This is a genomic window from Streptomyces smaragdinus (genome assembly GCF_009604385.1).
Classification (GTDB): Bacteria; Actinomycetota; Actinomycetes; order Streptomycetales; family Streptomycetaceae; genus Streptomyces; species Streptomyces smaragdinus.
On sequence record NZ_WEGJ01000036.1, the window covers coordinates 1 to 57,671 of the forward strand.

Sequence of the window (57,671 nt, forward strand, 5' to 3'; positions counted from 1 at the left end):
TCGGTCGTCGCACCGCCACAGGGCGTAGTCCGAGCCCGAGCCGTTGGCCTGGGCGAAGGGGATGAAGCGGGTCAGGAAGTCCGGGTGGTCCGACCAGGTGTCGAGGCCTGAGTCCGCGTTGTACTCGTCCCCCACACCCACGGACCGGGGCATCGACTGGTGGCCGTTCGACGAGTAACCGCGGCTACTGTGCGCGAATGGACCGCTTCCACCGCGCAGCCACAGCCCTGGCCCTGGACGACCAGCCGACAGAAGCCCTCCCGATGCTCGCCGCCCAGGCCCTGGCGGACGGCATCGACACCCCCGCCCTCGCCGAACTGGCGGCCTGCTCCCGCCACGACGTCCCGGCGGACCTCCGCGACCTGTTCCTCCAGGCGCTGCACGAACTGTCCGTCCCCGTACCGGACAGGGAAACGGCCGGACTCCGCCGCATGAACGGGACGGCAGAAGCTCTGCTGAACGGAACCCGCCCACCGTACGAAGCCACCTACGACCTCTACTGGTCGGCCTGCGCCCTGCCCCCATCACCCGCAAGAACCAAGCTGATCACCGATCTGGTGTGGCTGTGGAGCAGCTGGGAGGACCGACCGGCCGACCGCCCGTCCATAGAGCAGGACATGCGCCGGGCGGCCGAGGAGTGGCTGGCAACGGACTCCGGGAGGATGTGCCCATGAACCTCTCGGTCACCCCCCGGACGATGATCGACGCCTACGGCCTGGAGAACCTGGTCTTCTTCCCCCGGTACGCAGAGTCCGAGCCCCACGCCGCGGCCTTGCTGAGCCTGGTCGGCCTGCCGAACTCGACCGTCTTCCTGTCGCGCACCGACCCGGCGGACCCCTACGACCCCGGGTTCGATCCGGTGGCCGTCGGCAGCAACTTCGACTTCTACGGCTGGGGCACGTGCCCGGAGGAGAGCCGCTCGTGGTGGATGCTGGGCACGCTCTTCGAGACGGTGATCGCCCTCGACCCGGCCACCGGACGGGTCTACGAATTCCCGGACGGCGAATCGGACTACCGACTCCTGCACCGGGACCTGGAGTCCTTCCTCTTCACGCTGATCGAGTTCCGCAGGCTCGAGACGGACCACGACGCCGAGACGCTCGACCCGGAAGCACTCGTGGAGCGCTTCACGCGCGTGGTCGGGGCCTTCGACCCGACGCCGTTCGCGGAGGAGGAGTCGCAGTGGAACACGACGATGCGGGAACTCATCGACGAGATCTGGTGACGCGGCCCCTCATGGACGGGAGACCACACCCGGGACGAGGGGGCGAAGGGCTCCGCCTCACCCTTCCGGGAGAGTCCGGCGGACTGCCACACTCTCGGGACGCCGTACGACGGGGGGCAGGACGATGCGCGGATGGTGGCGTCGGACCAGGCGGACGGGGCGGGGGAAGCCGCGGGGCGTGAGCCGTGGGGCGCCTGCGACGCCGGTGACTCCGAAGCCCTGGGCCCGGCCCGAGCCGACCGGTGAGTGTCCGGTGCCGGACGGGCGGCGGGAGTGGATCGAGCGGTCACTGCGCTGGTGCGTCGAGGAGTTCGGGCCGGAGCCGTTGCGCGGCGAGGTCGCGCTTCCCGGGGCCGGGCTCATACCGCCCGGGTTCGACGCCTCCCAGGAGCAGGCCGAGCGGCTCGTCCGGCGTGTCTGCGCCGTCATGGGGGCGGACCCCGACGGCATCACGGTCTCCCTCTTCGAAGGTGAGGGCGGGGACGACGCGTCCTCCTGGTCCGGCCACAACCGCCGGCGGACCGTCGGCCGCTATCTGGAGGCCGACGGCGGCTCGCGGATCGAGCTGGACGTCCGGAAGGCCCAGGAGCCACCCGCCTTCGCGGCGGTGATCGCCCACGAACTCGCGCATGTCCGCCTGCTCGGCGAGAACAGATCCGGCAAGGGCCTGGACGACGAGCGGCTGACCGACCTGCTCACGGTCTACCTCGGCATGGGCGTCCTCACCGCCAACGCCGCCTATCGCTTCACCAAGTCGGACCAGGGCTTCTCGGTCCTCCCGCTGGGAGACCTCACTGAGTACGAGCTCACGGGCGCGGACGACATGACGTACCGCCTCGGCTACCTCTCCAACCGCGAGTTCGGCTACGCCCTGGCGTACTACACCACCCTCAGAGGCGACCCCAGCCCCACCTGGGCCATCCACCTCAACCCGGGCGTCCAGGTGGTCCTCCGCCAGGGCCTGAGCCACCTCGCGTCGCGCCCCCGCGCGCCACGTACCCCCGGGGAGCCGTGAGCCGGTCAGCGCTCCGTACGGCGTTCGCGGGCGGCGTGCACCCCCGGGAGGTGGACCTCCGCCCAGCGGCAGACCTCGGCCAGGACGGGGGAGAGGGACGCGCCGAGGGGCGTGAGGGAGTACTCGACGTGGGGCGGGACGACAGGGAGCGCGACGCGGTGGACGATGCCGTCGGCCTCCAGGGTGCGCAGGGTCTGGGTGAGCATCTTCTGGCTGATCCCGCCGACGGTCCGGCGCAGCTCGGCGTGGCGGAGGGTGCGGTCCTGGAGCGCGTACAGGATCAGGGCGCTCCACTTGTCGGCGATCAGGCCGAGCACCTCGCGCGAGCCGCAGTTCGGGTCGAATACGTCTGGCTCCATCACGCCCCCCGGGACAGGCACCGAAAAGTGCTTACTTCCGCACGGAACCGTACCCACCTACGGTCGTGCACGGCGCCACCGCACAGTGTCTCCGTACGAAAGAGAGCAGACGATGAAGACCGCCGTACTGGGCACGGGCGAGGTAGGCCGACGGCTCGCCACCAAGCTCGTCTCCCTGGGCCACGAGGTCACGATGGGCTCCCGGACCCCCGACAACGCCACGGCCGCTCAGTGGGCCGCAGAGAACGCCGCCGCCCACGGTACGTTCGCGGATGCCGCCGCTGCTGCGGAACTGGTGATCAACGCGACCAGCGGCCTGGTCTCCCTGTCGGTGCTGGAAGCCGCGGGCGCGGCCAATCTGCGGGGCAAGGTCCTGATCGACGTATCCAACGCCCTGGACTTTTCCGGAGGCTTCCCGCCCAAGGTGGTCACCCCCGACGGCGGCAGCCTCGCGGAGCAACTCCAGAAGGCTTTTCCCGACACCAGGGTCGTCAAGACGCTCAACACGATGAACAACACGCTGATGGTCGACCCCACCCGAGTCCCGGGCCACCACACGGTCTTCGTCTGCGGCAACGACGAGGCGGCCAAGACGGAGACGACCGCACTCCTGCGCTCCTTCGGCTGGCTCCCTGCCCAGATCACCGACCTGGGCGACCTCTCGGGCGCCCGCGCGACGGAACTCCTGATGCCCCTGTGGCTACGCCTCTACGGCACCCTCGGCCCGACGGACTTCAACCTCGCGGTCGTTACCGCATAGCTTCCACCGGAACGTCACTTCTCGGACATGGACAGCGCAACGGCCAGGAAGAAACGGAAATTGGGAATCCGGTCAACCGGAAACTTCGCCCACGCGAACATCTTCCCCCGCTTCTCGATCCGCAGAACGCCCTGGTCGAGGCCGATGCTCCCGACCCCGCTCCACTCGAGGACCTCCCCGCCCCGGTGGATGCCCTCCGTGCTGAGGGCCAGCGGGCCGAAGGCGACGGGTGCCCCGAGGCCGAGGAGGAGGCCGTACCGGTCCAGCATGATCTTCGCGCATTTGGCGTGGACGCGCTCGACGAGATCGCTGTCGTCGTGCATGTAACGCTCGTTGATGTCGATACGTGTCCTGCCGTCCGCGCCGACCAGCCGCAGATCGTGACTGGTCCCCTGATAGACACCGTTGGTGTAGTGATCGACGGCGGAGGCCCAGATCTCCTGGAAATGCTCGTCCGGCAGGACCGTCGTCGACGCTCCCGAGGCGTGCACGAAGCCGTGCTCGAAGACGTGGAAGGCCCGCCCGGACACGACGACGGGCGGGATGATGCCCCAGAGGAGAAGCACGAGGCCGCCGATCCCCAGCGTCGCCGTGACAGGCGCCATGTCCTCACCGGCGATCACCGCGGCGAACACGAGGAAGCCCACCCCGCCGATCACCCGCGCCCAGTCCGCGCCGACGGACCCCGCCCCGTACCAGGCCTCACGCTCCCCCAGCCCGTGCCGCTGGGCCACCGCCGCCACTTCCGCCGGCATGTTCCCGCTCACCGCATCCGCCTCCCCCGCCGTACACCGCTGTCGCACGGACAGTGACCATCGTCCGGTGCGGGGGGACGGTTGGGGAGGGTTTACGTGTCCGCACAGTGTCCGCAACGGGAGGGCGGAGGGAGCGGGCGGCCCTGGAACGACGGAAGCCCCAGGCCGGCGATCACGTCGCTGACCTGGGGCTCAGTCGTATACGAGCGGGCGACGGGAATCGAACCCGCGTAGCCAGTTTGGAAGACTGGGGCTCTACCATTGAGCTACGCCCGCGTGGCCGGTGAGGCCCTGGTGGGGCGATCGCGGCACGGTGGGCATCGTAGCGGGTCGGAGGGGGTGCTCGCACGCCGTGGTGGGGGGCCCGTAATACGGCGCGGGTGAGGGGTGCGGGGATGTAATCTACTGCCGCACCTGCGGGGTGTGGCGCAGCTTGGTAGCGCGTCCGCTTTGGGAGCGGAAGGCCGTCGGTTCGAATCCGGCCACCCCGACCGTGGGAGCAGCGGAGACGTTCGTCACGAGGCACGCAATTCGGCGCCCCCACCCGCTGCCGGTACTATGCAAGCTGCGCTCCTGTGTGTCCGCCCGTACCGCGGATGTGGACGGGGTGCGCCTCTCCGGACGAGCCGGCCGCGTCGTATGGCGTGCGGGCCGTAAACGAGAGCCCAAGCCAAGCCCACAGCAGTCAGCCCCCAAGGAGACCGAACCGTGAAGAGCGCCGTGGAGACCCTGAACCCGACCCGGGTTCGGCTCACTGTCGAGGTGCCCTTCGAGGAGCTCAAGCCCAGCCTCGACGCGGCGTACAAGAAGATCAACCAGCAGGTCAGCGTGCCGGGCTTCCGCAAGGGCAAGATCCCGGCGCGCGTCATCGACCAGCGGTTCGGCCGGGGCGCGGTTCTCGAAGAGGCCATCAACGAAGCGCTGCCGAAGTTCTACAACGAGGCCGTCGCCGAGGGTGAGCTGAACCCGCTGGGTCAGCCCGAGGTCGACATCAAGGAGCTGAAGGACAACGAGTCGCTGTCCTTCACCGCCGAGGTCGACGTCCGCCCGGTCCTGGAGCTCCCGGAGGACTTCTCCGGCATCGAGGTCGAGGTCGACGCCGTCGAGGTCAGCGCCGAGGACATCGACGAGTCCGTGCAGCAGCTGCGCGAGCGCTTCGCCTCCACCACGCCCGTCGAGCGCGCCGCGGCCGAGGGTGACGTCGTCACCATCGACCTCGAGGCGAAGATCGACGGCGAGATCCTGGAGGACGGCGTCGCCTCCGGCGTCTCGTACACCATCGGCTCCGGCGAGCTCCTCGAGGGCATCGACGCCGCCGTCACCGGTCTGGAGGCCGGCGGTGAGGCCACCTTCGCCTCCGAGCTCAAGGGCGGCTCCGCGGCCGGCAAGGAGGCGGAGATCACCGTCAAGGTGACCGCCGTCGCCGAGCGCACGCTGCCCGAGCTGGACGACGACTTCGCTCAGCTGGCGTCCGAGTTCGACACGCTGGACGAGCTCAAGGCCGACTCCGAGAAGCGGCTCGGCCAGATGAAGAAGTACGACCAGGCCACGCAGGCCCAGGAGAGGGTCCTCGACGCCCTCATCGGCATGATCGAGGTGCCGGTCCCCGAGAAGCTGCTCGAGGACGAGATCAACACCCGTAAGCACAACCTGGAGCACCACCAGCTCGGCCAGATGGGGCTGGACCTCGAGGGCTACCTCAAGGCGCAGGACAAGACCGCCGAGGAGTTCGAGGACGAGCTGCGGGAGCAGGCCGTCAAGGGGATCAAGACGCAGTTCATCCTCGACGAGCTCGTCGCCAAGGAGAAGGTCAACGTCGGGCAGGAGGAGCTCACCGAGCACCTCATGCGGCGGGCCGCCTCCTCCGGGATGTCTCCGGACCAGTTCGCGCAGGCTGTCGTCGAGGGTGGTCAGGTGCCGGTGCTCGTGGGCGAGGTCGCCCGGGGGAAGGCGCTGGCCGTGGTCGTCGAGGCGGCTGTGGTCAAGGACACGAACGGTGAGGCCGTCGAGCTCGACGATGAGGACGAGGAGGCGGAGACCGTTTCCGCCGAGTCGTCTTCCGACGAGAGCTGAGTTTTTCGCTTTCGGACGGGGTCCTGCTGCGCGGCTTGTGCGTGGTAGGGCCCCGTTCCGCTTCGGGGGCTCCGCCCCCGGGCCCCCGTTTTCGGCGCTGGCGCGCCTCGTCCTCAAACGCCGGACGGGCTGGAAGGGGGTGCTTTTGCGCTCTCAGGCTGCGGTAGGTGGGCTGTACGGGTGCTTTTCGCTCTCGCCTGCGGCAGGCGGGCTGGATGCTCCCCTCCCCGCCCCCTACGCCGTCCTCACGCGGGATGCGGAACCCCACGTCCCCGGCCCCCCACGGGGCCGCCTGCGCTCACAGCGAACAGTTCGGGAACCGGGATGGCCCTCGCGAGGCAGCGCGTTAGGGTCCATAGCAAGTGAGAGTAGACGTGAGACGGCCCATGGCGGCCGTCGGACTAGCGAGCAGGTGGAACGTGACGAACCCGATGCTTTCCGGTGCGGGCGAGCCGGCCTTCGGCGGCCTCGGCGACCAGGTCTACAACCGGCTGCTCAACGAGCGGATCATCTTCCTCGGGCAGCAGGTCGACGACGACATCGCCAACAAGATCACGGCGCAGCTGCTCCTCCTCGCGGCCGATCCGGACAAGGACATCAACCTCTACATCAACTCCCCGGGCGGCTCCATCACCGCGGGTATGGCGATCTACGACACGATGCAGTTCATCAAGAACGACGTCGTCACCATCGCGATGGGCATGGCCGCCTCGATGGGCCAGTTCCTGCTGAGCGCCGGCACCCCGGGCAAGCGCTTCGCGCTGCCGAACGCCGAGATCCTGATCCACCAGCCGTCCGCGGGCCTGGCCGGTTCGGCGACGGACATCAAGATCCACGCCGAGCAGCTGCTGCGTACGAAGAAGAAGATGGCGGAGCTGACCGCCTTCCACACCGGCCAGACCGTCGAGCAGGTCACTCACGACTCCGACCGCGACCGCTGGTTCTCCGCGCAGGAGGCCAAGGAGTACGGCCTGATCGACGAGGTCATCTCCTCCGCCTCGTCCGTCCCGGGCGGCGGCGGCACCGGCGCCTGAGCAGCAGCCGGCTCCCGCATCAGACACAGCTGAAACGGACGGAACACCACGATGCAGAACTTCCCCCGCGGCATCTACGACCGCTACCAGGCCGAGGGCCGGGGCGGCCTGGCCGCCGAGGCCCGCTACATGATCCCGCGCTTCGTCGAGCGCACCTCGCAGGGCATCCGCGAGTACGACCCGTACGCGAAGCTCTTCGAGGAGCGCGTCATCTTCCTGGGCGCGCCCATCGACGACACCTCCGCCAACGACGTCATGGCGCAGCTGCTGTGCCTGGAGTCGATGGACCCCGACCGGGACATCTCGGTCTACATCAACAGCCCCGGCGGTGACTTCACCGCGCTGACGGCGATCTACGACACCATGCAGTTCGTCAAGCCCGACATCCAGACCGTGTGCATGGGCCAGGCGGCGTCCGCCGCCGCGGTGCTGCTCGCGGCCGGGACGACCGGCAAGCGCATGGCCCTGCCGAACGCCCGGGTCCTGATCCACCAGCCGCAGGGCCAGACCGGCCGCGGTCAGGTCTCCGACCTGGAGATCGCCGCGAACGAGATCCTGCGGATGCGTGCCCTGCTGGAGGAGATGCTGGCCAAGCACTCCACCCAGCCGATCGAGAAGATCCGCGACGACATCGAGCGCGACAAGATCCTCACGGCCGAGGAGGCCCTGGAGTACGGGCTGATCGATCAGATCGTCTCGACCCGTAAGACGTCCGTCCCGATGGGTGGCTGACCAGCCGCTCCCGCGCCGCATCACGGCCCCCCGTGTGACCCGCACGACCAAGTGAGTTAGGTCCAAGGGGGGCCGTTCCGGGCGCTCGGCAAGGTACCGTCGATACGCAACCAGGTTCCGTCGAACGGATCCGACGGAACGCATGGCGAAGGGGAAAGACCTCGTGGCACGCATCGGTGACGGCGGCGACCTGCTGAAATGCTCGTTCTGCGGAAAGAGCCAGAAGCAGGTGAAGAAGCTCATCGCGGGACCCGGCGTGTACATCTGCGACGAGTGCATCGACCTCTGCAACGAGATCATCGAGGAGGAGCTCGCCGAGACCTCCGAGGTCCGCTGGGAGGAGCTCCCCAAGCCGCGGGAGATCTACGAGTTCCTCGAGGGCTACGTGGTGGGGCAGGAGGCCGCGAAGAAGGCCCTGTCCGTCGCGGTCTACAACCACTACAAGCGGGTCCAGGCCGGGGAGAACGGCGGCGCGGCCGGCCGTGAGGACGGCATCGAGCTCGCCAAGTCCAACATCCTGCTCCTCGGGCCCACCGGCTCCGGCAAGACCCTCCTCGCCCAGACCCTGGCCCGGATGCTGAACGTCCCCTTCGCGATCGCCGACGCCACGGCGCTCACCGAGGCCGGCTATGTCGGCGAGGACGTCGAGAACATCCTGCTCAAGCTGATCCAGGCCGCCGACTACGACGTCAAGAAGGCCGAGACCGGCATCATCTACATCGACGAGATCGACAAGGTCGCGCGCAAGAGCGAGAACCCGTCGATCACGCGTGATGTCTCCGGTGAAGGTGTGCAGCAGGCGCTGCTGAAGATCCTCGAGGGGACCACCGCGAGCGTGCCGCCGCAGGGCGGGCGCAAGCACCCCCACCAGGAGTTCATCCAGATCGACACGACGAACGTGCTGTTCATCGTGGGCGGTGCCTTCGCCGGTCTGGAGAAGATCATCGAGGCGCGGGCGGGCGCGAAGGGCATCGGCTTCGGTGCGACGATCCGCTCCAAGCGCGAGATGGACTCCTCCGACCACTTCCGCGAGGTCATGCCGGAGGACCTGGTGAAGTTCGGGATGATCCCGGAGTTCATCGGCCGGCTCCCCGTCATCACGAGCGTGCACAACCTCGACCGGGACGCCCTGCTGCAGATCCTGATCGAGCCGCGCAACGCCCTGGTCAAGCAGTACCAGCGGCTCTTCGAGCTCGACGGCGTCGAGCTCGACTTCGACCGCCCGGCGCTCGAGGCCATCGCCGACCAGGCGATCCTGCGGGGGACCGGCGCGCGCGGACTGCGCGCGATCATGGAAGAGGTCCTGATGTCGGTGATGTACGAGGTCCCGTCCCGCAAGGACGTGGCCCGCGTCGTCATCACCGCGGACGTCGTCCACTCCAACGTGAACCCGACCCTGGTCCCGCGCTCCCGCGTGGGCGAGCAGCAGGGACCGCGGCACGAGAAGAGCGCGTAACGGCAGACGAGAAGGCCCCGCCCGGTGAATCCGGGCGGGGCCTTCTTCGTGCGACGCGCTGCGGATCAGAGCGCCACGCGGGTGTCCTTGCGGACCTTGGCGGTGATCTCCGCGCACTGGCTGGGCTCCATGCCCTTGCCGGTGAGCACCGACGCGGGGTCGCTGATCGCGACGTAGCCGACGGTGCTGGAGTCGGCCCAGACGCAGGTGGGGAAGTCGAAGCTGAGGTCCTTGCCGCCGGAGGAGGTGGTGAACCTGACGCTCAGGCACTTCATCACGGCGCCCTCCTCCAGCCCGTCGGGCGTGAACGCCTCGGGCTCGCCGACCGGTTCGGCCTTCTCGGTGGAGGTGTTGCTGCTCTTGGAGTCCTCGATGAGCTTGTCGAAGGCGCCGTCGACCGCCGCCTCCGGGTCCGAGACCGTGCCGTAGACACCGGCGAACTGCAGGATCTTGGCCGTGCTCTCCGCGCTGTCCTTGTACGAGCCGCTGACGTTGTCGTCGGCGGACACCCCGAGGTCCTCGAGGTTGGAGAGCTCGTCGGAATCGAGGGCGCTGTCCTCGGACTTGGTCGTGTCCTTGTTCCAGACCTCCGCGACCGTGTCCGGCGACGTCAGCTTGTACTTCTTGGTGTCGACCGGGTCCTTGCCCTTGCCGCCACCGTTGGCCGTGGTCTGCTTGTCGTCGCCCTTGCCGCCGCCCTCGTCGTCCGAGCCGGCGAAGAAGAACACACCGCCCGCGATCAGCGCGACCGCGGCGACCGCCGCGGCGACGATGATGCCGGTCTTGTTGCCGCCACCGCCGCCGGGGGTGGCGGGGCCGGGCATCTGCGGCGGCATGCCCGGGGGCTGCTGCCCGTACTGCGGCTGGCCGTAGGGCTGCTGAGGCTGGCCGTACGGCTGCTGCGGGGGCTGGGGCGGCTGCTGCTGGCCGTACGGCGACGGCGGCGGGCCGGGGGGCGCGACCGGCGGCTGGGCGGCCGGGGCGATCTGGGTCGGCTGGTACGCCGAGTCCTGCGGCCCGCCCTGCGGGGGCTGTGCCGGGTAGCCGTAGCCGGGCTGCTGCGGCTGCGGTGTGCCGTAACCCCCCTGCTGGGGCTGGCCGCCGTAGGGACCGGGCTGCTGTCCGTACGGCCCTGGCGGCGGCTGGTTGTAGCTCATGTCGGTCCCCTCGTATGACTGATTACCACAGACATACTGTCTGATCCGTGTGTCCGGTGTTCAGCCGGGAGTGCGGGTTTGTGGCGGGACTGCGCCGGGTTCGGCATGAACCCGTTGCAGTCAACGCCCCTACTTCGCCTCTTCGCGGACCTCTTGGCGCAGCTTCGCGCCGAAGTCCGCGGCCTCGTCCAGGGTGTACGACTTGGCGCCCTGACCGGGGCCGACGGCGCCCAGGGTGTCGTAGTCCGCCCAGGCGCACAGCGGGGACTGGGCCGGCTGGCCCTCCTCGGGCTTCTTGTTCTTGATCATCTGGCACTGCATGATCGCGCCGTCCAGACCGTCCGGCGTGAACGTCTCGGGGCTGCCGACCAGTTCGCTGGTCTTGTCGTCGGCCGACTCGCGCTTCATCTTCGCCCAGAAGGCGTCCAGGGACTTCTCCGGGTCGGCGAGCGTGCCGTAGGCGCCGAAGTAGAGCAGGGTCTTGGCCTTATCGAAGGCGTCCAGATTGTCCGTGTCCGTCAGATCGATGGTCGAGTAGACCGCACTCACGGACTTGGACTTCTCGATGCCGAGTTCCTTGGCCTCCGCGGGCTTGAGGCTGTCGTCCGACTGGGAGCCGTCGCCCATGGACTTGTACTCGCCGAGCACGGTCTTGGGCACGGTCAGCTTGTACGCCTTCCCGTCGTCGGACAGCCCGCTGCCGGAGTCCTTGCCCAGGAACCACCAGGCGCCGCCGCCGATGAGGGCCACGGCGACGACGGCCGCGACGATCGTGACGGTCTTCTTGCTGCCGCCCCCTCCGCCGCCCGCCGGGGCCGGCGGCATGCCGGGCGGCTGCTGGCCGTACTGGGGCTGGCCGTAGGGGCCGCCGGCGGGCTGCTGCGGCTGGGCCGGGTAGCCGTAGCCGGGCTGCTGCTGGGGCTGCTGCGGCGCGCCGTAGCCGGGCTGTTGCGGCTGGCCGCCGTAGGGGCCGGGCTGCTGGCCGTACGGGTTCGGCGGCGGCTGGTTGTGGCTCATGACGGTCCCCTCCAACGAATGTTTATCCCGCACATACTGTCGGATCGGCCCGTCCTATGGGACGGGTGGGGCGGAGTTCCCTTCCGGGCGTCCGGGATCAGTCCTTCTTTCCCCGGACGGCGTCGTGGAACGTGTCGGTCAGATCGGCCAGATCGCCGGCCGTCGTGGCGCCGGAGGAGAAGACGATCACCGCCGAGGAGCCGTCGGCCCAGGCGCACGCCGGGGATTCGAAGCCCAGCTCCGGGTCGCCGAAGGAGGCGCAGAGCATGACGTCGGGGTAGGAGCCCTCGGGGCGGTGCGGCTCCTCGGAGAGTGCCGTCTCGGTCTGGGCCTCCGCCTCGGCGAACAGCGCCCGCGCCGCACGCTCGGGATCGGTCACGTCCCCGTGGACACCCTGCAGGAACACCTGCTCGAAGTCCTCCCCGAGCTCCGAGGGCGGCGCCCCACGCCGGTAGAGCGCCCGGAACTCGACGGCCCCGTCCACCCCGGCCAGGGAATCCATCGTCCCGTTCCCCAGCGCCGGCGGCATCAGCTCGTACCCGGCGACCCGCTCCGGCGCCGTCGGCACATACCGCTCCGCCCCCTCCGGATCACCCCCGATCCACACGGTCACCGCCGCCACCAGGGCCAGCCCCAGCACGAGCACCGACCGCCGCATCCACCGCCGCCGCAGCTCCGGCGACACCGGGTCGTCCCGCTCCGGCCCCCCGGAGTCGAGCCGCTCCGCCCCCTCCGGCGAGCCGTCCTCCCCGGGCGTGTCCCACTCGATGCTGATCCCCACCGCGCAAAACCCCCTCCCCCCGCGGCGAAAGCCGCAAGATCGCCGCATCATATGACGCCCCGAACCCCCGTCCCCAGGGGGTTCGGCCGGTTCGTGGCGAGGGGGCCGCGGCCCGTACACTGTGCCGCGTGAGTGACCACACGCAGCCACCAGCCAAGACCGCCGCAGAGCTCCCCACGCAGTACACGCCCGCCGAGGTAGAGGGCCCCCTGTACGAGCGCTGGGTGGAGCGTGGTTACTTCAAGGCCGACGCGGACAGCTCCAAGGAGCCGTACACGATCGTCATCCCCCCGCCGAACGTCACCGGCAGCCTGCACCTCGGCCACGCCTTCGAGCACACGCTGATCGACGCCCTCACCCGCCGCAAGCGGATGCAGGGGTACGAGGCGCTGTGGCAGCCCGGCATGGACCACGCCGGCATCGCCACGCAGAACGTGGTGGAGCGCGAGCTCGCCAAGGAGGGCAAGTCCCGGCACGACCTCGGCCGCGAGGCCTTCGTCGAGCGGGTCTGGAAGTGGAAGGCCGAGTCCGGCGGGCAGATCTCCGGCCAGATGCGCCGCCTCGGCGACGGCGTCGACTGGGACCGCGAGCGCTTCACCATGGACGAGGGCCTCTCCCAGGCCGTCCAGACGATCTTCAAGCGGCTCTACGACGACGAGCTGATCTACCGCGCCGAGCGCATCATCAACTGGTGCCCGCGCTGCCTCACCGCGATCTCCGACATCGAGGTGGAGTACCAGGACGACGAGGGCGAGCTCGTCTCCATCCGCTACGGCGAGGGCGACGCCTCGATCGTCGTGGCCACGACCCGCGCCGAGACGATGCTCGGCGACACCGCCGTGGCCGTCCACCCGGACGACGAGCGTTACGCGCACCTGGTCGGCACGGAGATCGTGCTGCCGCTCACCGGCCGCCGCATCCCCGTCGTCGCCGACGCGCACGTCGACCCCTCGTTCGGCACGGGTGCCGTCAAGGTCACCCCGGCGCACGACCCGAACGACTTCGAGATCGGCCGCCGCCACGACCTCCCCATGCTCGCCGTGATGGACGAGCACGCGGTGATCACCGCCCACGGCCCGTTCCAGGGCCTGGACCGGCTCGAGGCCCGCTCGGCGATCGTCGCCGCGCTGCGCGCCGAGGGCCGCATCGTCGCCGAGAAGCGCCCGTACACCCACTCCGTGGGCCACTGCTCGCGCTGCAAGACGACCATCGAGCCGCGGCTGTCGATGCAGTGGTGGGTCAAGGTCGGCCCGCTCGCGAAGGCCGCCGGTGACGCCGTCCGTGACGGCCGGGTGACGATCCATCCGCAGGAGATGGAGAAGCGCTACTTCGACTGGGTCGACAACCTGCACGACTGGTGCATCTCCCGCCAGCTCTGGTGGGGCCACCGCATCCCGGTCTGGTACGGGCCGAACGGCGAGGTCGTGTGCGTGGGCCCCGACGAGGAGCCGCCGTCCGGCGAGGGCTGGACGCAGGACACGGACGTGCTGGACACCTGGTTCTCGTCCGGTCTGTGGCCGTTCTCCACGCTCGGCTGGCCCGAGCAGACCGACAGCCTGCGGAAGTTCTATCCGAACTCCGTGCTGGTCACGGGCTACGACATCCTCTTCTTCTGGGTCGCCCGGATGATGATGTTCGGCCTGTACGCGATGGACGGCCAGGTCCCGTTCAAGACCATCGCCCTGCACGGCATGGTCCGCGACCAGTTCGGCAAGAAGATGTCGAAGTCCTTCGGCAACGCCGTCAACCCGCTGGACTGGATGGACCAGTACGGGTCCGACGCCCTGCGCTTCACCCTGGCCTCCGGCGCCAACCCCGGCGTGGACGTGCCGATCGGCGAGGACTGGGTCAAGGCGTCCCGTAACTTCGCCAACAAGGTGTGGAACGCGACCCGGTTCGCCCTCATCAGCGAGGCGACGGTGGAGGGCCCGCTGCCGGAGGCCGGTGAGCTGGCTGCCGCCGACCGGTGGATTCTGTCGCGGCTGAACTCGGTGGTCGCCGAGGTGGACGCGTACTACGAGGACTACCAGTTCGCGAAGCTCTCCGACGCGCTGTACCACTTCGCGTGGGACGAGGTCTTCGACTGGTATCTGGAGCTGTCGAAGACGTCGCTGGCCGGCGAGGGCGCCCCCGCCACCCGCCGGGTGCTGGGCGAGGTCCTGGACGTCACGCTGCGGCTGATGCACCCCGTGATGCCGTTCGTCACCGAGCAGTTGTGGACGACGCTGACCGGGCGTGAGTCGATCGTGATCACGGACTGGCCCCTCGACTCGGGCTTCCGGGACGCCGCCGCCGAAGCGGAGATCTCCCGGCTGCAGCAGGTCACCACCGAGGTCCGCCGCTTCCGCGCCGACCAGGGCCTGCAGCCCGGCCAGCGGGTGCCGGCGCGGCTGGAGCTGGCCGGGACCGGCCTGGAGCCGCACGAGGCCGCGATCCGTCAGCTGCTGCGGCTCCAGCCGGAGGGCGAGGACTTCTCGGCCACGGCCTCGCTGCCGGTGGCGGGCGCGAAGGTGTCCCTGGACCTGTCGGGGGCGATCGACTTCGCGGCCGAGCGCAAGCGGCTGGCCAAGGATCTGGCCGCCGCGGAGAAGGAGAAGGCGCAGGCTCAGGGCAAGCTCGGCAACGAGGCGTTCCTCGCCAAGGCCCCCGAGCCCGTCGTCGCCAAGATCCGCACGCGGCTCGAGACGGCGGAGGCCGACATCGCCCGCATCCAGGCGCAGCTGGACTCCCTTCCCGCCGCCTGACCCCGAACGGCCTCGAGAGCCCCGGTCCCACGACCGGGGCTCTTGGGCGTCCGTTCACCTCACGGCAGGGGTCGCGTTACCCGCGTACGGCATCGTGCGGCGTCCCCCACCGTCTGGAGCGCCACCATGGCCCGCACCGTGACCGCAGCCGCCGCTCCCGTCCGGGAGACCCGCGGACGGGAGCGGCGGTACGACATCGATCTGCTGCGCGTGCTGTGCACCGCGGCCGTCGTCCTGGTGCACGCCTCCGCCGAGTTCCTCGACGCCGGGCGGCGGACGGCGGGGATCCTCGGGGACTCCGCCGGGCGGTTCGCCGTGCCCGCGTTCTTCGCCATGGCCGGCTGGGCGGCGCTCTGCGGCTCGCCCGTGCGCGGTGAGGCGCAGCTGCTGGCCAGGCTGGGGCGGATCCTGCGGCCGATGGCCGTGTGGACGGCGCTCTATCTGCTCTGGCAGTACGTGGCGGGGCCGCCGCTGAACGGCGGGCTCAAGGAGGCGGTGCGGGCGCTGTTCGGGTCGGTGGAGGCCGCGTTCCACCTCTGGTACCTGTACACCTATGTGCCCCTCGTGGTGCTCCTCGGCGTCGTCGTGCTGGTGCTGAAGGAGCGCGTCACGCCCCGCTGGTCGCTGCTGCTGCTCGCCGGGTTCGCCGTGGCGCCGGCCGGGTGGGGGGATCTGCGGCGGCTCACGGGACTGGATCTGCCGGACTGGGCGTGGGGGATGCAGCTGTCCACCGCCGGATACGCCGTCGCGGGCGCCGCGGTGCTGGCCGCGCGGCGGCGTGGGCCGCGGGCGCTGTGGGTCGCGGGGGCGGGGGTGGGGCTGGTGGGGCTGACCGCGTATCAGTTCCTGGTGCGGCAGCCTGCCGCGTACGGGAGCGTGGTGGTCGCCGTGCTGACGTTCGGGGTGCTGGGGTCGGTGGCGGGGGTGCGGGTGCCGGAGCGGGTGCGGGGGGTGGTGGGGCGGCTGTCGGATGCGTCGTTCGGGACGTATCTGGTGCATCTCGTGTTCGTGATGGTGCTGGTCAGGCCGGTCGCGCGGGCGGTGCCGGGCGGGATCGCGGCGGTGGTGGCCCTCGCGGTGACGGCCGCCGTCGCCGCCGCGCTGGCGTTCGCGGCGAGCGTGCTGTGGGGGCGGCTGGGGCTGCGGGCGTGGCTGGGCTGACGCGTACGACCGGGCCTGACCCGAGGTGTCGTACCGGCTCCGTAGACTGGACCCCGTGAGCGAACGCCCAGATTCAGCAGGTTCCGACCAGGACGACGTCTTCGAGGACCTTGTCGCGGCGGAGACCGGCCGCGACCCCGATTTGGCGGTGATCGAGGCGGGCAGCCGTACCCTGCGCACCCAGGGCGCCCGCCCGCAGACGGACGCCGTCCCCGCCCGGCCCACCGACCCCGCGGTGGTCGAGGCCCTCAAGGAGATCGAGGCCGAGCTGGCCGCCCGCTGGCCGGAGACGAAGCTCGACCCCTCGCTGGTGCGCGTCGAGACGCTGATGGACGTCCTCGGCCAGCCCCAGCGCGCGTACCCGACGATCCACATCACCGGGACCAACGGCAAGACCTCGACGGCCCGCATGATCGAGGCCCTGCTCACGGCGTTCGAGCTGCGCACCGGTCGGTACACCAGCCCGCACGTGCAGTCGTACACCGAGCGGATCAGCCTGGACGGGGCGCCGATCTCGTACGAGCGCTTCATCGACACGTATCACGACGTCAAGCCGTACGTGGACATGGTGGACGCGCAGCAGGAGCACCGGCTGTCGTTCTTCGAGTTCCTGACCGGCATGGCGTACGCCGCGTTCGCCGACGCGCCCGTGGACGTCGCCGTGGTCGAGGTCGGGATGGGCGGCAGCTGGGACGCGACGAACGTCATCGACGCCACCGTCGCCGTCGTCACGCCCATCTCCCTGGACCACACCGAGCGCCTCGGCGCCACGCCCGGCGAGATCGCGGTGGAGAAGGCCGGGATCATCAAGCGCGACGCCACGGTCGTCCTCGCCCAGCAGCCCGTGGACGCGGCGCAGGTGCTGCTCAAGCGTGCCGTGGAGGTGGACGCGACGGTCGCCCGCGAGGGCATGGAGTTCGGCGTCGTGGCCCGCGAGGTCGCCGTCGGCGGACAGCTGCTCACCCTGCGCGGGCTGGCGGGGGAGTATCCGGAGGTGTTCCTGCCGCTGCACGGCGCGCACATGGCGCACAACGCGGCCGTGGCGCTCGCCGCCGTCGAGGCGTTCTTCGGCGTCGGCTCGCAGCACTCCGGCGGCCTGGACCCGGACACCGTGCGGGAGGCGTTCGCCTCCGTCGTCTCGCCGGGGCGGATGGAGGTCGTACGGCGCAGTCCCACCGTCGTGCTGGACGCCGCGCACAATCCGGCGGGCGGGGAGGCCGCGGCGGCGGCCGTGCGGGAGGCGTTCGGGTTCAGCCGGCTCGTCGGCGTCGTGGGCGTCAGCGACGGCAAGGACGTACGGGGGCTGCTGGAGGCGCTGGAGCCGGTGCTCGCGGAGATCGTCGTCACGCGCAACTCCTCGCACCGGGGCATGGACGTGGACGCGCTCGCCGCGCTGGCCGTCGAGGTGTACGGCGACGACCGGGTGCAGGTCGAGCCGCGGCTGGACGACGCGCTCGAGGCAGCGATTACCCTGGCGGAGGAAGAAGGTGAGTACTCCGGGGCCGGTGTGCTGGTCACGGGGTCCGTCATCACGGTGGGAGAGGCCCGGCTGCTGCTGGGCAAGGAGTGAGTGAGGCATGCGCACCCTCTGTGCCAGCACGCTGATCGGCGAGTTCTTCGTCATCGGGTTCGCCGGTCTGGTGGCGATGCAGACCACCGACGTGTCCACGGGGCTGCTGTGGGCGGTGTGCGGCGGCGCCATGGTGCTGGCCGTGCTGCTGTGCGGCATGCTCACGCGGCCCGGGGGAGTGGCGGTGGGCTGGGTGCTGCAGGGCGCGCTGATCGCGTCCGGGTTCCTGGTGCCGCTGATGTTCTTCCTCGGCGCCTGCTTCGCCGGGCTGTGGTGGGCGTCCGTGCACTTCGGGCGCAAGGTGGACGAGGCGAAGGCGGCGCGCGCGGCGATGGTGTGACACCGCTGCGAGCGCGGCGGGGGCGGGCGGGTAACCTGCCGGTACCGTCCCACCACACCTCAGGAGCCGTCACCGTGAGCCAGCGCAGCCTCGTCCTCCTCAAGCCCGACTCCGTCCGGCGGGGCCTGACCGGCGAGATCATCGGCCGGATCGAGCGGAAGGCCGGCTGGAAGCTCGTCGCGCTGGAGCTGCGTACGCTGGAGCGCTCCGTGCTGGAGCAGCACTACGGCGAGCACGTGGGCAAGCCGTTCTACGAGCCGCTGGTGGAGTTCATGGCCTCCGGCCCGGTCGTGGCCATGGTCGTCGAGGGCGAGCGCGTCATCGAGGGCCTGCGTACCCTCGCCGGCCCCACCGACCCGATCGCCGCCGCGCCCGGCAGCATCCGCGGCGACTACGGCTCCATCGTGCGGGAGAACCTGATCCACGCGTCGGACTCCGAGGACTCCGCCGAGCGGGAGATCAAGCTCTTCTTCCCCGGCCTCGCCTGACGCCGGAGACAGCCGGACCCGCCGCATCCGGATGACCACCCCCTGAACGGCCCCTTGCCCGAGGTGAATATCCCGCCGTCCTGAGCGCGGCGGGCGAGCCTCGGGCAAGCGGAACGCCCGTGTCTGCCGGGCGTCCTGGCAGGGAGCCGGAGACGGCCGTCTGACCTGGGCTTATTATCTGACGCATCTTCACCGCGGCGGCGGACGTCCCCGGCGATCTCGTGCATGGCGGGGCCGTTCGGGGGAAGGCGCCACTCCGACACGTACGGAATTTGGCGGAGACACCCTCGCTGCCGACTGCGCTCGGCAAGACTACGATGGCCCGTACCGGCGAATCCGAACGAAGACGAGCGCTGCTCCGTACTCCCGGAGTCCGCCCGTCCAGTCCCCCCAAACCCCCCTGCTCGGAAGGCTAGACGTATCCCATGAGCAACATGTCGTTCATCGGCCGTGACATGGCAGTCGACCTCGGGACGGCCAACACGCTGGTGTACGTCAGAGGGCGGGGGATCGTGCTCAACGAGCCTTCCGTGGTGGCGATCAACACCAACACCGGCGGCATCCTCGCGGTCGGCGCCGAGGCGAAGAAGATGATCGGCCGCACCCCCGGCAACATCGTCGCGGTGCGCCCGCTGAAGGACGGCGTCATCGCCGACTTCGAGATCACCGAGCGGATGCTGCGGTACTTCATCCTGAAGATCCACAAGCGCCGCTATCTCGCCCGCCCCCGCGTCGTCGTCTGCGTCCCCTCCGGCATCACCGGCGTCGAGCGCCGCGCCGTCATCGAGGCGTCCACGCAGGCCGGCGCCCGTCAGGTCCACATCATCGAGGAGCCCATGGCGGCGGCCATCGGCTCCGGGCTCCCGGTGCACGAGGCGACGGGCAACATGGTCGTCGACATCGGCGGCGGCACCACCGAGGTCGCGGTGATCTCGCTGGGAGGAATCGTCACGGCACAGTCCATCCGGGTGGCCGGCGACGAGCTCGACAACGCGATCATCCAGCACATCAAGAAGGAGTACAGCCTCCTGCTCGGCGAGCGCACCGCCGAGAACATCAAGATCACGATCGGTTCGGCGTACGAGACGGACAAGGAGGAGCACACGGAGATCCGTGGCCGCGACCTCGTCAGCGGACTGCCGAAGACCGTCGTGATCTCCTCCGCCGAGGTCCGCAAGGCCATGGAGGAGCCGGTCAACGCCATCGTCGACGCGGTCAAGACGACCCTCGACAAGTGCCCGCCCGAGCTCTCCGGCGACATCATGGACCGCGGCATCGTGCTCACCGGCGGCGGCGCCATGCTGAAGGGCCTGGACGAGCGGCTGCGGCACGAGACGGGCATGCCCATCCACATCGCCGAGGATCCCCTGGACTCGGTGGCGCTCGGTTCCGGCAAGTGCGTCGAGGAGTTCGAGGCGCTGCAGCAGGTGCTGGACGCCTCGCCGCGCCGCTGACGCGGGCACGGGGGCGCGCAAGGGTCCGGGGACACCCGGGTCGGGGACATCCGAGGGACGTACTGAGGACGGTTCGTGAGGGACACACGCGAGAGCCGGCTGCTGCTCGTACTGCTGGTCACCATCGCGCTCGCGCTGATCACGGTGGACATCAGGGGTGGGGAACAGTCGCCGCTCGACGGGGCGAGGCGTGGTGCGGCCACCGCCTTCGGGCCCATCGAGGACGGGGTCGCGACAGTCGTCGACCCGGTGGGCAACGCCATAGAGGCGGTACGGGACTCCGGCGACCGGCACAGCCGGCTCAGCGAGCTGGAGCGGGAGAACGCGGAGCTCCGCCAGCGCCTCGGCAGCGACGACCGCAACCGGGCCCGGGCGGCGGAGCTCGACAAACTGCTGAAGACCGCTGGCGCCGGGCAGTACGGCATCAAGGGCGCGCAGGTCATCGCCATAGGAGCCGCGCAAGGGCTGAACTGGACGGTGACCATCGACGCGGGGTCGCGCGACGGCCTCAAGCGGGACATGACGGTGCTCAACGGGGACGGGCTCGTCGGCCGGGTCACCACCGTCGGGCCGACGACGGCGACGGTGCTCCTCGCCAACGACCCCGACTTCACGGTGGGCACCCGGCTGGAGAAGACGAACGAGCTCGGCTTCGCCACCGGCCAGGGGGAGCGGCCCCTCGAGGTGCAGCTGCTCAACGGCAAGGCGAAGGTCAGGGCCGGGGACCGGATGGTGACGTTCGGGTCCGCGGCGGGGCGGCCGTTCGTGGCCGGGGTCCCGATCGGCAAGGTCGTCCGGGTCGAGGCCAACCGCGGTGATCTGACCCGTACGGTGTACGTCCAGCCGTTCGCCAGCTTCACCAGGCTCGACATCGTCGGCGTCGTCGTCCAGTCGCCGCGCACCGATCCGCGCGACATGGTGCTGCCGCCCAAGCCGGAGCCCACCCCGACGCCGACGGTGACCGTCACGGTCACGCCGCCGGCTCCGGGGCAGGAGGGCGCGGACGGTCAGCAGGCCGACCCGGGCGCCGATCCGGGCCTGGATCCGAACGCGGACCCCAACGCGGACCCCAACGCCGCGGCGGCAGCGGAAGACGACGGGAACTGACATGCGCGTGAACCGAGTCCTCCTGTCGGCCGCCCTGGTCGTCGTCGCCCTGATCATCCAGGTGAGCGTGCTGGCCCGGCTCCATCTGCCGGGCGCCGTCCCCGACCTGATGCTCCTCGTCGTCCTCGGCCTCGCCCTGGTGTACGGCCATGTGGGCGGCAGCCTCGTCGGCTTCGGCGCCGGGCTGCTCGCCGACATCGCGCCGCCCGCCGACCACGCCGTCGGCCGGTACGCGCTGGTCCTCGCCGTGATCGGCTACTTCGCCGGCCTCATCAAGCCGGAGAAGGGCCAGGTCAAATCCGCCCTCGGCCCGCTGTTCGTGGTCGCCGGCGCCGCCGTCGGCTCCACCGTCCTGTACGCGGGCGTGGGCGCCCTGGTCTCCGACGGCGCCACGCGCGGGGTGGGCCTCGGCTCGCTGATCGCCACGGCGACGCTGTACGACCTGCTCCTCGCCCCGTTCACCATCCCGCTGGTGATGGCCCTGGCCCGCCGCGGGGAGCGCGAGGTCACCGGCGAGAGCGCCGAGTCCGGCTCCTCCGCCGGCGAGGCGGCGTACCGCTGGCTCGCCTCCGGCTCGTCCTCCCGCGGCGGCTCGCTGCTGCGCGGGCGCCGGGGCGGCCAGCTGATCGGGCGCCAGCGCACGGGCCTGCTGGGCGGCAGGCGCACATCGAACGTGAAGGTCAGCCGGATCAAGGGAGTCAAGCGCCTGTGACCGCCGACGTACCAAGGGGAGGGACCACCCGGTGACCAACATCCCCGCCACCGGCAGGCTGCTGTCTTCTGGGGGCCGAGCCCCCAGACCCCCGCGTGAGCGGCGGCGCGGATCCGGCCGGATTCACTCCGTGGCCCTCAATTCGATCCAGCTCCTGAGCGGTGTCGCGCTGTGACCAACATCCCCGCCACCGGCAGGAATCAGCGCGTCACCATCCGCCTGGTCGCGATCCAGATCCTCGTTCTGTCGCTGCTGCTGACCCTCGGCGGACGCCTCTGGTACCTGCAGATCCGCAACGGTGAGGAGTACGAGAGCCAGGCCACCGGCAACCATGTGCAGCAGGTCATCGAGCCCGCCGTACGCGGTTCGATCCTCGACGCCCGCGGGGTGCCCCTGGCCGACAACGAGACCCGGCTCGTCGTCTCCGCCTCCCGCACCGCCCTCATGAAGATGGACGACAACGGCGAAGCCGTCCTCACCCGGCTCGCCGGTATCCTGGGCATGGACGCGAAAGAGGTCATGAACCGGGTCCGGCTCTGCGACTCCGAGACGCCCAAGCCCTGCTGGAACGGCTCCCCGTACCAGCCCATCCCGATCACCGACGAGGCCACCGCCCGCCAGGCGCTGCAGATCCGCGAGCGCCAGGAGGACTTCCCCGGCATCTCCGCCGAGCCCGCCGCCGTCCGCCGCTACGCCGCCCCCGGCGGCGCCACCACCTCCCAGGTCCTCGGCTACCTCTCGCCCGTCACCGACGAGGAGATCAAGGACGCCGAGGACGGCAAGAACCCCCTGCTGCGCACCGACCAGATCGGCCGCTCCGGCATCGAGCGCACGTACGACAGCGAGCTGCGCGGCCAGGCCGGCGTACGCCGCTACCAGGTCGACAAGCTCGGGCGGGTGATAGGAGAGGCGAAGGGCCAGCCCGGCGTCGCCGGCTCCACCCTCGTCACCAGCATCGACTCCCGGGTGCAGGCCGTCGCCGAGCGCGAGCTCATCAAGGCGATGAAGGTGGCCCGCACCCAGTGGGACCGCAACACCGAGCGGACCTACGAGGCCGACGCCGGCGCCGTCGTCGTACTGGAGAACAAGACGGGCCGCGTGGTGGCCATGGCCTCCAACCCCGAGTACGACCCGAACGTCTGGGTCGGCGGCATCGACGAGAAGGCGTACGCCAGGCTCACCGGCAAGAAGGCCAACTTTCCCCTCCTCAACCGGGCCATCCAGGGCCAGGCGGCGCCCGGCTCCATCTTCAAGGTGATCTCCACGACCGCCGCGGTGAACGCCGGCTACGACTTCGACGGCCCGTTCAACTGCTCCAGCGCGTACAACATCGGCGGCCAGGTCTTCAAGAACTTCGAGTCCGCGAGCTACGGCGGCATCTCGCTCGGCCAGGCCCTCGAGGTCTCCTGCGACACCGTCTTCTACCGGCTCGCCCACGAGCAGTGGATCAAGGACGGCGGCAACAAGCCGAAGAAGAACGCCAAGGACTGGTTCTACAAGACCGCCAAGCAGTTCGGCCTCGGCAAGGAGACCGGCATCGACCTGCCGAACGAGGTCAGCGGCCGGATCCCCGACCGCCGGTGGAAGCGGGACTTCTGGCAGGCCAACAAGGACTACTGGTGCAAGGTCGGCAAGAAGAACGGCGACTACGTCCAGCGCCTGTCGTACGAGAACTGCCTCGAGGGCATGAAGATGCGCGCCGGTGACTCCGTCAACTTCTCCATCGGCCAGGGAGACACCCTCGTCACCCCCCTCCAGATGGCGTCGATCTACGCGGCCATCGGCAACGGCGGCACCCTGTACGAACCGCGCATCGGCAAGGCCGTCATCAGCCCCGACGGCAAGAAGGTCACCGAGATCAAGCCGAAGCCGCGCGGCAAGCTGCCCTTCGACCGCCAGACGTACAAGGCCATAGACCAGGCCCTCGCGGGAGTCGCGACCCGCGGTACCGCCGCCTGGAGGTTCGGCGGCTGGCCGCAGGACAAGATCCCGATGCACGCCAAGACGGGTACGGCCGAGGTCTACGGCAAGCAGACGACGTCCTGGTTCGCCACGTACACCAAGGACTACTCGATCGTGATGACGATCTCCCAGGGCGGTACGGGCTCCGGCGCCTCGGGCCCCGCGGTACGCGCGATCTACAACGCGATGTACGGCGTCTCCGAGGACGGCGCGATCAACAACAAGAAGGCGCTGCTGCCCAAGCCGCAGTCGGCGCTGCCGAAGATCTCCGCCGACGGGACGGTGCAGGGCCCGTGACCGTCTCCTCGTCCTCCGACAGCTTCTACGTCCGCCGCTACCGGCCCGACCAGACCGGCTGGAGCAAGCTCACCGCGCCCGGCTCGCTGATCCGCCGCCTCGACTGGCCGCTGCTGCTCGCCGCGCTCGCCCTGTCCGGGATCGGCTCGGCCCTGGTGTGGTCCGCCACCCGGGGCCGGGAGGAGCTGGTCGGCGACGATCCGTACGCCTTCGTCACCAAGCACGTCATCAGCACGCTGATCGGCATCGCCCTGATGGCCGGCACCATCTGGCTCGGCCACCGCACCCTGCGCGGGGCCGTGCCCGTGCTCTACGGCGTGTCGCTGGTGCTGGTCGTCCTCGTCCTCACCCCGATGGGCGCGACCATCAACGGCTCCCGGGCGTGGCTGGACCTGGGCGGCGGATTCACCATGCAGCCCTCGGAGTTCACGAAGATCACCATCATCCTGGGGATGGCGATGATCCTCTCCGCCCGGGTGGACGCCGGCGACCGCGAGCATCCCGACCACCGGACGGTGATGCAGGCCCTCGGCATGGCGGCGGTGCCGATCCTCGTCGTGATACTGATGCCCGACCTGGGGTCGGTGATGGTGATGACCGTCATCATCCTGGGCGTGCTGATGGCCTCGGGCGCCTCCAACCGCTGGGTGATCGGGCTGGTCGCCGCGGGCGTGGCCGGCGCGGTGCTCGTCGTGTCGCTGGGGATGCTGGACGAGTACCAGGTCAACCGGTTCGCGGCGTTCGCCAACCCGGCGCTGGACCCGGCCGGCGTCGGCTACAACACCAACCAGGCGCGGATCGCCATCGGCGGCGGCGGGCTGCTGGGCACCGGGCTCGGCAAGGGCAGCCAGACCACGGGGCAGTTCGTACCGGAGCAGCAGACGGACTTCATCTTCACCGTCGCCGGTGAGGAGCTGGGTTTCGTCGGCGCCGGGCTGATCCTGCTGCTGCTGGGCACCGTGCTGTGGCGGGCCTGCGCCATCGCCCGCAACGCGAGCGAGCTGTACGGGACGGTCGTGGCGGCGGGGATCGTGTCGTGGTTCGCGTTCCAGGCGTTCGAGAACATCGGGATGACGCTGGGCATCATGCCGGTCGCCGGACTCCCGCTGCCGTTCGTGTCGTACGGCGGGACATCCATGTTCGCCGTGTGGATCGCGGTGGGGCTGCTGCAGTCGATCGCGGTGCAACGGCCCATGTCGGCCTGAGGGTCCGGGGGCCGGTGGGCCCCCGGACCGCCTGCTCAGCCGAACGCCCGCCAGCACAGCACGCCGGCTCCGGCGAGTACGCCGACCACGATGCCGGCCAGGCCGAACGCGAGGGTGTCGCGCTTCAGCCCCGGTATCAGGCTGTCGACGGACAGCCGTCCCGCGCCCGCCAGGGCCACCGCCAGCGCTCCGGCGCCCAGCACGACCTCCGGCTCGACGCCGTCGGCGCCGTTCTCGAACCACGGACCGCGCCACTCGAAGCCCCACTTCAGGGCCACGGCGTTGATCAGCACGCCGATCACGGCCGCCGCCGCGAGGGGCGTCAGCGCACCGAGCAGCAGCCCGATCCCGCCGACGGTCTCGGCGCAGGACAGCACCCAGGTCAGCACCCCCGGCTGCGGATATCCAGCCTGCGTGAGGAGCTGCTCCGTACCGTCCCGTCCGGGGCCGTCCCACCAGCCGAGGAGCTTCTGCGCCCCGTGCAGGGCGAGGGCCGCTCCCACCGCCACCCGGACGACCAGTACGGCGGTGTCGCCGCGCCGCAGACCGCCCGGTGCCTTGTCTCCGGTCTCCTTCTCGCCGGTTTCCCTGTCGTCGTCCGCTGCCGTCGGGACTATCGGCAGCGTCTCGGTGTCGGTTGACATCTGTTCACTCCAAAGTTGGCGTGCCGGAGACAGTAACGGGGCGGAAGCGGCCGGTCCAACCTCTCCGCCCCCCTGCCACTGGAGCGCTCGCCCGGATAGATTCGGTTCATGGCGGACACAGTGCGGGAGATCGAGCGCAAATACGAGGCCGCCGACGGCCAGAAACTCCCCGACCTCACAAAAGTCTCCGGCGTACGGACCGTGGTGGCCGAGGACCCCGTCGTCCTGGACGCCACGTACTACGACACCGACGACCGCCGCCTCGCCGCGGCCGGCATCACCCTGCGCCGCCGCACCGGCGGCTCCGACGCCGGCTGGCACCTCAAACTCCCCGTCGCCCCCGGCGTACGCGACGAGATCCAAGTCCCCCTCGCCGACGAACTCCCGCGCCGCCTCACCGCCCTCGTCCGCTCCCGCACCCGCGACCTCCCCCTCGTCCCGCAGGTGAGGATCGTCTCCGACCGGGCCGTCCGCCGCCTCCTCGCCGCCGACGGCACCCCGCTCGCCGAGGTCTCCGTCGACCACGTCACCGCCCACCGCCTCACCGCCGGCGCGCCCACCGCGACCTGGACGGAGGTGGAGGCCGAACTGGCCCCCGACCAGGACGAGACCGTCCTCGCGGCCGTCGGCAAGAAGCTCCGCAAGGCGGGCCTCAAGCCCGCCCGCTCCGCCTCCAAACTCGCCCGCGCCCTGACGGAGACCGGCGCCGCACCCCCCGCCGAACTCCCCCGCGCCACCGGCGAGGACGGCACCGCCGCCGCCGTGGTCCTCGCCTACCTGACGGCCCAGGCCGACGCCCTCGTCCGCCTCGACGCCGCCGTCCGCCGCGATCTGCCCGACTCCGTCCACCAGATGCGCGTCGCCACCCGCCGCACCCGCAGCGCCTTCACGTCGTACCGCAAGGTCCTCGACCGCACCGTCACCGACCCGATCGGCGCCGAGCTCAAATGGCTCGCCGCCGAACTCGGCGTCGACCGCGACCGCGAGGTCCTCACCGAACGCATCCGCGCCGGCGTCGAGGACCTCCCCCGCCACCTGGTCACCGGCCCCGTCCGCGGCCGTATCCGCACCTGGTCCACCGCCCGCCGCCAGGGCTCGCGCCGCCACATCACCGCCGTCCTGGACAGCCGCCGCTACCTCGACCTGCTGGCCGCCCTCGACGCCCTCCTCGCCGCCCCGCCCCTGCGCAAGGCCGCCGCACAGCCCGCCGCGGACGTCCTCACCGCCGCCATCGGCAAGGACTTCGCCCGCGTCGCCGCCCTCATCGACACCGCGCTCGCCGAGCCCGCCGGCGGCGAACGCAGCGAGGCCATGCACGAGGCGCGCAAACGCGCCAAGCGCGCCCGCTACGCCGCCGAGCTGGCCCGGCCGGTGCTGGGCAAGGACGCCAAGTCCTTCGTGAAGGACATGACCGGCCTCCAGGAGCTGCTCGGCGACCACCAGGACAGCGTCGTCGCCCGCGACGCCCTGCGCGACATCGCGGCCCAGGCCGCCGCCGCCGGCGAGAGCGCCTTCACCTACGGCGTCCTCTACGGCCGCGAGGAGGCCCGCGCCGCCGACCGTGAACGGGAGCTCCCGGCGCTCTGGGCGGAAGTATCGTCACCCGCCGTAATCGACTGAGAATCCGGGGCCCCGTCCGGGGTAGGCTGGATGGTCACCTTCACGTATCCCGCGAGGAATCCCCCATGCCTGTGACAAGCGTCTTCCCGCAGCTGGAGGCTCTGCTCCCGCATGTGCAGAAGCCCATCCAGTACGTCGGCGGCGAGCTCAACTCGACCGTCAAGCCATGGGACGAGTGCGACGTGCGCTGGGCGCTCATGTACCCCGACGCGTACGAGGTCGGCCTGCCCAACCAGGGCGTCATGATCCTCTACGAGGTGCTCAACGAGCGCGAGGGCGTCCTGGCCGAGCGCACCTACAGCGTCTGGCCCGACCTCGAGGACCTGATGCGCAAGCACGACGTGCCGCAGTTCACCGTGGACGGCCACCGTCCGGTGAAGGCGTTCGACGTGTTCGGCCTCAGCTTCTCCACCGAGCTCGGCTACACCAACATGCTCACCGCGCTCGACCTCGCCGGCATCTCGCTGAACGCCGCCGACCGCGGCCCGGACGAGCCGGTCGTGCTGGCCGGCGGACACGCCGCGTTCAACCCGGAGCCCATCGCCGACTTCATCGACTGCGCCGTCATCGGCGACGGCGAGCAGGCGGTGCTGGAGATCACGGACATCGTCCGCGCCTGGAAGGCCGCCGGGCGCCCGGGGGGCCGCGACGAGCTGCTGCTGCGGCTGGCGAAGACCGGCAGCGTGTACGTGCCGCGCTTCTACGACGTCGAGTACCTCCCCGACGGCCGCATCGGCCGCGTCGTGCCCAACCGCTCCGGCGTGCCGTGGCGCGTGTCCAAGCACACCGTGATGGACCTCGACGAGTGGCCGTACCCCAAGCAGCCCCTCGTCCCCCTCGCCGAGACCGTGCACGAGCGGATGTCCGTGGAGATTTTCCGCGGCTGCACCCGCGGCTGCCGCTTCTGCCAGGCCGGCATGATCACCCGCCCGGTCCGCGAGCGCAGCATCACCGGCATCGGCGAGATGGTCGACAAGGGCCTGAAGGCGACCGGCTTCGAGGAGGTCGGCCTCCTCTCGCTCTCCTCCGCCGACCACAGCGAGATCGGCGACATCGCCAAGGGTCTCGCCGACCGGTACGAGGAGGACAAGATCGGCCTGTCCCTCCCCTCCACCCGCGTCGACGCCTTCAACATCGACCTCGCCAACGAGCTCACCCGCAACGGCCGCCGCTCGGGCCTGACCTTCGCCCCCGAGGGCGGCTCGGAGCGGATCCGCAAGGTCATCAACAAGATGGTCTCCGAGGACGACCTGATCCGCACCGTCGCCACCGCCTACGGCAACGGCTGGCGCCAGGTGAAGCTGTACTTCATGTGCGGCCTGCCCACCGAGACCGACGACGACGTCCTGCAGATCGCCGACATGGCCGTCAAGGTCATCGCCAAGGGCCGCGAGGTCTCCGGCTCCAACGACATCCGCTGCACCGTCTCCATCGGCGGCTTCGTCCCCAAGCCCCACACCCCCTTCCAGTGGGCCCCGCAGCTCTCCGCCGAGGAGACCGACGCCCGGCTGCTGAAGCTCCGCGAGAAGATCCGCGGCGACAAGAAGTACGGCCGCTCCATCGGCTTCCGCTACCACGACGGCAAGCCCGGCATCGTCGAGGGCCTCCTCTCCCGCGGCGACCGCCGCGTCGGCGCCGTCATCCGCGCGGTGTACGAGGACGGCGGCCGCTTCGACGGCTGGCGCGAGTTCTTCTCGTACGACCGCTGGATGCGCTGCGCCGAGGCGACGCTGCCCGCGCAGGGCGTGGACGTCGACTGGTACACGACGCGCGAGCGCACGTACGAGGAGGTCCTGCCCTGGGACCACCTGGACTCGGGCCTCGACAAGGACTGGCTCTGGGAGGACTGGCAGGACGCCCTCGACGAGTCGGAGGTCGAGGACTGCCGGTGGACGCCGTGCTTCGATTGCGGGGTGTGCCCTGCCATGGACACGTCCATTCAGATCGGTCCGACGGGCAAGAAGCTGCTGCCGCTGATGGTCAAGCAGGCCTAGCCCGGCAGTACTTCACGGCCGTACGGCCAGCTCCCCAGTCCGCTCGCGGAGTTGAGGTGGCCGTACGCGCCGGGTTCGTGGTGGCGGGCGCCCCAGCGGGCGGCGAAGCCGGCGGACCGGTCCGGTGTGCAGTACGGGTCGTCGGTGCTGGAGACGAGGACCGCCGGGCACGGCAGTTGCTCCGCCGTCAGCGCGCGGAACGTCGTCGCGCGGTCGGGGAACGCCGGTCCCCGCGGGTCCGGCGGCGCCACCAGGAGGGCGCCGGCCGCCGGGGTGCCCAGTGCCAGACAGGCGGACGCCGCCCAGCAGCCCAGGCTGTGGGCGACCAGCACCACCCGGGGGTCGCGGCGGGCGGCGGTGGCGTACGCCTTGCGGACGGCGTCGATCCAGTCGGGGAGCCCGGGCTGGGACCAGGAGCGGGGGGCGATCCGCACCGCGCGGTCGCCCCACTCGCGTTCCCACAGCGTCTGCCAGTGCCGCTCGTCGGAGCCGTCGATGCCGGGGATGATGACGTACGCGACCACGGGCGTTCCTTCCTTCGCTGCCGGGGGTGACCCATCCGATCGTGCGTGACGCCGGCGGGGAGGCGGAAGCGCCGCAAGTGATCTCTAAGCACATGGCAGGGGGAACGATGGAATCACTCGACCGCATCGACCGGGACATCCTCACCCTGCTCCAGACCGAGGGCCGCCTCACGGGCGCCGAGGTGGGCCGCCGCGTCGGCCTCTCGCAGCCGGCGGCGAGCGCCCGTATCCAGCGCCTGGAGAAATCCGGCGTCATCACGGGCTACCGCGCGACCGTCGACCCGGCCGCCCTGGGCCTGACGATCCACGCGATCATCCGCCTCCGCACCTCGCACGCCCAGCTCCCCCGAGCCCTGGACCTGGCCTCCCGCACCCCGGAGGTCACGTCGGTGCTGCGGGTCACGGGGGAGGACTGCCTGATCCTCGACGTCCATGTGCCGCGGGCGGGCCGGCTGGAGGAGATCGTCGACGCGTTCGCCCGGCACGGGCCGGTGACGACGTCGCTGGTGCTGAACGCGTATCCGCCGAAGCCGCTGAGGGATCCCGCGGTCCGAGAGTGATTCCAGCGGCCTCCGCATTCCCGTGCCGGGCAGGGCACTTGGTGGATACAGTCGGTTCCGGTATCGCAGGTTGGGGGGCCAACCGCAACAGGATCGGCGGTACCGGTGTGTGGGGAGGGCTGCGGAACATGAGTCGTCGTTCGTCGGTGTCGGTAGGTTACTGGGCGGAGGCGCAGCGTCAGCAGTTGCGCCAGATGGAGATCGACGCCCGCCAGCAGCGACTGCGGGACCGGCAGGAGCGCGCGAACCGGCAGCGGGCGGAGCAGAGCCACCGTGAGTACCGGCAGGCCGAGGCGAGGCGCCGGACGCAGGAGCTGGCGGACCGGGTCGAGTCCCTGCAGGGTTTCCTGTCGGCCGGCTGCCGGGCGCCCGCCTTTCGCGCGGCGTCCCTGCTGCGGGCCGAGGAGATACCGCCGTTCGCCCCCGGCCCCATGGCACAGCCCGTGCCCATGCCCGACCCGAACCGGTACCAGGCGCAGGGCGGCTGGACCGCCGGCCGGCGCGCGCAGGCACAGGCCGACGCCCGGGCGCGCTACGAACAGGACCTCCGCGCCGCGCAGGCGGCCGAGGCCCAGCGGCAGCAGCATCTGGCCTCCTACCGGCGTGAGTACGACCGCTGGGTCGCCCGGCACCGGGACGAGGTGCGGCAGCACAACGCCGGGGTCGCGGAGGCGATCGAGGGGGTCGGAAGGCAGGACCCGGAGCTGGTCGTCCAGTACTTCTCCGCGGCGCTCTACGCCTCCGCCGCATGGCCCGAGGACTTCCCGCGACAACTCGTCGCGGCCTACGACCGGGAGGCGCAGCAGCTCGTACTGGACTGGGAGCTGCCGGCGCTGGACGTGGTCCCCGAGACGAAGACCGTGCGCTACATGCCGTCGACGGACCAGGACAAGGAGACCGCCCGGCCGGCCGGGCAGCGCCGGGCGCTCTACCGGGAGGTCCTCGCGCAGTGCATGCTTCTGGTGCTGCACGAGCTGTTTACGGCGGACGAGTACGAGGCTCTGGAGTCCGTCGTCCTCAACGGCTTCGTGGACGGGACCGATCCGGCGACGGGGCAGCAGGCGCGGGTTCCGCTCGCCACGGTCATGGTGACGCGCGCCGGTTTCGACGTGCTGAGGCTGGAGGCCGTCGAGTCGATCAGCTGCCTCACCGACGGCCTGCGCGGCCAGCTCGCGACCCGGCCGGACCAGCTCGCGGCCGTTCGCCCCGGTCGGCGCCCGGAGGAGGTCGGCAACCAGGTCGTGTCCCACGGCGGGGACGAGGACCCCGATCTGTACGCGATGGACCCCCTGGAGTTCGAGTCCCTGGTCGCCGAGCTCTTCCGCGCGATGGGGATGCAGGCGGTCACCACGGAACGGTCCGGTGACGGGGGCGTGGACGTGGACGCGCTGGACCCGGCGCCGATACGCGGCGGGTCGATTGTCGTGCAGGTCAAACGCTATCGGAACACGGTGCCGCCCACCGCTGTACGCGATCTGTTCGGGACGGTCCAGGACCGGGGCGCCAACAAGGGCGTTCTGGTGACCACGTCCCGCTTCGGTCCCGGTTCGCACACCTTCGCCAACGGCAAACCCCTGGAGCTTGTCTCCGGCGGTGAACTCGTCGACCTCCTGCACCGCCACGGTCTGCGCGGGCGGCTCGGCGACGGCGTCCGGCCCGCCGAACCCCCGCAGCAGCAGCCGCCCGCGGACTACAACGTCCTCGGTATGTCCTGGTCCGGCGGTGCCGCGCTGGACGTCTGCGCGCTCGTCTGCACGGGCAACCGCGTACTGGGCGACGAGTACTTCGTGTTCTTCAACAACGAGCAGACACCCGACGGAGCCGTGTGTACGGTTCCGGCGCGGCAGCCCGACAAGGCGGCCCTCCGGGTCTCCTTCGACACCCTGCCCGCCGCCGCGGACCGGCTGGTGCTGGTGGCGGCGATCGACCCGGAGGTGAATCCGGACGCCGACCTCTCCGGATTCACGGACGCGGGCATACGTCTGCTCGACCCGGACCTGTCCGAGATCGGACGGCTGGAGGTGTCCGACGGGCGCCCCGGTGAGACCGCGCTGGTCCTCGGTTCGTTCCGGCGGCGGGCGAACGGTGACTGGGACTTCGTGCTCGGCGGCAAGGGCTACCGCGGCGGGCTGGAGGAGCTGGTCGCGGACTTCGGGATCGAGGTGGAGTAGCGGCGGCCGTCGCTTCCGTGTCACGGAGTGGTCTCACGCGCAACGGAGTCCACACCTCGGCGCGTCTATCGTGGCAGGTCACAGTCACACAGGGGCGCGGGGTGGGGGCATGACGGTGAGCGAGACGGGGGCGGCGTCCGGCGGCGGGTGTGTCACCGCTGTGGTGCGGGTGCCGGTACGGGTGGTCGTGCTGGTGCTGGTGCTGCCCGCACGGATGGTGTGGGACGCGCTGTGCGCGGCGGGGAAGGCCCTGCAGCGGTCCGTGCTGCGGCCGGTGGGGCGGGCGCTCGGATGGCTGGGGCGGACGTTTGTGCTGACGCCGTTGGAGTGGCTGGGGCGGGCGGCGGGGTGGTGCTGGCGGACGTTGGTGGTGGCGCCGGTCGCGTGGCTGTGGCGGTATCTGGTCGTGGTGCCGGCGGGGTTCGTGTGGCGGTACGGGATTGTGGTGCCGGCTGTGTTCGTGTGGCGGTATCTGGTGGTCGCGCCCGCCGTTTTCGTGTGGCGGTATCTGGTCGTCGCGCCCGCCGTGTTCGTGTGGCGATGCCTCGTCGTCGCGCCCGCCCGGTGGGTGTACGGGACGCTGCTGACGCCGCTCGGGCACGGTGTGAGGTGGGTGCTGCGGGGGATCGGGGCAGGGCTCGCCGCGGTCGGGGCCGGGTTGGCGTGGCTGTGGCGGGCGGTGGTCGTGGTGCCGGTCGGGTGGCTGTGGCGGGCGGTGGCGGTGCCTGTGGGGCGGGGGGCGCTGGTCGTGCTGCGGTTCCTGGGGGCCTGTGTGGTGTGGCCCTTCGTGGCCCTGTGGCGGTGGGTGCTGCGGCCTCTCGGGCGGGGGATCGTCGTCGTCGCGCGGGAGGTCGGTGAGGCCTTCGGGGTCGCCTGGCGGGTGGCCGGGTATGTGTCGCGGGCCGTCGGGCGGGGGATCGCGGCGCCGTTCCGGTGGGCGTGGGTGCACGTGGTGCGGCCGGCCGCCCACGGGGTGGGGGCCGCGGTGCGGTGGGTCACGGCGCCGGTGCGCAGCGCCCTGCGGGAGAGCCGGCGGGCCGTACGGGAGGCCCTGGCCGGGGTGCGGCGCAGTGTCCGGGAGACCCGGCGGGATCTTCGCGTCGCGCTCTTCGGAGCCCCCCGCCCCGAGCCCGTACCGGCGGTGGAGAAGGGCCCACGCGAGGCGTCCGGGGAACCCGGGCGTCACCGGTGAGCGTCCACCCGACGTAACCTGGAACGGAGTATCACGTCAGCCGAGAACTGAAGGACTGAGCAACCTGGGCAAGCGACAGCCCGAAGGCCCCCCGCCCGCACCGACGGTGCAGCGCATCCGCCTGCGCTACACCAAGCGCGGCCGCCTCCGGTTCACCAGCCACCGTGACTTCCAGCGCGCCTTCGAGCGCGCCCTGCGCCGGGCCGAGGTGCCCATGGCGTACTCCGCGGGCTTCACCCCGCACCCCAAGGTCTCGTACGCCAACGCGGCCCCCACGGGTACGGGCAGCGAGGCCGAGTTCCTGGAGATCGCGCTCGCCGAGTCACGGGAGCCCGGCAAGCTCCGGGCGCTGCTCGACGAGTCCCTCCCCGAGGGCCTCGACGTCACCGACGCCGTGGAGGCGCACACCTCCGCCTTCGCCGACCGGCTGGAGGCCTCCGTGTGGGAGCTCCGGCTCGAGGGCGTCGAACAGGAGACGGCCGAGGAGGCCGTCGCCGCGTTCCTCGCGGCGGAGTCCGTCGAGGTCGAACGGCAGACAAAGAAGGGCCTGCGGGCGTTCGACGCACGTGGCGCCGTGGTCTCGCTGGAGGCCGTCCGTCCACAGGCCGATAGGCCCGCGACGGCTGCCTGTGCGATACTGCGGCTGGTAGTGCGGCACGTGACACCTGCCGTACGACCCGACGACGTCCTGTCCGGCCTCCGCGCCGTGGCCGACCTGGCGCCGCCGGTCCCCGCAGCGGTGACCAGGCTGGCGCAGGGGCCGCTCGATGAGGAGACCGGCGCGGTGACCGACCCGCTCGCGCCCGACCGCGAAGCAGCTCAGGCCTGACCCATGGCCCCGGGCGGCTGTCGCGAAGGCGCCGGACCGGCCCCGCGTGGGCAAGACGCCGTCGACGCACCGCCGTGCACCAGGAGCCACCCGGGACCGGCGGGAGCGACGGACCAGCAGACTTTCGCCGGTCCGCGGCCGTCAGCTACGGACGGCCGCGGGCCCGGCGAGTGAGACAACAGCTCCCGTGTGGCGCACATGCCGCGGGCGGCGGGCCGTGATTCATCACCACGGCCCCGCCGGCCTCATCGCGGCATGGCGCCCGGGAGCGTGACGGGAGTACCACCCGCATGCTCGAACCGATCGAGCCCACGGACAGCGTTTCCGGGGCATCCGGCATCGAAGACGACAACAACACCCCGGGCGACCGCCTGCCGCCCCGCCGGCGCCGTGCGGCGTCGCGCCCGGCCGGCCCCCCGGTGACGGCCCAGGCCGCGCCGGAGACGGCCGCGGCCATACCGCCCGCCACGGACGCCGACCCGGCACCCGCCCAGCAGGCCCAGGACACCCCAGCGCCGGCCGCCGAGGACGCCGCCCCGCCCAGGGCCCGGCGCCGCGCCACCCGCAGGGCCAGCGCCCCCGCGGGCGCCCCGGCGGAGGCGACCGCAGAGCAGGCGGCCCCCGCCGTGGAGCCCGAGCCCCGGCCGGTGACCGCGCAGGCGGACGCCGAGGAGGCGCCCGCGCCCAAGCGCACCCGCCGCCGCCGGGCCACCGCGCCCGCCGGCACACCGCAGCACGACCAGCCCGTGACCGCCGACTCCGGGGAGGGCGAGGTCCGCGTGACCGAGGCCGCCGAGCAGACCGACGTCACCCGTACGGCCCCCGACGCCGAGGCGCAGCCCGCGACCCCCGAGCCCGCCGAGGAGGGCGCCCCCAAGCGCACCCGCCGCCGGGCGACCCGCCGCGCCACCGCCCCGGCGGGAGCCCCGCAGGCGGACGAGACGGAGGCCGCCGCGGAGCCCCCGCAGGCCGAGCAGCCCGTGACCGAGCAGCCCGCCGCCGAGGAGCCGGCCGAGGACGCCGCCCCCAAGCGCTCCCGCCGCCGCGCGACCCGTAAGACGGCCGCCCCCGAGCAGTCGCCCGAGCAGACGACCGCCGAGGCCCAGCCCCAGGCGGCCCCCGCGGAGCAGCCGGAGCCCCCGCAGGCCGAGCAGCCCGCCGCCGGGGAGCCGGCCGAGGATGCCGCGCCCAAGCGCTCCCGCCGCCGCGCGACCCGTAAGACGGCCGCCCCCGAGCAGACGACCGCGGCAACCCGCCCGGCGGAGCCCGAGGCGCCCGCGGCAGAGAAGCCGGAGCCCGAGGCCCCCCGCCGCAAGGCCCCGATGATGACCCTCTTCCAGGCCCCCGTCTTCACCGAGCCCATGTTCCAGACCGCCCAGCGCGCCGCCGTCGAGGCCCTCGCGGCCGAGGAGGCCGAGGAAGCGGAAGAGGCGGAGGAGGCCGAAGAGCCCGCGGCGCAGGACGAGGCGGAGCTCGAGACCGCCGAGGCCGAGGCGGAGGAGACCGACGGGACCGAGGCCCCCGAGGCCGAGGCCCAGGACGAGGACCGCCCCTCGCGCCGCCGCCGCCGTGGTGGCCGCCGGCGCCGTCGCGGTGACGCCGCCGACGCACAGGACGAGGCGGACGACGAGGACAAGACCGACCAGGACGCCGCCGCGGCCGAGCAGGCCGAGGGCGACCAGGAGGACGAGGACGACGACGAGCGGGGCTCCGGCTCCAGCAGCTCCAGCCGCCGCCGCCGTCGCCGGCGCCGCCGGGCGGAGACCGCGGACGGCGAGTCCGGCGCGGCGGACGACCCGGAGCGTACGGTCGTCAAGATCCGCGAGCCGCGCTCCGCCAAGGAGGTCGCGGACGAGGTGCAGTCCATCAAGGGCTCCACCCGCCTCGAGGCCAAGAAGCAGCGCCGCCGCGAGGGCCGCGAGCAGGGCCGCCGCCGGGTGCCGATCATCACCGAGGCGGAGTTCCTGGCGCGCCGCGAGGCCGTCGAGCGGGTCATGGTGGTCCGGGAGAACGGCGAGCGCACCCAGATCGGCGTGCTCGAGGACAACGTCCTCGTCGAGCACTACGTGAACAAGGAGCAGGCCACCAGCTACGTCGGCAACGTCTACCTGGGCAAGGTGCAGAACGTCCTGCCGTCCATGGAGGCCGCCTTCGTCGACATCGGCAAGGGCCGCAACGCCGTGCTCTACGCCGGTGAGGTCAACTTCGAGGCCCTGGGCCTCGGCGGCGGCCCGCGCAGGATCGAGTCCGCGCTGAAGTCCGGCCAGTCGGTCCTGGTGCAGGTCACCAAGGACCCGATCGGCCACAAGGGCGCCCGCCTGACCAGCCAGGTCTCGCTCCCCGGCCGCTATCTGGTGTACGTGCCCGAGGGCTCGATGACCGGCATCAGCCGCAAGCTCCCGGACACCGAGCGGGCCCGGCTGAAGCAGATCCTCAAGAAGATCGTCCCCGAGGACGCGGGCGTCATCGTGCGCACCGCCGCCGAGGGCGCGAGCGAGGACGAGCTGACGCGTGACGTCCACCGGCTGCAGTCGCAGTGGGAGGAGATCCAGAAGAAGGCGAAGGGCGGCAACGCCCCGACGCTGCTGTACGGCGAGCCGGACATGACCGTCCGGGTGGTCCGCGACATCTTCAACGAGGACTTCAAGAAGGTCATCGTCAGCGGCGACAAGGCCTGGGAGACCGTCCACGGCTACGTGTCGCACGTCGCGCCCGACCTCACCCAGCGGCTGGAGAAGTGGACGTCGGACGTCGACGTGTTCGCGACGTACCGGATCGACGAGCAGCTGATGAAGGCGCTGGACCGCAAGGTCTGGCTGCCGTCCGGCGGCTCGCTGGTGATCGACAAGACCGAGGCGATGGTCGTCGTCGACGTCAACACCGGCAAGTTCACCGGCCAGGGCGGCAACCTCGAGGAGACCGTCACCCGCAACAACCTGGAGGCGGCCGAGGAGATCGTCCGCCAGCTGCGGCTGCGGGACCTCGGCGGCATCGTCGTGATCGACTTCATCGACATGGTGCTGGAGTCCAACCGGGACCTGGTGCTGCGCCGGCTGATCGAGTGCCTGGGCCGCGACCGTACGAAGCACCAGGTGGCCGAGGTCACCTCGCTGGGCCTGGTGCAGATGACGCGCAAGCGGGTCGGGCAGGGGCTGCTGGAGTCCTTCTCCGAGCCGTGTGTCCACTGCAACGGGCGCGGGGTCATCGTCCACATGGACCAGCCGTCCGTGTCCGGCGGCGGTGGCACCGGCGGCGGCAAGAAGAAAGGCAAGGGCGGCAAGGACAAGAAGGACCGCTCCGGCCCGCAGCAGGTGCACGACGCCGCGCAGGAGACCGACCACCAGCACGAGACGGCGGCCGAGATCCTCGCGGAGACGGCCCGCCCCGAGCCGCTGGCCGAGCCGGCGTTCGCGCCGGACGAGGAGCTGTTCAGCAGCGTCGCGGAGGCCGAGGCCGCCGCGTCCGGCCGCCGCGGCCGGCGCCGGGCCACGCGCAAGGCGTCCGCGCCCGCGGGCGCCCCGCGCCGGGCGGAGGAGCCGGTGGTGTCCGAGGCGCCGGCGGAATCCGTACCGGAGCCGGAGCCCCAGCCGGAGCCGCAGCCCCAGCCCGAACCGCAGCCCGAGCCGGTGAAGGCGGCCGAGCCCGAGCCGGAGAAGCCGGTCCGCACCCGTCGCCGGGTGACCCGCAAGGCGACGTCCCCCGCGGGCCCGCCGAAGTCGGCCGCCGAGCCCGCGGAGATCGTCGTCCCCGCCGAGGCGGCGCCCGTGACCGTGGCGGACGTCGTGACCGAGGTCGTGCCGGACGAGGCGGAGAAGCCGAAGAAGCGGACCCGTAAGGCCGCGGCCAAGGCCCCGGCGGAGAAGAAGACCCCGGCGAAGAAGACGGCGGCCAAGAAGACGGCCGCCAAGCGCACGGCGAAGAAGACCGCCAAGAAGACGGCGGCCGCCGAGCAGGACACGGTTCCGACGGTCACCGCCTCCACGGAGGACTGACCCGCGGGGAACACGCGAAGCGGCCCGGACACCGACGAGGTGTCCGGGCCGCTTCGCGCAGCGGGGAGTCAGTCCTCCCGGGCCTTCTCCAGCATCCGGTCCACGACCCGCTCCGCCGCGTGTCCGTCGTCCAGATCGCAGAAGTTGTGGTGGAAGCGCTCGAACCGCTCCCGGAACTCCCCGGACACCGCGTCGATGTTCCGTACCGCGTCGACGACCTCCTCCGACGTCCGCAGCAGCGGCCCGGGGGAGTCCTTCTCGAAGTCGAAGTAGAACCCGCGCAGGGTGTCCCGGTAGTGCTCCAGGTCGTACGTGAAGAACAGCATCGGCCGCCGCAGATGCGCGTAGTCGAACATCACCGAGGAATAGTCCGTGATCATGATGTCGGAGATCATGTACAGATCGGCGATGTCCGGGTAGCTCTTCATGTCCCAGACGAACCCGTCGCCCGCGCCCGGCACCGCGTCCACCACGTTGGAGTGCGGCCGGATCAGCAGCACATGGTCCTCGCCCAGCTTCTCCCGCGCCTCGCGCAGGTCCAGCCGCAGGTCGAAGCGGTACTGGCCGGCCTTGTGCGACTGGTCGTCGCGCCAGGTCGGCGCGTACAGCACGACCTTCTTGCCCTCCGGCAGCCCGATCCGCTCCTTGATCGCCGCGACGCGCTCGGCCAGGTCACCGGCGTACAGATAGTCGTTGCGCGGGTAGCCGGCCTCCAGGATCTCCCCGTCGAAGGAGAAGGCCCGTTTGAGGATGGGCGTCGAGAAGCGGTTCGACGACACCAGCAGTGACCAGTTGTTCGCCTCGAGGGCGAGGCGGTACTGGTATTGCTTGTCGAAGTGCAGCGTCTCGATGTCGTGGCCGATCTTCTTCAGCATCGTGCCGTGCCAGGTCTGCACGATGACCTGGCCGGGGCGCCGCTCGACCCATTCGGGCAGATGGGCGTTGGTGACGATGTAGCGGGACGTGGCCAGCGCCTCGTACCACTCCGTGCCCCACATCCGGATCGGCTCGGCGGTGTCCGGCAGGACGACCTGGTCGTCGCGTACGGCCCACAGATGCTTCAGCGGGCTGCCGCGGCGCAGCAGCTCCTCGTGCATGGCACGGGGGCTGTCGGAGTACTGCTTGCCGTTGTAGCTGAGGTAGAAGACCTGGTCGCGCAGCGGCTGCTCGCGGCCCGGCAGGTACACCTCACGGCGCAGCTGCTCGGTGCGGTACGGGCCGCGCTCCAGGTCCGACAGGCCGGAGCGGCAGTTGAGCTGGGGGAGGCTCGCCCAGCGCTGCTCCAGCCAGTAGCGCCGGCCGCGCAGCTCCGTCTTGAGGGGGAAGTCGCCGAGCGCGAGGCGGTCGATCACGAACTCGACGTCCTCGTCGGTGCCCGCGGCGTTCTTGCTGCGCAGGAAGAAGTTCCAGCGCCCGGCCTTCAGCGGTACGGAGCCGTCCTCGGCGCCCATCACGGACGGGTCGAAGGCGGCCTCGAAGGTGCCGTCCTCGTGCCAGACGGCCTCTACGGGGCGCTCCTCGAAGTGCACCTTGGACTTCAGCAGCAGCTGGGCCCCGGCGAGCTTGGCGGGGGCGGTGCCGGTGAGGGTGATCCGGCCGTCGGTGAGGGCGGCGCGGGTGACGGTGGCGCGCAGGGAGCGGCCGGAGAGCTGCAGGTAGCCGTCGTTGCGGCCGGACAGGGCGAGCTCGTTGCGCTCGCCGCCCTCGACGGACTGCGGCAGCGGGTAGCGGCCGTCGGCGAGGCCGTCGCGCATCACGGCGGGGTACTCGCGGGTGCCCACGGCCAGGTACACCCGCCAGTCGCGGCGCCGCCGCCGGGCCACCTCGTCGTCGTCCTCGGCGTGGACCAGAGCCACGTCGGCGAAGGGCACCCGGGCGGTGAACGGGATGACGCCGCCGGTGCCGGCGCGGCGGGTCACCGGGTAGGCGAGGACCTCGCCGCTGGCCCGGTTGACGACCTTCAGCGTGAGATCCGTACCGGCGGACACGGCCTCGCGCAGCTCGCCGTCGATCTCCACGTGGTCGCCGGCCGCCCGGTGGGCGCCGACGAACACCCGTACCTTCTCGACCCGCAGCTTCAGCGCCGCGTTCTCGGCGACGGGGATCAGCCGCCAGTCGTCGCCGAGCCAGTGGTACGGGCCGTAGTTGCAGCCCGCGCCGCCGACCGTGCCGACGCCGTGGGCGCGCATCAGCCCGCCGGCGAAGACCCGCATGCCGACGTGCCACAGGCCCTCCTGCCAGCGCCCGCCCTTCTGCAGCTTTCGCGGGTCGAGGGTGATCTCCCAGCCGCCCCAGTCGTAACTGGCCGCCTTCTGCCAGGTGTCGGCGGTGGCGGAGGGCCGGTAGGTGTTCTTCGCCGGCAGCAGGGTCCGCTTGCGCGACCCGTTCTTCTTCAGCTGCAGCACCTTCAGGGAGCTGTGCCTGCTCGTCAGGCTGATCTGCTCGATGTACGCGTCCCCGGTCAGCCGCAGCTTCCCGTCCGCCCACTCGATCTCCCGCAGCGGGGCGCGCGCCTCGAGGTCCTGGTCGATGCGCAGGGCCTTGCGGGACAGCCGGACGCCGCTGCCTTGCAGTGCCCCGTAGTGCGCGTACTTGCGCAGCGTCCCGGTCAGCCGGGCCGGCTCCTTCCGCCGCTGCTCGGCGATGAGCGCGATGACCTCGGCCATCCGCCGCTTGTGGACGAGGATCCACTGCACGCGCAGATTGACGGGCAGCTTCATCACGATGGCGGGGTCGACCTGGTCCAGATAGCGGTTGACCGACTCCAGGAACGCCGCGTGGTACTCCTCGTCGGCGTCCGGCAGCACGTTGAGGTAGAGGCGCAGGTCGTCGCGGAGGACCCGCTCGTCGTAGTCCTTCTTGTACTGGGCGAAGCGCGGTTTGGTCGCGGCCTGCTCGCCGAGGAAGAGACTCACCCGCTCGACGGCCTTCACCCGGTCCTCGATGGCCCGGACCTCGGTGCGCCGCTGGGTGATGGACTTGGCGGCCTCGCCCTCGCGCAGCCGCCAGTAGTAGCAGGGCTCGCCGATGGTGTCGACGGCGTCCGCGAGGAAGTGCGCGGGCATGACGACGGGGATGTCCTCGTTCAGCATGCCCTCGGGGAAGCGCAGCTTGTTCTCGTCCCAGAAGGTGCGGCGGAACACCTTGTTGCAGGCGATCCGGTCGGCGATGAGCCGGGGCTCCTTGGAGATGTGCGTACGGCGCCTGGCGTTTCCGGCGAGCACCTTGAAGAGCGGGACCTGCCAGGTGCGTTCGCCGCGCAGATGGAAGACGTTGCCGGTGACGAAGTCGGAGCCCGACTCGTCCAGGCTCGCCAGCATCATGCGGTACGCGTCCGGCGGGATGATGTCGTCGCTGTCGACGAACGTCAGGAACTCGGACTCGGGCGAGGCGTTGTCGATGCCGGTGTTACGGGCCGCGCCGAGCCCGGCGTTCTCCTTGCGGACGAGTCGGAAGCGGGAGTCGCCGGCGGCGTACTCGGCCGCGATCGCCGCCGAGTCGTCCGGTGAGCCGTCGTCCACCATCACGATCTCGATGTCACGCAGGGTCTGCTGCTGGAGCGAGTCCAGACACGCGCGCAGATAGTCCTCCACGTCGTACATCGGGACGATGACGCTGAGCCGGGGTGCCATGCGTTCGGCGTTCCTTTCGATCAGACCCGCCCGACGGTCTCGGGCGTCCGGCGGGGGACGGGGGGCGACGTCGGCCGGAGGCCGGGAATCGCAATCCGAAATCCGGGCGCGAGGCCCGTCCCCACGCATTTCCGCGGCGGATCCCCCGCCGCCGCAGCGAACCACAGTAGACGATCCGTACCCCCGGTGTTCGCCCCCCGTTGGGCCATACCCCACCAGCCCGCCGCCGTTACCCGATGACGCCAGCGTACGCGCGGCCAGTATTTCCACCAAGCTCTCGACATTCGCCAAAATGCGCGAAATAAAGGTCACCGAGCGCTGTCGTATCATCCCCCGCATGATCTGGATGGTGACGGGCGGTGCCGGATATATCGGCGCCCACGTGGTGCACGCGATGACGGCCGCCGGCGAGCGCGTGGTGGTGCTGGACGATCTGTCGACGGGCTCGGCGGACCGCCTGCCGAAGGGCGTGGAACTGCTGGTCGGAAGCGTGCTCGACCGTGAGCTGGTGGACCGCGCCCTGCGTGAGCACGGGGTCACCGGGGTGGTGCACATCGCCGGGAAGAAGCAGGTCGCCGAGTCGGTGGAGCGCCCGCTGCACTACTACCGGGAGAACGTCACCGGACTGGGGACCCTGCTGGAGGCCACCACCGCCGCCGGCGTGGACCGCTTCGTCTTCTCCTCCTCCGCGGCCGTGTACGGGGCGCCCGACGTGGATCTGGTGACCGAGGAGACCCCGTGCGCCCCGGTCAATCCGTACGGGGAGACCAAGCTCGCCGGGGAGTGGCTGATCCGCGCGGCGGCCCGGGCGTACGGGCTGCGCGCGGTGTCCCTGCGCTACTTCAACGTGGCCGGCGCCGCCACCCCGGAGCTCGGGGACGCCGGCGTGTTCAACCTCGTCCCGATGACCTTCGAGCGGCTGACGGAGGGCGCCGCCCCCCGTATCTTCGGCGCCGACTACCCCACCCCCGACGGCACCACCGTCCGCGACTTCATCCACGTCCAGGACATCGCCGCCGCCCATCTGGCCGCCGCCCGCCGGCTGGCCGACGTGCCCGCGGGTACGGAACTCACGCTGAACATCGGCCGGGGCGAGGGAGTGTCCGTCATGGACATGGTCGAGCGAATCCGTAGAATCACCGGCCTGCGGGACACGGCCCCCGTCGTGGAACCCCGCCGTCCCGGCGACGCCGTCCGGGTCGTGGCGGCCGCGGACCGCATCCACCGGGAACTCGGCTGGGGTGCGCGATACGGTGTGGATGAGATGATCGAAAGTGCCTGGCGCGGATGGCTGCATCGCCACTGATGAGCCGGCCATAAGGGCCGCGCGCGGGCCGCGGTGACCGTGACCGAAAGGGGCGCGAGGGAGACATCCGCACTCCCGCCGATTACCGGGCACGGGGGCCTTCCTGCATACTGCGACACAGCGAATCCGATCTAGGAGATGCCACGGCATGCCGGCAGCAGCTACTCCCCGTTTCAGCGTGATCATTCCCGTCTACGGGGTCGAGGGATACGTTCGCGAATGCCTTGAATCAATGATTTCGCAAAATTATCGCGACGTGGAGATCATTGCGGTCGACGACTGCTCACCCGACGGCAGCGGCGCCATCATCGACGAGTTCGCCGCCCGCGATCCGCGGGTCAAGGCCGTCCACCGAGCCGAGAACGGCGGCATCGGCGCCGCGCGCAACACCGGCCTGGACCACGCGACCGGCGACTACCTGCTGTTTGTCGACGGCGACGACTCCATCCGCCCCGACTCCCTCGCCGCGGTGGCCGCCCGGCTCGAGGAGGCGGGCGATCCCGACATCCTGCTGCTGGACCATGTCCGCACCCACTGGGACGGCGTCGTCGAGCAGAGCAACTCCGCCAAGTACCTGGCCGGTATCCGCGGCCGGGCCGTGGCTCCCCTGGACCATCTCGAACTGCTGCGCATGTTCGCCGTGGTGTGGAACCGCGCCTACCGCCGCGACTTCTTCACCGCGAACGGCTTCCGCTTCGCCGACGGCCTCTACGAGGACGCGCTGATGGTCTACACGACCATGGCCGCCGCCGGCACCGTCGCTGGCCTCGAGCACGTCGTCGTCGAGTACCGCCAGCGCCGCCACGGCAGTTCGATGCGCAGCAGCTCCCCGCGCAAACACTTCGTGATCTTCGAGCAGTACGAGAAGGTCTTCGCGTTCCTCGACGGCCGCTCCGGCCTGGAGGAGTACCGCAAGGTCGTCTTCGAGCGGATGGTCAGCCACTTCCTGCACACCTTCGCCCGGGGCTTCCGGATACCGAAGGGCCACCGGCGCGCCTATCTGCGCCGGGCCTCACGCGTCTACCGCGCCCTCGAACCGGCCGGCTTCACCCCGCCGCCGGGCATCCTGGGCCTGAAGTTCAAGGTGCTGAAGGCCGGTTCGTACCCGGCCTTCCAGCTCCTCAAGCTGGCCAACGGCACCCGCGAGGCCGCCGTGCGCGCGCTGGCGCGGGTCAAACGCCGCGCCGGACGCCGGGTGTTGCGCGCGTACTACGCGTTCCAGCGCCGGCTGCCCGTCGACCAGAACCTCGCGGTCTTCTCCGCGTACTGGGGCCGCACCCCCGCCTGCAACCCCCTGGCGATCCACGAGACCGCCCGGCGGCTCGCGCCCGGCGTGCGCGCCGTGTGGGCGGTCAACAAGGAGTACGCGGCCGGCCTGCCGCCGGGCATCGACCGCATCGCCCCCGCGACCTTCGGCTACTGGCGCGCGATGGCCCGCGCCAAGTACCTGGTCAACAACGTCAACTTCAGCGACGCCGTGGTCAAACGCCCCGGCCAGATCCACCTCCAGACCCACCACGGCACCCCGCTCAAGCGCATGGGCCTGGACCAGCAGCACTACCCGGCCGTCGCCCGCAGCATGGACTTCGCCAGACTCCTCGCGCGGGTCGACCGCTGGGACTGGTCGGTCTCCTCGAACCTGCACTCCACCGAACAGTGGGAGCGCGTCTACCCGGCGGCCTTCACCTCCCTGGACACCGGCTATCCGCGCAACGACGTCTACTACCGCGCCACCGCCGCCGACGTCCGCCGGATCCGCGGCGAGCTCGGCATCGAGCACGGCCGCCGGGCGATCCTGTACGCGCCCACGGTCCGCGACCTGCAGCGCGACGCCTTCGTCCCCCGCCTCGACCTGGCCCGCCTCGCCCGCGAGCTCGGCCCGGAGTACGTGCTGCTGGTCCGTACCCACTACTTCTACGGCGACGACCCCGAGCTGCGGGCCCTGGCCGGCAGCGGCGCGCTGATCGACGTATCGCGGCACCCGTCGGTGGAGGAGCTCTGTCTGGCCGCCGACGCGCTGGTCACCGACTACTCCTCGGTCATGTTCGACTACGCCAACCTGGACCGCCCCATCGTGATCTACGCCGACGACTGGGACGTCTACCGCACCACCCGCGGCGTGACCTTCGACCTCCTCTCCGGCGACCCCGGGGACACCCCGGGCGTGATCACGACGACCGAGGACGAGCTGATCGAGTCATTCCGCGGCGGTGCCTGGGAGGGCGAGCGGGCGGCGGCGCTGCGTGGTGCCTTCCGGGAGCGGTTCTGTACGTGGGACGACGGTTTCGCGGCCGAGCGGGTGGTCCGCCGCGTGTTCCTCGGCGAGGAGGAGGACAGACCCCCCGTGGTCCCGCTGGACAAGCGCACCCCGGCCCCCACACCGCGTGTCGCCGAGGGCATCCGGCTGCCGTCACAGGCCCGGCGCGAGGAGCAGCAGCGCCTGGCCCCGGCCCGGTTTGACCAGTAGCTCCGCGCCCCCGTACCCTGGACCGTCGGCATGCCTGACAGGTCTGCCGCAACGCCAGAGCCACCTCCCTCCCGGTGCCCCATGCCGGGAGAGGCCGCCCACGGACCGTCACCGGGACCCGTGGGGGCTAGCATCCGGCGTTCCACTTCGAGCGAGAGAGAGATCCGCGTGTACGCCATCGTGCGCACCGGCGGCCGCCAGCAGAAGGTTTCTGTGGGCGACGTCATTGAGGTCGACCGTATTTCCACCAGCAACGTCGGCGACACCGTCGAGCTCTCGACGCTGCTCGTCGTGGACGGCGAGACCGTCACGTCCGACCCGTGGGTCCTGGACGGCGTGAAGGTCACGGCCGAGGTCGTCGACCACCACAAGGGCGACAAGATCCGCATCCAGAAGTACAAGAACAAGACCGGCTACAAGAAGCGCATCGGCCACCGCCAGCTGCACACCGCGCTGAAGATCACCGGCATTCCCGCGCCGGCCGCGAAGTAAGGACTGAGGAGACATGGCACACAAGAAGGGCGCATCGTCCACTCGGAACGGTCGCGACTCCAAGCCCCAGTACCTCGGCGTGAAGCGCTTCGGCGGTCAGGTCGTGAGCGCCGGTGAGATCATCGTCCGCCAGCGCGGCACCCACTTCCACCCGGGTGCGGGCGTCGGCCGCGGCAGCGACGACACGCTGTTCGCGCTGGTCGAGGGCGCGGTCGAGTTCGGCCGCGCGCGTGGCCGCAAGGTCGTCAAGGTCGTCCCGGCCACCGCGGCCTGAGACACGGACCTTTCCGAGGGCGGACACCGCTCGCCGTGACGCTGTCACGGTGGGCGGGTCCGCCCTCGGCGTGTTACTGCTTGAAACAAACCCTGTAGTAGGAGGCACCCCCGTTATGACCACCTTCGTGGACCGCGTCGAACTGCATGTCGCCGCGGGCAACGGCGGACACGGCTGTGCCTCCGTGCACCGGGAGAAGTTCAAGCCGCTCGGCGGCCCCGACGGCGGCAACGGCGGCCGGGGCGGCGACGTGATCCTGGTCGTCGACCAGTCCGTCACCACCCTGATCGACTACCACCACCATCCCCACCGCAAGGCCACCAACGGCAAGCCGGGCGAGGGCGGCCACCGGGCCGGCAAGGAGGGCCAGGACCTGGTCCTCCCCGTCCCCGACGGCACCGTCGTGCTGTCGAAGTCCGGCGAGGTCCTCGCCGACCTCGTCGGCCACGGGACCAGCTTCGTCGCCGCCCAGGGCGGCCGCGGGGGCCTGGGCAATGCCGCGCTGGCCTCCGCCCGCCGCAAGGCCCCCGGCTTCGCGCTGCTGGGCGTGCCCGGCGACGCGGGGGACGTGGTGCTGGAGCTGAAGACCGTCGCCGACGTGGCCCTGGTCGGCTACCCGAGCGCCGGGAAGTCGTCGCTGATCTCCGTGCTCTCCGCCGCCAAGCCCAAGATCGCCGACTACCCCTTCACCACCCTGGTGCCGAACCTCGGCGTGGTCACCGCCGGCTCGGTGACGTACACCGTCGCCGACGTTCCCGGCCTCATCCCCGGCGCCAGCCAGGGCAAGGGCCTGGGGCTGGAGTTCCTGCGGCACGTCGAGCGCTGCGAGGTGCTCGTACACGTGCTGGACACCGCGACGCTGGAGTCCGACCGCGACCCCGTCACCGACCTCGACATCATCGAGGAGGAGCTGCGGCAGTACGGCGGGCTGGAGGGCCGGCCGCGGGTCGTCGTCCTGAACAAGACCGACGTCCCCGACGGCAAGGACCTCGCGGACCTCGTCCGCCCGGACCTGGAGGCCCGCGGCTACCGGGTGTTCGAGGTCTCGGCCGTGTCCCGGTCGGGGCTGCGGGAGCTGTCCTTCGCCCTCGCGAAGATCGTCGACGCCGCCCGGGCCGCCAAGCCCAAGCAGGAGGCCACCCGGATCGTCATCCGCCCCAAGGCGGTCGACGACGCGGGGTTCCGGATCGTCACCGAGGAGACGGCGGACGGTCCGGTCTTCCGGGTGCTCGGCGAGAAGCCGGAGCGCTGGGTGCGTCAGACGGACTTCAACAACGACGAGGCCGTCGGCTATCTCTCCGACCGGCTCGCCCGGCTCGGCGTCGAGGACCGGCTGAAGAAGTCCGGCGCCCACCCCGGCGACACCGTCGCCATCGGCCCCGGCGAGGACGCGGTCGTCTTCGACTGGGAGCCCGCCATGGCCAGCGGCGCCGAGATGCTGGGCCGGCGCGGCGAGGACCACCGCTTCGACGCCCCGCGTGCCGCCGTACAGCGGCGCAAGGAGCGTGAGGCGGAGCGGGCCGACCAGGAGTACAACGACTTCGACCCGTTCAGCGGGGCCGGCCCGGTGTGACCCCGGTGCGGGACCGTGTGACTCGTGTCACGCGGTCCCGCGTCAGCGCTGGTCGTCAACCCAGGACGGAATCTTTCCCTCCAACGGGGCAGTGTGAGTTCTCCGGCCCTGGGCACGCGCCCTGACGTGAGTCGAATGCCGTCGCCCCTGCTTGCCCGTAAATCCGCCGATTCCGCCGTTTCGGTGGAGGAGAGAAAGGCGCCGCCGGCACGCGACGCCTACTTCGACAACGCGAAGTTCATGGCGACCGTGCTGGTCGTCGTCGCGCACGCCTGGGCGCCGCTACGGGACAGCCGCACCGTCGACGCGGTGCATCTGCTCATCTATGCGTTTCATATGCCCGCCTTCATTATCATCTCGGGCTATTTCTCCAAGAATTTCGACGCCACCCCGCACCGGGTCTTCCGGCTCATCACCAGCCTGCTGGTGCCGTACCTGATCTTCGAGATCGCCTACACCCTGCTGCGGCGCACGGTCGCCGCCGACAGCGACGCCCCGTTCACTGTCTTTGACCCCTGGTATCTGACCTGGTTCCTGGCGGTGCTCTTCATCTGGCGGCTGACCGCCCCGCTGTGGAAGGCGCTGCGCTTCCCGCTGACCACCGCCCTCGCGATCGCCGTCCTGGCGTCCATGACGCCCGGGGTCGGCTCCGCGCTCGATCTGCAGCGGGTGCTGCAGTTCCTGCCGTTCTTCGTGCTGGGCATGAAGCTGCGGTCGGCGGACTTCTCCGTGCTGCGTTCCTGGCGGGTGCGGATCGCGGCGCTGCCGGTGTTCGCGGGCGCCGCCGTCTTCTCGTACTGGGCCGTCACCCGGATGAACGCCGAGTGGATGTTCCGGCGCTACGCGGCGCAGGACCTGGGCACGTCCGGCTGGACGGGGCCCGTGATGACGCTCGCCCTGTTCGGCTGCTCGCTGCTGCTCACCGCCTGCTTCCTGTCCTGGGTGCCGGGGCGCCGGCTGTTCTTCACGGGGCTGGGCGCCGCGACGCTGTACGGCTATCTGCTGCACGGGTTCGTGCTGAAGAGCGCCCAGTGGGAGGACTGGTACAGCTACGCCTGGCTGCACACCCCGCTGGGCGAGGTGGCCGTCACCGTGGGCGCCGCCGTGATGACGGCGCTGCTGTGCACGGCGCCGGTGCGCAGGGTGTTCCGGTACGTCGTCGAGCCGAAGCTGACCTGGGCGTACGGCGGCCCGTCCCGCGAGCGTCCGGCCGCCGTGCCGGCGGCGGGTGTGACGGCGCCGCGCCGGGAGCCGGCCGAGGTGGGCTAGCCCCGTCCACGCGGCAGTCCGCGACCCGGACGGACCGGCGGCCGGTGGGGTCCGGCGCGTAGATTGGACCTTCCGGACCCCAGGAGGCGGCGGTCCGCGCGCGGACGACCAGAGGACGGCATGACACAGGGCAGGCGGCAGAACGTGGCCGAGGCGCGCCGGATCGTGGTGAAGGTGGGCTCGTCCTCCCTGACCACCGCGACCGGCGGACTGGACGCCGACCGGGTGGACGCCCTGGTGGACGTACTGGCGAAGGCGGCGGAGGGCCGCGAGGTGGTCCTCGTGTCCTCCGGCGCCATCGCGGCCGGACTCGCCCCCCTCGGACTGCGCCGCCGCCCGCGCGACCTCGCCCGCCAGCAGGCCGCCGCCTCCGTCGGCCAGGGCCTGCTCGTCGCCCGCTACACGGCGTCGTTCGCCCGCTACGGCCGCCGGGTGGGCCAGGTGCTGCTCACCACCGACGACATGAGCCGCCGCGCCCACTACCGCAACGCCTACCGCACGCTCGAGCAGCTGCTGGCCATGGGCGCGCTGCCGGTCGTCAACGAGAACGACACCGTCGCCACCGACGAGATCCGCTTCGGCGACAACGACCGCCTCGCCGCCCTCGTCGCCCATCTCGTCCGCGCCGACCTGCTGGTGCTCCTCTCCGACGTCGAGGGCCTCTACGACGGCCACCCCAGCGCCCCCGGCAGCTCCCCCATCACCGAGGTCCGCGACCACGCCGAGCTGGCCGGCGTCGACACCGCCCGCCCCGGCTCGGCGGGCGTCGGCACCGGCGGGATGGCGACCAAGGTCGAGGCGGCCCGGATCGCCGCCGCGGCCGGCGTCCCCGTCGTCCTCACCTCCACCGTCCGCGTCGCCGACGCCCTCGCCGGCCGCCCCACCGGTACGTACTTCCACCCCGCCGCCCGCCGCGCCCGCGGCCGGCTGCTGTGGCTGGCGCACGCCTCCACCCCGCAGGGCGTGCTCGTCCTGGACGACGGCGCCGTGCAGGCGGTGGTGGCCCGCCACAGCTCGCTGCTGCCGGCCGGGATCGAGTCCGTGGCCGGCAGCTTCACCGCCGGCGACCCCGTGGAGCTGCACGACACCGCGGGCCGGACGATCGCCCGCGGCCTGGTCAGCTTCGACTCCGCCGAGCTTCCCCGGCTGCTGGGCCGCTCCACCCGGGAGCTCGCCCGGGAGCTCGGCCCCGCGTACGAGCGGGAGGTCGTGCACCGGGACGATCTCGTGGTCCTGAGTCACTGATGAATAACTGATCGATCACGGATCTCGCACTTCCGCACCCCTCTGTGCAGACTTCACCGGACACATCAAAAGTTCCGGGGGTTCACGGCGCATGAACGCAACACCCGCACCACGGTTCAGCATTGTCATACCGTCATACGGGGTGCAAGCATTCATCAGGGAATGCCTGGAATCGGTACTCGCGCAGGATTTCACCGACTTCGAGGTCATCGCGGTCGACGACTGCTCGACCGACGGCACCGGCGTCATCATCGACGAGTTCGCCGCCCGCGACCCCCGGGTGATCGCCGTGCACCGCGAGGAGAACGGCGGCCTCGGGCAGACCCGCAACACCGGCGTGGACCGGGCCCGCGGCGACTATCTGCTGTTCCTGGACGGCGACGACACCTACCGCCCCGGCTCCCTGCGCGCCCTGGCCGACCGGCTGGCGGAGACCGGCGACCCCGATCTGCTGATGTTCGACCACGTCCGCAGCCACTGGGACGGCCGGCTCGAGTCCAGCAGCACCCCCCGCATCCTCGGACCGATCGGCCGCGAGGTCGTGAATCCGGCCGAACACCCCGAGTTCTTCCACCACTTCGCCATCGTCTGCAACCGCGCCTTCCGCCGCGACTTCTACCTGAAGCACGACTTCCGCTTCACGGACGGCTACTACGAGGACGCCCTGATGGTCTACAAGGTGCTCCTGTGCGCCGGGACCGCCGCGTACTGCGACCACGTCGTCCTCGACTACCGCCAGCGCCGGCTGGGGAACATGATGCAGACCGGCGACCGCCGCCAGTTCGCCATCTTCGACCAGTACCAGCTGCTCTTCGACTTCCTCGACGAGCGCCCCGAGCAGGAGGCGCTGCGCCCGCTGCTGTTCCAGCGCATGATCAGCCACTTCCTGCACTCCCTCGCCCGCCGCGCCCGGATACCGCTGCGGCTGCGGCGCGCCTATCTGCGCCGGGCCTCCCAGCAGTACCGCAAGCTCCGGCCCGCCGGCTTCACCCCGCCGCCCGGCGTGCTGGGGCTGAAGTTCCGCGCCGTGGGCTGGGGTTCGTACCCCCTCTTCGAGCTGCTGAAGTTCGCCAACGGCACCCGCGAGAAGGCCCAGCGCCTCGTGCGTACGGGCCTTCCCCGGCTCAAACGGGCCGCGGGCAAGGCCGTCTACCGCGCCTACTACGCCCTCCAGCGGCTGCGCCCCCTGGACCCGGACCTCGCCGTCTACTCCGCGTACTGGGGCCGCACGCCCGCCTGCAATCCGCTCGCCGTGTACGAGACGGCCCGCCGCCTCGCCCCGCGCCAGCGCGCGGTGTGGGTGGTGAAACGGGAGCACGTCAAGTCCGTACCGAAGGGCATGGCCCACGTCGTCCTCAACTCGCGGCCCTACTGGGACCTCGTCGCCCGGGCCACGTACTTCGTCAACAACGTCAACTTCCTGGACACCGTCGTCAAACGGCGCGGCCAGATCCACCTGATGACCCACCACGGCACCCCGCTCAAGCGCATGGGCCTGGACCAGCGCGACTATCCCGTCGCCGCCGGCACCACGGACTTCGAGGCCCTGATGGCCCGCTGCGACCGCTGGACGTACAGCCTCTCCGCCAACCCGCACTCCAGCGAGAACTGGGCCCGCGTCTACCCCAACCGCTGGACGACCGCGCGCACCGACGGCCCGGACACCTGGACCTCGCTGGAGACCGGCTACCCCCGCAACGACGTCTTCTACCGGGCGACGGCCGCCGAGGTGCTGCAGGCCCGCGCCGCGCTCGGCATCGCGCCGGGGACCCGGGCCGTGCTGTACGCGCCGACCCACCGCGACTACCAGCGGGACTACGAGCCGCGCCTGGACTTCGAGCGCGTGGCGCGCGAGCTGGGGCCGGACACGGTGCTGCTGGTGCGGGCGCACTACTCGTACGACGTGGACCTGCCCGAGGGGACGCCCGTGCGGGACGTCTCCGGACACCCCTCCGTCGAGCAGCTGTGTCTGGCGGCCGACGTGCTGGTCACCGACTACTCGTCGATCATGTTCGACTACGCCAACCTCGACCGCCCCATCGTGATCTACGCCGACGACTGGGACGTCTACTCCGCCGTCCGCGGCGTCACCTTCGACCTGCTCGCCGAGCCCCCGGGAGCCGTCGCCACCAGCGAGGACGAGCTGATCGCGGTGCTGGGCGGCGACGCCTGGGACGACGCGGACGCGACCGCGCTGCGGGCCGCCTTCCGCCGCCGGTTCTGCACGTACGACGACGGCTTCGCCGCCGAGCGCGCCGTCCGCCGCGTCCTCCTCGGCCAGGAGGCCACGCCCCCCGTCGTACCCCTGGAGCAGCGCACCCCGGCCCCCGCGCCGCGCGCGGCCGGGATCATCGCCCCGGCGGTGTCCGCCGAAGCGTCCACAGTCCCGCAGAACGGCTGAAAACACCTCCCCGCATCGGACCGGCTTGGCCAAAACGCCCCCACGCGGGGCCGGGGACTGGTCAACTTTGTTGTATGGGATCGTCACCGCAGGGCGGTCCGATGCAGACTCGTATTCAGGAGGCCGCCCGTGAGGCAAGGGCGTCCGGGGGCGCTGCCCCGAGGCCGGGCCGAGCGCAAGCTGACCAGCGTGGGGAATCCCGACGCCGACGCGGCGCGGGAGCCCGAGACGTCCGGCCCCGTCCGGTCGCGGCCCGCGTCCGCGAGCGGGCTGGAGCACACCACACCGGCGGCGCGGCTCTGGCACGTCACGCTGAGCGTCTCGGGCCCCGAGGCGCCGCTGAAGGAGGTCAGACGCGGCCTCGAGCAGCTGGCGCACGACCACCCCTTCCTGCTCACCAGCCGGTACGCCAACGACCACGCCGAGATCCGCTACTGGGAGGAGGCCCGCGACCTGCATGACGCCGCCGCCGTGGCCCTGCGCCTGTGGGGCGAGCACCGCACCAGCGCGGGCCTGCCGCCGTGGCAGATCGTCGGCCTGGAGGTCATCGACCGGGAGACGTACCACCAGCGCGTCGCCGACGGCTACGGCCCGCCGCCCGCCGCCCCCGTGGGGGTGCACCCCTTCTGACCCGGCCGTCTCACCCTCCGGAATCCCGGCGGTCCACCCCGGCGCGCTCGCTACCCTGGCAGGCATGACCAGCGTGACGACCACACCCTTCGACGACCTCTCCCCGGTGCTCCAGGCCGCCTACCGGGCCCGCGCCGCCGCCGCCGAGCTCGCCCCGCTGCCGCGCGCCGCGAAGGACGACGCGCTGCTGGCGATCGCGGACGCCCTGGAGGTCCGCACCCGGGAGATCATCGAGGCCAACGCCGCGGACATCGCCCGGGCCCGCGAGGCCGGCACCTCCGACACCGTCATCGACCGGCTCACGCTCACCCCGGAGCGGATCCGCGTCATCGCCTCCGACGTGCGGGACATCGTCGCCCTGCCCGACCCGGTCGGCGAGGTCGTCCGCGGCTCCACCCTGCCCAACGGCCTGGAGCTGCGTCAGCTGCGGGTGCCGCTCGGGGTCGTCGGCATTATCTACGAGGGCCGGCCGAACGTCACCGTGGACGCCGCCGCCCTGTGCCTGAAGTCCGGCAACGCCGTGCTGCTGCGCGGCTCCTCCTCCGCGTACACGTCGAACACCGCGCTGGTCCGGGTGCTGCGCGACGCCGTGCACGGCGCGGGGCTGCCGGCCGACGCGATCCAGCTGGTGCCGGGGGAGAGCCGGGAGTCGGTCACGGAGCTGATGCGGGCGCGCGGCATGGTCGACGTGCTGATCCCGCGCGGCGGCGCCGGGCTGATCAAGACGGTCGTCGAGCAGTCCACGGTCCCGGTGATCGAGACGGGCACGGGCAACTGCCATGTGTACGTCGACGAGCGCGCCGACCTCGATCTCGCGGTCGACATCCTCGTCAACGCCAAGGCCCAGCGCCCCAGCGTGTGCAACGCCGCCGAGACGGTGCTGGTCCACCGCGAGGTCGCCGACGAGTTCCTGCCCAAGGCCCTGGCCGCGCTGCGTGACGCCGGGGTGACGGTGCACGGCGACGAGGCGTGGCTGAAGGCCGGCGCGGCGGCGGGCGTCGAGGTGGTCCCGGCGACGCCGGAGGACTGGGAGACGGAGTATCTGTCGTACGACATCGCCGCGGCCGTCGTGGACTCGCTGGACGCCGCCGTGGGGCACATCCGGCTGTGGTCCTCGGGCCACACGGAGGCGATCCTGACGACGGACACCCGGGCCGCCAGGCGGTTCGTGGCGATGGTCGACGCGGCGGCCGTGATGGTCAACGCCTCGACGCGGTTCACCGACGGCTCGGAGTTCGGCTTCGGCGCCGAGATCGGCATCTCCACCCAGAAGCTGCACGCGCGCGGCCCGATGGGGCTGCCGGAGCTGACGTCGACGAAGTACGTGGTGACGGGGGACGGTCACATCCGCTGATCTCTCCCGGGGCAGCGCCGTCCTTTCCGGACGGCGCTGCTTTTTCGTGGTTGTGGGAGCGCTCCCATACGGGCACCATGGCGCCGTGACCACATCTCGCGCCCGCATCCGCCCGTACCGCCCCACCGACCGCGCCGCGCTGTCCGACATCTGCGTGCGGACCGCCGACAACGGCGGTGACGCCCGGCATCTGTACGAGGACCAGGAACTGCTGCCGACCCTCTTCGCCACCCCGTACGCGACGCTGGAGCCGGAGCTGGCGTTCGTCGTGGACGACGGGGAGCGGGCCGTGGGGTACATCGTGGGCACCGCCGACACCCCGGCGTTCGTCCGGCGCTTCCGGGACACCTGGCTGCCGCAGGTGGCCGCCCGCTTCCCCGCGCCGCCGCCGGAGCCGGCCACGCCCACGGAGGAGATGCGGTACCTCCTCCACAACCCGGAGCGGATGATCGTCCCGGCGCTGGCCGGGTATCCGGCGCATCTGCACATCGACCTGCTCCCGAGCCATCAGCGGGCGGGCCACGGGCGCGAGCTGATGGCGGCGTTCCTGGGCGCCCTGGCGGCCCGCGGCGTCCCCCGCGTCCATCTGGGCATGGTCACGGCCAACACCGCGGCCCGGGCCTTCTACGACCGCCTGGGCTTCTCGGTCCTCCCGGTCCCGGACCCGGGGCCGCTGACGTATCTGGGGCGGTCGACGAAGGAGCCGCTGACGTGACGGTGCCGGAACCGTTCGCGGTGGACCCGGGGCGAAACGATTTTTGTTTCTGCCGGGTCTGCCGCTAAGCTTTAGCTCGTTCGCACGGGGCAGCGCCCACGGTGCGGCAGTGCGGGGCTATAGCTCAGTTGGTAGAGCGATTGCATGGCATGCAATAGGTCAGGAGTTCGATTCTCCTTAGCTCCACAGCGAACGTAACGAAGATCCCGTCCAATCGGACGGGATCTTCGCGTTTTACGAGGCGGAACCCCGGACGGACTCAGGTGTCGTCGCCCAGGACCGGCTCCGGGAGGGTGCCGGCGTTGTGCTCCGTGAGGCGCCAGCCCCGGGCGCTCTCGCCGAGGATGGACCAGCAGCAGTTGGACAGGCCGCCCAGCGACTCCCAGTGATGCGGCTCCAGGCCCAGCAGCCGCCCGATCGTGGTACGGATCGCGCCGCCGTGGCTGACGACGACCAGCGTGCCGCCGTCGGGCAGCTTGTCGGCGTGCGCGAGGACGACGGGAGCCGCCCGCTCGGCGACCTCCGTCTCCAGCTCGCCCCCGCCGCGCCGGACGGGCTCACCGCGCTTCCACGCGGCGTACTGCTCCCCGTACCGCTCGATGATCTCGTCGTGCGTCAGCCCCTGCCAGACCCCGGCGTACGTCTCCCGCAGCCCCGTGTCGTGCACGACCTCCAGCCCCGTCACGGCCGCCAGCTCGGCGGCCGTGGCACGGGTGCGGCCCAGATCGGAGGCGATGATCGCGTCCGGGCGCAGGGACGCGAGGAGGCGGGCGGCGCGGCGGGCCTGGGCCAGGCCCGCCGGCGTCAGCTCGATGTCCGTCGTGCCCTGGAAGCGGCGCTCCAGATTCCACGCGGTCTGGCCGTGCCGCCACAGGACGATCCGGCGGTCACGCATCCCAGGACGGCTCCTCGCGGTGGGCCGCCGCGTACTCGGCGGCCTTGCCCCGGGTGGCCTTCGCGTCCGGCGGCAGCTCGATCACCGGGCAGTCCTTCCACAGCCGCTCCAGGGCGTAGAAGACGCGCTCCTCGGAGTGCTGGACGTGCACGACGATGTCGGAGTAGTCCAGCAGGACCCAGCGGCCGTCCCGCTCGCCCTCGCGGCGCAGGGGCTTGACGCCGTGCTCCTTCTGCAGCGTCTCCTCGACGGCGTCGACGATCGCCTTGACCTGCCGGTCGTTGGGCGCCGAGGCGAGCAGGAACGCGTCGGTGATGGCCAGCACGTCGCTGACGTCGTACGCGATGATGTCGTGCGCGAGCTTGTCGGCCGCCGCCTGGGCGGCGGCCCTGATCAGCTCGGTGGAGCGGTCTGTCGCGGTCACAGGCAGGCTTTCCGGATCGGGTGCGGATACGTCTCCAGGGTCTCACGACCCACCGACGCAGTTC

The 57,671-nt window shown here is 71.3% G+C and carries 46 protein-coding genes and 3 tRNA genes; 38 read left to right on the forward strand and 11 right to left on the reverse strand.

The genetic code is table 11. The features are described 5' to 3' along the window. Window positions 1-197 precede the first annotated feature (197 nt). The 3 genes from SRB5_RS28880 to SRB5_RS28890 all read left to right on the forward strand — a co-directional run bounded on the left by SRB5_RS28880 (window position 198) and on the right by SRB5_RS28890 (window position 2,240). Window positions 198-674: a hypothetical protein gene (locus SRB5_RS28880; RefSeq protein WP_153456406.1), complete on the forward strand. Its 477-nt coding sequence runs from the start codon at window positions 198-200 to the stop codon at window positions 672-674. Continuing rightward, window positions 671-1,225, forward strand: a complete 555-nt coding sequence (locus SRB5_RS28885; protein WP_153456407.1) for an SUKH-4 family immunity protein — start codon at window positions 671-673, stop codon at window positions 1,223-1,225. The genes SRB5_RS28880 and SRB5_RS28885 overlap by 4 nt, the downstream gene beginning before the upstream one ends. 205 nt (window positions 1,226-1,430) lie before the next feature. Beyond that, window positions 1,431-2,240 carry a hypothetical protein gene (locus SRB5_RS28890; protein WP_153456408.1) on the forward strand — a complete coding sequence of 270 codons (810 nt, stop codon included), beginning with the start codon at window positions 1,431-1,433 and terminating at the stop codon, window positions 2,238-2,240. A gap of 5 nt (window positions 2,241-2,245) precedes the next feature. Here the strand turns inward: SRB5_RS28890 and SRB5_RS28895 are convergent, their stop codons facing one another. Continuing rightward, on the reverse strand, window positions 2,246-2,599 hold the full coding sequence (locus SRB5_RS28895; RefSeq protein ID WP_153456409.1) for a winged helix-turn-helix transcriptional regulator: 354 nt from the start codon (window positions 2,597-2,599) through the stop codon (window positions 2,246-2,248). A gap of 112 nt (window positions 2,600-2,711) precedes the next feature. Here SRB5_RS28895 and SRB5_RS28900 point away from each other — a divergent pair, with 112 nt between their 5' ends. After that, window positions 2,712-3,359 carry an NADPH-dependent F420 reductase gene (locus SRB5_RS28900; RefSeq protein ID WP_153456410.1) on the forward strand — a complete coding sequence of 216 codons (648 nt, stop codon included), beginning with the start codon at window positions 2,712-2,714 and terminating at the stop codon, window positions 3,357-3,359. Window positions 3,360-3,373: 14 nt separating this feature from the next. Here SRB5_RS28900 and SRB5_RS28905 read toward each other — a convergent pair whose 3' ends face one another. After that, window positions 3,374-4,126, reverse strand: coding sequence for a DUF6585 family protein (locus SRB5_RS28905; protein ID WP_153456411.1), 753 nt, complete (start codon window positions 4,124-4,126; stop codon window positions 3,374-3,376). A gap of 193 nt (window positions 4,127-4,319) precedes the next feature. Beyond that, a tRNA-Gly gene (locus tag SRB5_RS28910) sits at window positions 4,320-4,390 on the reverse strand. A gap of 141 nt (window positions 4,391-4,531) precedes the next feature. On the opposite strand from SRB5_RS28910, the gene SRB5_RS28915 reads away from it, so the two are divergent. The 5 genes from SRB5_RS28915 to clpX all read left to right on the forward strand — a co-directional run bounded on the left by SRB5_RS28915 (window position 4,532) and on the right by clpX (window position 9,409). Then, window positions 4,532-4,605: transfer RNA gene (locus SRB5_RS28915), tRNA-Pro, on the forward strand. Between the two features lie 217 nt (window positions 4,606-4,822). Then, complete coding sequence (tig, locus tag SRB5_RS28920; RefSeq protein ID WP_323378661.1) at window positions 4,823-6,187, forward strand: trigger factor; 1,365 nt, start codon at window positions 4,823-4,825, stop codon at window positions 6,185-6,187. A 419-nt stretch (window positions 6,188-6,606) separates the two neighbouring features. Then, the gene (locus SRB5_RS28925; RefSeq protein WP_323378662.1) at window positions 6,607-7,221 is read left to right on the forward strand and encodes an ATP-dependent Clp protease proteolytic subunit; all 615 of its coding nucleotides are present in this window, start codon (window positions 6,607-6,609) and stop codon (window positions 7,219-7,221) included. A 51-nt stretch (window positions 7,222-7,272) separates the two neighbouring features. Further along, the gene (locus SRB5_RS28930; RefSeq protein ID WP_153456412.1) at window positions 7,273-7,953 is read left to right on the forward strand and encodes an ATP-dependent Clp protease proteolytic subunit; all 681 of its coding nucleotides are present in this window, start codon (window positions 7,273-7,275) and stop codon (window positions 7,951-7,953) included. 163 nt (window positions 7,954-8,116) lie between these two features. Then, complete coding sequence (gene clpX / locus SRB5_RS28935) at window positions 8,117-9,409, forward strand: ATP-dependent Clp protease ATP-binding subunit ClpX (RefSeq protein ID WP_323378663.1); 1,293 nt, start codon at window positions 8,117-8,119, stop codon at window positions 9,407-9,409. A 65-nt stretch (window positions 9,410-9,474) separates the two neighbouring features. Here the strand turns inward: clpX and SRB5_RS28940 are convergent, their stop codons facing one another. The 3 genes from SRB5_RS28940 to SRB5_RS28950 all read right to left on the reverse strand — a co-directional run bounded on the left by SRB5_RS28940 (window position 9,475) and on the right by SRB5_RS28950 (window position 12,364). Then, window positions 9,475-10,566 carry a hypothetical protein gene (locus tag SRB5_RS28940; protein ID WP_153456414.1) on the reverse strand — a complete coding sequence of 364 codons (1,092 nt, stop codon included), beginning with the start codon at window positions 10,564-10,566 and terminating at the stop codon, window positions 9,475-9,477. 129 nt (window positions 10,567-10,695) lie between these two features. Next, entirely contained in the window at window positions 10,696-11,583 is an 888-nt protein-coding gene (locus SRB5_RS28945) for a hypothetical protein (protein WP_153456415.1), read from the reverse strand. A 97-nt stretch (window positions 11,584-11,680) separates the two neighbouring features. Next, entirely contained in the window at window positions 11,681-12,364 is a 684-nt protein-coding gene (locus SRB5_RS28950; RefSeq protein WP_153456416.1) for a hypothetical protein, read from the reverse strand. Between the two features lie 128 nt (window positions 12,365-12,492). Here SRB5_RS28950 and SRB5_RS28955 point away from each other — a divergent pair, with 128 nt between their 5' ends. From SRB5_RS28955 to rodA, 10 genes are all read left to right on the forward strand, one after another. Next, a complete protein-coding gene (locus SRB5_RS28955; RefSeq protein WP_323378664.1) occupies window positions 12,493-15,108 on the forward strand; it encodes a valine--tRNA ligase in 2,616 nt (871 codons plus the stop codon). A gap of 126 nt (window positions 15,109-15,234) precedes the next feature. Continuing rightward, complete coding sequence (locus tag SRB5_RS28960) at window positions 15,235-16,269, forward strand: acyltransferase (protein WP_153456418.1); 1,035 nt, start codon at window positions 15,235-15,237, stop codon at window positions 16,267-16,269. A 55-nt stretch (window positions 16,270-16,324) separates the two neighbouring features. Next, window positions 16,325-17,839: a bifunctional tetrahydrofolate synthase/dihydrofolate synthase gene (gene folC / locus SRB5_RS28965; RefSeq protein WP_323378665.1), complete on the forward strand. Its 1,515-nt coding sequence runs from the start codon at window positions 16,325-16,327 to the stop codon at window positions 17,837-17,839. Window positions 17,840-17,846: 7 nt separating this feature from the next. After that, the gene (locus SRB5_RS28970) at window positions 17,847-18,179 is read left to right on the forward strand and encodes a DUF4233 domain-containing protein (RefSeq protein WP_153456419.1); all 333 of its coding nucleotides are present in this window, start codon (window positions 17,847-17,849) and stop codon (window positions 18,177-18,179) included. A 74-nt stretch (window positions 18,180-18,253) separates the two neighbouring features. Continuing rightward, a complete protein-coding gene (gene ndk, locus SRB5_RS28975; protein ID WP_323378666.1) occupies window positions 18,254-18,667 on the forward strand; it encodes a nucleoside-diphosphate kinase in 414 nt (137 codons plus the stop codon). Window positions 18,668-19,101: 434 nt separating this feature from the next. Continuing rightward, on the forward strand, window positions 19,102-20,121 hold the full coding sequence (locus SRB5_RS28980; RefSeq protein ID WP_153456450.1) for a rod shape-determining protein: 1,020 nt from the start codon (window positions 19,102-19,104) through the stop codon (window positions 20,119-20,121). A gap of 75 nt (window positions 20,122-20,196) precedes the next feature. Beyond that, a complete protein-coding gene (gene mreC, locus SRB5_RS28985; RefSeq protein WP_323378667.1) occupies window positions 20,197-21,228 on the forward strand; it encodes a rod shape-determining protein MreC in 1,032 nt (343 codons plus the stop codon). A gap of 1 nt (window position 21,229) precedes the next feature. Next, on the forward strand, window positions 21,230-21,940 hold the full coding sequence (mreD, locus tag SRB5_RS28990; RefSeq protein WP_153456420.1) for a rod shape-determining protein MreD: 711 nt from the start codon (window positions 21,230-21,232) through the stop codon (window positions 21,938-21,940). A 171-nt stretch (window positions 21,941-22,111) separates the two neighbouring features. Beyond that, window positions 22,112-24,199, forward strand: a complete 2,088-nt coding sequence (gene mrdA, locus SRB5_RS28995) for a penicillin-binding protein 2 (RefSeq protein ID WP_323378668.1) — start codon at window positions 22,112-22,114, stop codon at window positions 24,197-24,199. Next, window positions 24,196-25,404, forward strand: coding sequence for a rod shape-determining protein RodA (gene rodA / locus SRB5_RS29000; protein ID WP_323378669.1), 1,209 nt, complete (start codon window positions 24,196-24,198; stop codon window positions 25,402-25,404). The genes mrdA and rodA overlap by 4 nt, the downstream gene beginning before the upstream one ends. Before the next feature lie 35 nt (window positions 25,405-25,439). Here the strand turns inward: rodA and SRB5_RS29005 are convergent, their stop codons facing one another. Next, on the reverse strand, window positions 25,440-26,048 hold the full coding sequence (locus SRB5_RS29005; RefSeq protein ID WP_153456421.1) for a DoxX family protein: 609 nt from the start codon (window positions 26,046-26,048) through the stop codon (window positions 25,440-25,442). 108 nt (window positions 26,049-26,156) lie between these two features. Between SRB5_RS29005 and SRB5_RS29010 the strand changes: the two genes are divergently transcribed. After that, window positions 26,157-27,668 (forward strand): CYTH and CHAD domain-containing protein, encoded by a 1,512-nt coding sequence (locus SRB5_RS29010; RefSeq protein WP_153456422.1) that lies wholly within the window; start codon window positions 26,157-26,159, stop codon window positions 27,666-27,668. Window positions 27,669-27,733: 65 nt separating this feature from the next. After that, window positions 27,734-29,662 (forward strand): TIGR03960 family B12-binding radical SAM protein, encoded by a 1,929-nt coding sequence (locus SRB5_RS29015; RefSeq protein ID WP_153456423.1) that lies wholly within the window; start codon window positions 27,734-27,736, stop codon window positions 29,660-29,662. Here the strand turns inward: SRB5_RS29015 and SRB5_RS29020 are convergent. Further along, on the reverse strand, window positions 29,659-30,186 hold the full coding sequence (locus SRB5_RS29020; RefSeq protein ID WP_323378670.1) for an RBBP9/YdeN family alpha/beta hydrolase: 528 nt from the start codon (window positions 30,184-30,186) through the stop codon (window positions 29,659-29,661). The genes SRB5_RS29015 and SRB5_RS29020 overlap by 4 nt on opposite strands. 107 nt (window positions 30,187-30,293) lie before the next feature. Here SRB5_RS29020 and SRB5_RS29025 point away from each other — a divergent pair, with 107 nt between their 5' ends. From SRB5_RS29025 to SRB5_RS29045, 5 genes are all read left to right on the forward strand, one after another. Continuing rightward, window positions 30,294-30,746: an Lrp/AsnC family transcriptional regulator gene (locus SRB5_RS29025; RefSeq protein WP_153456424.1), complete on the forward strand. Its 453-nt coding sequence runs from the start codon at window positions 30,294-30,296 to the stop codon at window positions 30,744-30,746. A gap of 128 nt (window positions 30,747-30,874) precedes the next feature. Beyond that, window positions 30,875-32,917: a restriction endonuclease gene (locus SRB5_RS29030; RefSeq protein ID WP_153456425.1), complete on the forward strand. Its 2,043-nt coding sequence runs from the start codon at window positions 30,875-30,877 to the stop codon at window positions 32,915-32,917. Window positions 32,918-33,026: 109 nt separating this feature from the next. Further along, on the forward strand, window positions 33,027-34,109 hold the full coding sequence (locus tag SRB5_RS29035; RefSeq protein ID WP_153456426.1) for a hypothetical protein: 1,083 nt from the start codon (window positions 33,027-33,029) through the stop codon (window positions 34,107-34,109). Between the two features lie 106 nt (window positions 34,110-34,215). Next, window positions 34,216-34,938: a TIGR03936 family radical SAM-associated protein gene (locus SRB5_RS29040; RefSeq protein ID WP_323378671.1), complete on the forward strand. Its 723-nt coding sequence runs from the start codon at window positions 34,216-34,218 to the stop codon at window positions 34,936-34,938. A 290-nt stretch (window positions 34,939-35,228) separates the two neighbouring features. Continuing rightward, entirely contained in the window at window positions 35,229-38,930 is a 3,702-nt protein-coding gene (locus SRB5_RS29045) for an Rne/Rng family ribonuclease (protein ID WP_153456427.1), read from the forward strand. Between the two features lie 68 nt (window positions 38,931-38,998). On the opposite strand, the gene SRB5_RS29050 is transcribed toward SRB5_RS29045, so the two are convergent. Then, the gene (locus SRB5_RS29050; protein ID WP_153456428.1) at window positions 38,999-42,562 is read right to left on the reverse strand and encodes a bifunctional glycosyltransferase/CDP-glycerol:glycerophosphate glycerophosphotransferase; all 3,564 of its coding nucleotides are present in this window, start codon (window positions 42,560-42,562) and stop codon (window positions 38,999-39,001) included. A 337-nt stretch (window positions 42,563-42,899) separates the two neighbouring features. On the opposite strand from SRB5_RS29050, the gene galE reads away from it, so the two are divergent. The 12 genes from galE (at window position 42,900) to SRB5_RS29110 (ending at window position 56,474) form a co-directional block, all read left to right on the forward strand. Then, a complete protein-coding gene (gene galE / locus SRB5_RS29055; RefSeq protein ID WP_153456429.1) occupies window positions 42,900-43,868 on the forward strand; it encodes a UDP-glucose 4-epimerase GalE in 969 nt (322 codons plus the stop codon). A 148-nt stretch (window positions 43,869-44,016) separates the two neighbouring features. Further along, complete coding sequence (locus SRB5_RS29060; protein ID WP_153456430.1) at window positions 44,017-46,335, forward strand: bifunctional glycosyltransferase/CDP-glycerol:glycerophosphate glycerophosphotransferase; 2,319 nt, start codon at window positions 44,017-44,019, stop codon at window positions 46,333-46,335. A gap of 168 nt (window positions 46,336-46,503) precedes the next feature. Next, window positions 46,504-46,827, forward strand: a complete 324-nt coding sequence (gene rplU, locus SRB5_RS29065) for a 50S ribosomal protein L21 (RefSeq protein ID WP_323378672.1) — start codon at window positions 46,504-46,506, stop codon at window positions 46,825-46,827. Window positions 46,828-46,840: 13 nt separating this feature from the next. Next, window positions 46,841-47,101 carry a 50S ribosomal protein L27 gene (gene rpmA / locus SRB5_RS29070; RefSeq protein ID WP_153456431.1) on the forward strand — a complete coding sequence of 87 codons (261 nt, stop codon included), beginning with the start codon at window positions 46,841-46,843 and terminating at the stop codon, window positions 47,099-47,101. Between the two features lie 115 nt (window positions 47,102-47,216). Further along, window positions 47,217-48,674, forward strand: a complete 1,458-nt coding sequence (obgE, locus tag SRB5_RS29075) for a GTPase ObgE (RefSeq protein WP_153456432.1) — start codon at window positions 47,217-47,219, stop codon at window positions 48,672-48,674. A gap of 135 nt (window positions 48,675-48,809) precedes the next feature. Further along, the gene (locus SRB5_RS29080) at window positions 48,810-49,943 is read left to right on the forward strand and encodes an acyltransferase family protein (RefSeq protein WP_153456433.1); all 1,134 of its coding nucleotides are present in this window, start codon (window positions 48,810-48,812) and stop codon (window positions 49,941-49,943) included. 120 nt (window positions 49,944-50,063) lie between these two features. Continuing rightward, window positions 50,064-51,188: a glutamate 5-kinase gene (proB, locus tag SRB5_RS29085; protein ID WP_153456434.1), complete on the forward strand. Its 1,125-nt coding sequence runs from the start codon at window positions 50,064-50,066 to the stop codon at window positions 51,186-51,188. A 91-nt stretch (window positions 51,189-51,279) separates the two neighbouring features. Next, the gene (locus SRB5_RS29090; protein WP_153456435.1) at window positions 51,280-53,589 is read left to right on the forward strand and encodes a bifunctional glycosyltransferase/CDP-glycerol:glycerophosphate glycerophosphotransferase; all 2,310 of its coding nucleotides are present in this window, start codon (window positions 51,280-51,282) and stop codon (window positions 53,587-53,589) included. Between the two features lie 129 nt (window positions 53,590-53,718). After that, window positions 53,719-54,219 (forward strand): hypothetical protein, encoded by a 501-nt coding sequence (locus tag SRB5_RS29095; protein WP_323378674.1) that lies wholly within the window; start codon window positions 53,719-53,721, stop codon window positions 54,217-54,219. A gap of 64 nt (window positions 54,220-54,283) precedes the next feature. After that, on the forward strand, window positions 54,284-55,573 hold the full coding sequence (locus SRB5_RS29100; protein ID WP_153456436.1) for a glutamate-5-semialdehyde dehydrogenase: 1,290 nt from the start codon (window positions 54,284-54,286) through the stop codon (window positions 55,571-55,573). A gap of 85 nt (window positions 55,574-55,658) precedes the next feature. Continuing rightward, complete coding sequence (locus SRB5_RS29105; RefSeq protein WP_323378675.1) at window positions 55,659-56,288, forward strand: GNAT family N-acetyltransferase; 630 nt, start codon at window positions 55,659-55,661, stop codon at window positions 56,286-56,288. Window positions 56,289-56,401: 113 nt separating this feature from the next. Beyond that, a tRNA-Ala gene (locus tag SRB5_RS29110) sits at window positions 56,402-56,474 on the forward strand. A gap of 73 nt (window positions 56,475-56,547) precedes the next feature. On the opposite strand, the gene SRB5_RS29115 is transcribed toward SRB5_RS29110, so the two are convergent. Further along, window positions 56,548-57,183 carry a histidine phosphatase family protein gene (locus tag SRB5_RS29115; protein WP_153456437.1) on the reverse strand — a complete coding sequence of 212 codons (636 nt, stop codon included), beginning with the start codon at window positions 57,181-57,183 and terminating at the stop codon, window positions 56,548-56,550. Further along, the gene (rsfS, locus tag SRB5_RS29120) at window positions 57,176-57,607 is read right to left on the reverse strand and encodes a ribosome silencing factor (RefSeq protein WP_323378676.1); all 432 of its coding nucleotides are present in this window, start codon (window positions 57,605-57,607) and stop codon (window positions 57,176-57,178) included. The genes SRB5_RS29115 and rsfS overlap by 8 nt, the downstream gene beginning before the upstream one ends. Window positions 57,608-57,671: the final 64 nt, after the last annotated feature.

Bases quoted from the DNA above. Each gene is read 5' to 3' on its own strand.
- SRB5_RS28880 (WP_153456406.1), top strand. From the start codon at position 198: ATGGACCGCTTCCACCGCGCAGCCACAGCCCTGGCCCTGGACGACCAG.
- SRB5_RS28885 (WP_153456407.1), top strand. From the start codon at position 671: ATGAACCTCTCGGTCACCCCCCGGACGATGATCGACGCCTACGGCCTG.
- SRB5_RS28895 (WP_153456409.1), bottom strand. From the start codon at position 2,599: ATGGAGCCAGACGTATTCGACCCGAACTGCGGCTCGCGCGAGGTGCTC.
- SRB5_RS28900 (WP_153456410.1), top strand. From the start codon at position 2,712: ATGAAGACCGCCGTACTGGGCACGGGCGAGGTAGGCCGACGGCTCGCC.
- SRB5_RS28930 (WP_153456412.1), top strand. From the start codon at position 7,273: ATGCAGAACTTCCCCCGCGGCATCTACGACCGCTACCAGGCCGAGGGC.
- SRB5_RS28940 (WP_153456414.1), bottom strand. From the start codon at position 10,566: ATGAGCTACAACCAGCCGCCGCCAGGGCCGTACGGACAGCAGCCCGGT.
- SRB5_RS28945 (WP_153456415.1), bottom strand. From the start codon at position 11,583: ATGAGCCACAACCAGCCGCCGCCGAACCCGTACGGCCAGCAGCCCGGC.
- SRB5_RS28960 (WP_153456418.1), top strand. From the start codon at position 15,235: ATGGCCCGCACCGTGACCGCAGCCGCCGCTCCCGTCCGGGAGACCCGC.
- SRB5_RS28970 (WP_153456419.1), top strand. From the start codon at position 17,847: ATGCGCACCCTCTGTGCCAGCACGCTGATCGGCGAGTTCTTCGTCATC.
- SRB5_RS28980 (WP_153456450.1), top strand. From the start codon at position 19,102: ATGTCGTTCATCGGCCGTGACATGGCAGTCGACCTCGGGACGGCCAAC.
- mreD (WP_153456420.1), top strand. From the start codon at position 21,230: ATGCGCGTGAACCGAGTCCTCCTGTCGGCCGCCCTGGTCGTCGTCGCC.
- SRB5_RS29005 (WP_153456421.1), bottom strand. From the start codon at position 26,048: ATGTCAACCGACACCGAGACGCTGCCGATAGTCCCGACGGCAGCGGAC.
- SRB5_RS29010 (WP_153456422.1), top strand. From the start codon at position 26,157: ATGGCGGACACAGTGCGGGAGATCGAGCGCAAATACGAGGCCGCCGAC.
- SRB5_RS29015 (WP_153456423.1), top strand. From the start codon at position 27,734: ATGCCTGTGACAAGCGTCTTCCCGCAGCTGGAGGCTCTGCTCCCGCAT.
- SRB5_RS29025 (WP_153456424.1), top strand. From the start codon at position 30,294: ATGGAATCACTCGACCGCATCGACCGGGACATCCTCACCCTGCTCCAG.
- SRB5_RS29030 (WP_153456425.1), top strand. From the start codon at position 30,875: ATGAGTCGTCGTTCGTCGGTGTCGGTAGGTTACTGGGCGGAGGCGCAG.
- SRB5_RS29035 (WP_153456426.1), top strand. From the start codon at position 33,027: ATGACGGTGAGCGAGACGGGGGCGGCGTCCGGCGGCGGGTGTGTCACC.
- SRB5_RS29045 (WP_153456427.1), top strand. From the start codon at position 35,229: ATGCTCGAACCGATCGAGCCCACGGACAGCGTTTCCGGGGCATCCGGC.
- SRB5_RS29050 (WP_153456428.1), bottom strand. From the start codon at position 42,562: ATGGCACCCCGGCTCAGCGTCATCGTCCCGATGTACGACGTGGAGGAC.
- galE (WP_153456429.1), top strand. From the start codon at position 42,900: ATGATCTGGATGGTGACGGGCGGTGCCGGATATATCGGCGCCCACGTG.
- SRB5_RS29060 (WP_153456430.1), top strand. From the start codon at position 44,017: ATGCCGGCAGCAGCTACTCCCCGTTTCAGCGTGATCATTCCCGTCTAC.
- rpmA (WP_153456431.1), top strand. From the start codon at position 46,841: ATGGCACACAAGAAGGGCGCATCGTCCACTCGGAACGGTCGCGACTCC.
- obgE (WP_153456432.1), top strand. From the start codon at position 47,217: ATGACCACCTTCGTGGACCGCGTCGAACTGCATGTCGCCGCGGGCAAC.
- SRB5_RS29080 (WP_153456433.1), top strand. From the start codon at position 48,810: ATGCCGTCGCCCCTGCTTGCCCGTAAATCCGCCGATTCCGCCGTTTCG.
- proB (WP_153456434.1), top strand. From the start codon at position 50,064: ATGACACAGGGCAGGCGGCAGAACGTGGCCGAGGCGCGCCGGATCGTG.
- SRB5_RS29090 (WP_153456435.1), top strand. From the start codon at position 51,280: ATGAACGCAACACCCGCACCACGGTTCAGCATTGTCATACCGTCATAC.
- SRB5_RS29100 (WP_153456436.1), top strand. From the start codon at position 54,284: ATGACCAGCGTGACGACCACACCCTTCGACGACCTCTCCCCGGTGCTC.
- SRB5_RS29115 (WP_153456437.1), bottom strand. From the start codon at position 57,183: ATGCGTGACCGCCGGATCGTCCTGTGGCGGCACGGCCAGACCGCGTGG.